Annotated in this window: 46 protein-coding genes (1 of these 46 running past the window's edge); 18 read left to right on the forward strand and 28 right to left on the reverse strand. The window is 40.4% G+C overall.

All coding sequences use genetic code 11. The annotated features are described in order from the left end of the window. Window positions 1–340 precede the first annotated feature (340 nt). The 5 genes from H6G75_RS12375 to H6G75_RS12395 form a co-directional block, all read right to left on the reverse strand. On the reverse strand, window positions 341–1,129 hold the full coding sequence (locus tag H6G75_RS12375) for an ABC-2 family transporter protein (RefSeq protein ID WP_190980266.1): 789 nt from the start codon (window positions 1,127–1,129) through the stop codon (window positions 341–343). 72 nt (window positions 1,130–1,201) lie between these two features. Then, entirely contained in the window at window positions 1,202–2,182 is a 981-nt protein-coding gene (locus H6G75_RS12380; RefSeq protein WP_190980268.1) for an ATP-binding cassette domain-containing protein, read from the reverse strand. A gap of 170 nt (window positions 2,183–2,352) precedes the next feature. Next, a complete protein-coding gene (locus tag H6G75_RS12385; RefSeq protein WP_190980270.1) occupies window positions 2,353–3,999 on the reverse strand; it encodes an AarF/ABC1/UbiB kinase family protein in 1,647 nt (548 codons plus the stop codon). Window positions 4,000–4,030: 31 nt separating this feature from the next. Then, a complete protein-coding gene (yidD, locus tag H6G75_RS12390) occupies window positions 4,031–4,315 on the reverse strand; it encodes a membrane protein insertion efficiency factor YidD (RefSeq protein WP_190980272.1) in 285 nt (94 codons plus the stop codon). Window positions 4,316–4,400: 85 nt separating this feature from the next. After that, window positions 4,401–5,465 carry a mannose-1-phosphate guanylyltransferase gene (locus tag H6G75_RS12395; protein WP_190980274.1) on the reverse strand — a complete coding sequence of 355 codons (1,065 nt, stop codon included), beginning with the start codon at window positions 5,463–5,465 and terminating at the stop codon, window positions 4,401–4,403. 117 nt (window positions 5,466–5,582) lie between these two features. On the opposite strand from H6G75_RS12395, the gene H6G75_RS12400 reads away from it, so the two are divergent. Both H6G75_RS12400 and H6G75_RS12405 read left to right on the forward strand, forming a co-directional pair. Beyond that, a complete protein-coding gene (locus H6G75_RS12400; RefSeq protein WP_190980276.1) occupies window positions 5,583–7,094 on the forward strand; it encodes an LCP family protein in 1,512 nt (503 codons plus the stop codon). A gap of 154 nt (window positions 7,095–7,248) precedes the next feature. After that, a complete protein-coding gene (locus H6G75_RS12405) occupies window positions 7,249–7,755 on the forward strand; it encodes a pentapeptide repeat-containing protein (protein WP_190980278.1) in 507 nt (168 codons plus the stop codon). A gap of 257 nt (window positions 7,756–8,012) precedes the next feature. Here H6G75_RS12405 and H6G75_RS12410 read toward each other — a convergent pair whose 3' ends face one another. Beyond that, window positions 8,013–11,555, reverse strand: coding sequence for a GAF domain-containing protein (locus H6G75_RS12410; RefSeq protein WP_190980280.1), 3,543 nt, complete (start codon window positions 11,553–11,555; stop codon window positions 8,013–8,015). Between the two features lie 405 nt (window positions 11,556–11,960). Between H6G75_RS12410 and murJ the strand changes: the two genes are divergently transcribed. Both murJ and H6G75_RS12420 read left to right on the forward strand, forming a co-directional pair. Continuing rightward, window positions 11,961–13,565 carry a murein biosynthesis integral membrane protein MurJ gene (gene murJ, locus H6G75_RS12415; protein WP_190980282.1) on the forward strand — a complete coding sequence of 535 codons (1,605 nt, stop codon included), beginning with the start codon at window positions 11,961–11,963 and terminating at the stop codon, window positions 13,563–13,565. A gap of 140 nt (window positions 13,566–13,705) precedes the next feature. Then, a complete protein-coding gene (locus H6G75_RS12420; RefSeq protein ID WP_190980284.1) occupies window positions 13,706–14,218 on the forward strand; it encodes an outer membrane beta-barrel protein in 513 nt (170 codons plus the stop codon). Between the two features lie 55 nt (window positions 14,219–14,273). On the opposite strand, the gene H6G75_RS12425 is transcribed toward H6G75_RS12420, so the two are convergent. Next, a complete protein-coding gene (locus H6G75_RS12425; protein ID WP_190980286.1) occupies window positions 14,274–16,001 on the reverse strand; it encodes an ATP-binding protein in 1,728 nt (575 codons plus the stop codon). A 572-nt stretch (window positions 16,002–16,573) separates the two neighbouring features. Continuing rightward, window positions 16,574–17,836, reverse strand: coding sequence for a methionine adenosyltransferase (gene metK, locus H6G75_RS12430; protein WP_190980288.1), 1,263 nt, complete (start codon window positions 17,834–17,836; stop codon window positions 16,574–16,576). A gap of 256 nt (window positions 17,837–18,092) precedes the next feature. On the opposite strand from metK, the gene H6G75_RS12435 reads away from it, so the two are divergent. Next, entirely contained in the window at window positions 18,093–19,052 is a 960-nt protein-coding gene (locus H6G75_RS12435; RefSeq protein ID WP_190980290.1) for a glycosyltransferase family 9 protein, read from the forward strand. Between the two features lie 407 nt (window positions 19,053–19,459). Here the strand turns inward: H6G75_RS12435 and H6G75_RS12440 are convergent, their stop codons facing one another. The 4 genes from H6G75_RS12440 to H6G75_RS12455 all read right to left on the reverse strand — a co-directional run bounded on the left by H6G75_RS12440 (window position 19,460) and on the right by H6G75_RS12455 (window position 26,750). Continuing rightward, window positions 19,460–20,440 carry a PRC-barrel domain-containing protein gene (locus H6G75_RS12440; RefSeq protein ID WP_190980292.1) on the reverse strand — a complete coding sequence of 327 codons (981 nt, stop codon included), beginning with the start codon at window positions 20,438–20,440 and terminating at the stop codon, window positions 19,460–19,462. Between the two features lie 58 nt (window positions 20,441–20,498). Next, on the reverse strand, window positions 20,499–24,179 hold the full coding sequence (gene smc / locus H6G75_RS12445; RefSeq protein WP_190980294.1) for a chromosome segregation protein SMC: 3,681 nt from the start codon (window positions 24,177–24,179) through the stop codon (window positions 20,499–20,501). A gap of 216 nt (window positions 24,180–24,395) precedes the next feature. After that, a complete protein-coding gene (locus tag H6G75_RS12450; protein ID WP_190980296.1) occupies window positions 24,396–25,223 on the reverse strand; it encodes a HEAT repeat domain-containing protein in 828 nt (275 codons plus the stop codon). Between the two features lie 33 nt (window positions 25,224–25,256). Further along, window positions 25,257–26,750 carry a tetratricopeptide repeat protein gene (locus H6G75_RS12455; RefSeq protein ID WP_190980298.1) on the reverse strand — a complete coding sequence of 498 codons (1,494 nt, stop codon included), beginning with the start codon at window positions 26,748–26,750 and terminating at the stop codon, window positions 25,257–25,259. A 450-nt stretch (window positions 26,751–27,200) separates the two neighbouring features. Between H6G75_RS12455 and H6G75_RS12460 the strand changes: the two genes are divergently transcribed. Continuing rightward, entirely contained in the window at window positions 27,201–28,061 is an 861-nt protein-coding gene (locus H6G75_RS12460; protein ID WP_190980300.1) for a hypothetical protein, read from the forward strand. Window positions 28,062–28,106: 45 nt separating this feature from the next. Here the strand turns inward: H6G75_RS12460 and H6G75_RS12465 are convergent, their stop codons facing one another. Together H6G75_RS12465 and H6G75_RS12470 are read right to left on the reverse strand one after the other, a co-directional pair. Next, window positions 28,107–29,960 carry an aspartate kinase gene (locus H6G75_RS12465; RefSeq protein WP_190980302.1) on the reverse strand — a complete coding sequence of 618 codons (1,854 nt, stop codon included), beginning with the start codon at window positions 29,958–29,960 and terminating at the stop codon, window positions 28,107–28,109. Window positions 29,961–30,154: 194 nt separating this feature from the next. Beyond that, window positions 30,155–30,784 carry a DedA family protein gene (locus H6G75_RS12470; RefSeq protein WP_190980304.1) on the reverse strand — a complete coding sequence of 210 codons (630 nt, stop codon included), beginning with the start codon at window positions 30,782–30,784 and terminating at the stop codon, window positions 30,155–30,157. Between the two features lie 470 nt (window positions 30,785–31,254). Here H6G75_RS12470 and H6G75_RS12475 point away from each other — a divergent pair, with 470 nt between their 5' ends. Further along, entirely contained in the window at window positions 31,255–31,608 is a 354-nt protein-coding gene (locus tag H6G75_RS12475; protein WP_190980306.1) for an STAS domain-containing protein, read from the forward strand. A gap of 182 nt (window positions 31,609–31,790) precedes the next feature. Here the strand turns inward: H6G75_RS12475 and H6G75_RS12480 are convergent, their stop codons facing one another. Then, window positions 31,791–32,351 (reverse strand): Npun_F5560 family protein, encoded by a 561-nt coding sequence (locus H6G75_RS12480; protein WP_190980308.1) that lies wholly within the window; start codon window positions 32,349–32,351, stop codon window positions 31,791–31,793. 276 nt (window positions 32,352–32,627) lie between these two features. After that, window positions 32,628–32,954: a 30S ribosomal protein S6 gene (rpsF, locus tag H6G75_RS12485; RefSeq protein ID WP_190980310.1), complete on the reverse strand. Its 327-nt coding sequence runs from the start codon at window positions 32,952–32,954 to the stop codon at window positions 32,628–32,630. 426 nt (window positions 32,955–33,380) lie between these two features. Between rpsF and H6G75_RS12490 the strand changes: the two genes are divergently transcribed. Beyond that, window positions 33,381–34,154, forward strand: a complete 774-nt coding sequence (locus tag H6G75_RS12490) for a fumarylacetoacetate hydrolase family protein (RefSeq protein ID WP_190980312.1) — start codon at window positions 33,381–33,383, stop codon at window positions 34,152–34,154. A 123-nt stretch (window positions 34,155–34,277) separates the two neighbouring features. Here H6G75_RS12490 and H6G75_RS12495 read toward each other — a convergent pair whose 3' ends face one another. Together H6G75_RS12495 and H6G75_RS12500 are read right to left on the reverse strand one after the other, a co-directional pair. Next, window positions 34,278–34,754: a Tic20 family protein gene (locus tag H6G75_RS12495; protein ID WP_190980314.1), complete on the reverse strand. Its 477-nt coding sequence runs from the start codon at window positions 34,752–34,754 to the stop codon at window positions 34,278–34,280. 80 nt (window positions 34,755–34,834) lie between these two features. After that, a complete protein-coding gene (locus tag H6G75_RS12500; protein WP_190980467.1) occupies window positions 34,835–35,032 on the reverse strand; it encodes a hypothetical protein in 198 nt (65 codons plus the stop codon). Between the two features lie 675 nt (window positions 35,033–35,707). Here H6G75_RS12500 and glyA point away from each other — a divergent pair. From glyA to H6G75_RS12520, 4 genes are all read left to right on the forward strand, one after another. Continuing rightward, window positions 35,708–36,991, forward strand: coding sequence for a serine hydroxymethyltransferase (gene glyA / locus H6G75_RS12505; RefSeq protein WP_190980316.1), 1,284 nt, complete (start codon window positions 35,708–35,710; stop codon window positions 36,989–36,991). Window positions 36,992–37,160: 169 nt separating this feature from the next. Then, a complete protein-coding gene (locus H6G75_RS12510; RefSeq protein ID WP_190980318.1) occupies window positions 37,161–38,207 on the forward strand; it encodes a glycosyltransferase family 4 protein in 1,047 nt (348 codons plus the stop codon). A 202-nt stretch (window positions 38,208–38,409) separates the two neighbouring features. Beyond that, entirely contained in the window at window positions 38,410–39,660 is a 1,251-nt protein-coding gene (locus H6G75_RS12515; protein WP_190980320.1) for a competence/damage-inducible protein A, read from the forward strand. 110 nt (window positions 39,661–39,770) lie between these two features. Then, the gene (locus tag H6G75_RS12520; protein ID WP_190980322.1) at window positions 39,771–40,385 is read left to right on the forward strand and encodes a hypothetical protein; all 615 of its coding nucleotides are present in this window, start codon (window positions 39,771–39,773) and stop codon (window positions 40,383–40,385) included. A 29-nt stretch (window positions 40,386–40,414) separates the two neighbouring features. On the opposite strand, the gene H6G75_RS12525 is transcribed toward H6G75_RS12520, so the two are convergent. After that, complete coding sequence (locus H6G75_RS12525; protein WP_190980324.1) at window positions 40,415–40,654, reverse strand: peptide ABC transporter substrate-binding protein; 240 nt, start codon at window positions 40,652–40,654, stop codon at window positions 40,415–40,417. A 120-nt stretch (window positions 40,655–40,774) separates the two neighbouring features. Here H6G75_RS12525 and H6G75_RS12530 point away from each other — a divergent pair, with 120 nt between their 5' ends. Continuing rightward, complete coding sequence (locus H6G75_RS12530) at window positions 40,775–41,005, forward strand: helix-turn-helix transcriptional regulator (protein ID WP_190980326.1); 231 nt, start codon at window positions 40,775–40,777, stop codon at window positions 41,003–41,005. A gap of 30 nt (window positions 41,006–41,035) precedes the next feature. Here H6G75_RS12530 and H6G75_RS32785 read toward each other — a convergent pair whose 3' ends face one another. Continuing rightward, window positions 41,036–41,254: a hypothetical protein gene (locus tag H6G75_RS32785; protein WP_206757371.1), complete on the reverse strand. Its 219-nt coding sequence runs from the start codon at window positions 41,252–41,254 to the stop codon at window positions 41,036–41,038. A gap of 380 nt (window positions 41,255–41,634) precedes the next feature. After that, complete coding sequence (gndA, locus tag H6G75_RS12540; RefSeq protein ID WP_062297919.1) at window positions 41,635–43,065, reverse strand: NADP-dependent phosphogluconate dehydrogenase; 1,431 nt, start codon at window positions 43,063–43,065, stop codon at window positions 41,635–41,637. 314 nt (window positions 43,066–43,379) lie between these two features. Here gndA and H6G75_RS12545 point away from each other — a divergent pair, with 314 nt between their 5' ends. Then, the gene (locus tag H6G75_RS12545) at window positions 43,380–44,078 is read left to right on the forward strand and encodes a Ycf66 family protein (protein ID WP_190980328.1); all 699 of its coding nucleotides are present in this window, start codon (window positions 43,380–43,382) and stop codon (window positions 44,076–44,078) included. A gap of 100 nt (window positions 44,079–44,178) precedes the next feature. Here the strand turns inward: H6G75_RS12545 and H6G75_RS12550 are convergent, their stop codons facing one another. Both H6G75_RS12550 and H6G75_RS12555 read right to left on the reverse strand, forming a co-directional pair. Continuing rightward, window positions 44,179–44,577: a type II toxin-antitoxin system HigA family antitoxin gene (locus tag H6G75_RS12550; RefSeq protein WP_190980330.1), complete on the reverse strand. Its 399-nt coding sequence runs from the start codon at window positions 44,575–44,577 to the stop codon at window positions 44,179–44,181. Window positions 44,578–44,696: 119 nt separating this feature from the next. Next, complete coding sequence (locus tag H6G75_RS12555) at window positions 44,697–44,996, reverse strand: type II toxin-antitoxin system HigB family toxin (protein WP_190980332.1); 300 nt, start codon at window positions 44,994–44,996, stop codon at window positions 44,697–44,699. A gap of 154 nt (window positions 44,997–45,150) precedes the next feature. Here H6G75_RS12555 and ileS point away from each other — a divergent pair, with 154 nt between their 5' ends. Then, window positions 45,151–48,081 (forward strand): isoleucine--tRNA ligase, encoded by a 2,931-nt coding sequence (gene ileS / locus H6G75_RS12560; protein WP_190980334.1) that lies wholly within the window; start codon window positions 45,151–45,153, stop codon window positions 48,079–48,081. Between the two features lie 77 nt (window positions 48,082–48,158). Next, window positions 48,159–48,764: a Uma2 family endonuclease gene (locus H6G75_RS12565; RefSeq protein ID WP_190980469.1), complete on the forward strand. Its 606-nt coding sequence runs from the start codon at window positions 48,159–48,161 to the stop codon at window positions 48,762–48,764. A 110-nt stretch (window positions 48,765–48,874) separates the two neighbouring features. Here the strand turns inward: H6G75_RS12565 and H6G75_RS12570 are convergent, their stop codons facing one another. The 5 genes from H6G75_RS12570 to H6G75_RS12590 form a co-directional block, all read right to left on the reverse strand. Beyond that, window positions 48,875–49,279, reverse strand: a complete 405-nt coding sequence (locus H6G75_RS12570) for a hypothetical protein (protein WP_190980336.1) — start codon at window positions 49,277–49,279, stop codon at window positions 48,875–48,877. A gap of 133 nt (window positions 49,280–49,412) precedes the next feature. Beyond that, window positions 49,413–50,297, reverse strand: a complete 885-nt coding sequence (locus H6G75_RS12575) for a ParA family protein (protein WP_190980338.1) — start codon at window positions 50,295–50,297, stop codon at window positions 49,413–49,415. 134 nt (window positions 50,298–50,431) lie between these two features. After that, complete coding sequence (locus H6G75_RS12580) at window positions 50,432–52,999, reverse strand: DNA translocase FtsK (RefSeq protein WP_190980340.1); 2,568 nt, start codon at window positions 52,997–52,999, stop codon at window positions 50,432–50,434. A 23-nt stretch (window positions 53,000–53,022) separates the two neighbouring features. Continuing rightward, window positions 53,023–55,134 carry an AAA family ATPase gene (locus H6G75_RS12585; protein ID WP_190980342.1) on the reverse strand — a complete coding sequence of 704 codons (2,112 nt, stop codon included), beginning with the start codon at window positions 55,132–55,134 and terminating at the stop codon, window positions 53,023–53,025. Between the two features lie 48 nt (window positions 55,135–55,182). After that, window positions 55,183–56,013 carry a transcription factor RcaD gene (locus H6G75_RS12590; protein WP_190980471.1) on the reverse strand — a complete coding sequence of 277 codons (831 nt, stop codon included), beginning with the start codon at window positions 56,011–56,013 and terminating at the stop codon, window positions 55,183–55,185. A gap of 766 nt (window positions 56,014–56,779) precedes the next feature. Here H6G75_RS12590 and H6G75_RS12595 point away from each other — a divergent pair. Both H6G75_RS12595 and H6G75_RS12600 read left to right on the forward strand, forming a co-directional pair. Then, on the forward strand, window positions 56,780–57,052 hold the full coding sequence (locus H6G75_RS12595; RefSeq protein ID WP_190980344.1) for a GlsB/YeaQ/YmgE family stress response membrane protein: 273 nt from the start codon (window positions 56,780–56,782) through the stop codon (window positions 57,050–57,052). A gap of 231 nt (window positions 57,053–57,283) precedes the next feature. After that, window positions 57,284–57,671, forward strand: partial view of a manganese catalase family protein gene (locus tag H6G75_RS12600; RefSeq protein WP_190980346.1) — the 5' portion only. The gene runs 308 nt beyond the window's last position; only the first 388 of its 696 coding nucleotides appear in the window; it begins with the start codon at window positions 57,284–57,286; its stop codon lies beyond the right edge, outside the window.

Below are 57,671 nucleotides of genomic sequence, written 5' to 3' on the forward strand. Positions count from 1 at the left end.
TTCCCTTCTTTGATTAATGAACGTGATGCTTTGAGAATTTTAGACAACTAAAACTTATCTTTGTTTCTACTTGACTACCTACTCAATTCTTCTGTTGTTTTTTCACGACTTTTTCAGCAAGCCCTAAGTAGAAGGACAGAAGAAAACCTAACTTGAAATTGATAGCTTGAGCGTAGTCGAAACTCTCTTTGAATTGGCATAAGGCTATCGAGCATTGAGCGAAGTCGAAATGCGTCTTCTCAAGAATTATGTCAACCTGCTTAAAACTCTCAATTCCTCCGCGCCTCCGCGTCTCTGCGTGAAATAAAAATATATTAGCTCACGCGAAAAATATATTAGCTCACGCGCCCATTCCAGAGTAACGCTTCAATCCCGCCCGCCACAACAAACGGTTTGCGCCCAAAAATATCAATATCCAACCAATCATACATAAAAAACCCCGCCCAATATCTACAGGTAATCCCACCAAAATACTTGCAGGGAAATCAATTAAATAGGGAAAAGGTGTAAATAACACAATATTCCTGACAAATTCGGGAAACACATTTAAAGGTGCAACCATCCCCGATAAAAATAAAAAAAATAAGAACCAGAAATTTTCTAAAGCACTAGCGCGTTCTGTCCAAAAAGCTAACACAGCAAAGGTGTACTGAATAACAAACCGCAAGATAAATGCTAACACCACTGCTAACGTAAATAGAAACACTTGCCCAAAACTCGGCAACCAAAAGGCCTGGGGATACAGTGCAAAAAATAAAATTATTAGCACTATGGTAAATGGTATCCGCGTCACTCTTTCAGCCAGATGAGACGCTACATGATGCCACACAGGATCTAGTGGTTGTAATAATTTGGGAGAAAGTCTACCTTCTACAACTTCCTTTTCAAATTCCCAAATTACCCAAGCAACAGTGATTTGTCTAACCACAAAAACTGTTAGAAAATAACGAGAAAAATCTAAAGAAGACAAACCAAATTTGCCTCCTTGCGCTGCTTGCATCCAAACACCCATAAGGATTATAGGTAAAGATCCAGACAACACCCATAAAATTAGTTCTGCACGATACTCCATCATATAGGCGTTGTATACAGTCAAAAAAGTTACGGTTTTTCTAATAAATTTTTTCATTTGTTATTTGTCATTTGTGCCTTTGTCGTCAACCAAGTTGTTTTATTTCTTTTTCTCAGCACTCAGCACTTACTACACGACTCCCGCCTGAAATACTTTCCCGATGACTTCTTCTATGGGCGGTTCTTTGACTTCTAAATCTATGACTTCTAGTTCTGACAAAATCTTAGACACCGTACGAGTCAGAGCTTCTTGCTGTACCATGAAACATGCTGCTCGACCGTCTAAAGATTGCACATCCCCGTAAGACTTGAGTTTTTCTTTCGATAAAGGCTGGGCTAACTCTACGTGAACTTCTCTGTATGGGGCGAAGCGTTCTAAAAGTCCATCTAAACTACCGTCATACATCAGCTTTCCTTGGTGAATTAATAATACTCGCTGACATAAAGCGGTAATATCAGCCATGTAGTGACTAGTTAATAATACGGTGGCTTGATAACGCTGATTGTAGTCGCGCAAAAAATCGCGTACTGCTACCTGAGCATTCACATCAAGTCCGAGAGTTGGTTCATCGAGGAACAATACTTGAGGACGGTGTAAAAGTGCGGCTAACAGTTCTGCTTTCATTCGTTCACCCAAAGATAGCTTACGTACAGGTTGAGTCAGCTTTCCTTGGAGGTTTAACATCTCTGTTAGTTCTTTTACCCGTTTAGAAAATTCTTGGTCAGAAATGTTGTAGACAGCAGCATTAATTTTTAAGGAATCTATTGCGGGTAAGTCCCAGATTAATTGCTGCTTTTGTCCCATCACCAAGGTAATTTTTTGCAAAAATGCTTCTTGGCGTAAAAATGGAACATATCCAGCAACCCTAACTGAACCATTACTAGGATGAATCAGACCAGTGAGCATTTTGAGTGTGGTAGTTTTTCCAGCACCATTCGGCCCTAAAAATCCTACTACCTCACCAGGGGTAATTTCAAAGGAAACATTTTCAACAGCTTGAATTGAACGGTAGGTGCGGCGGAAAAAGTGAGTAATTGTCCCAGCAATACCTGGTTCTTTAATCGCCACCGGATAAGATTTACTTAAATTTTCAACAAAAATATGCGACATAAAATTTATCTTAAAACCTTCAAGGGACTGTTTCAGCCACAAACATAGCCCTAGCTTATGCTTCAACTGCTCAACTGTTATATATAGAACAACTATCAGCGTGGATCTGCGTCCCTCTGAAGTTTTAAATAGTTATCAGTATTATCCTTGAGATTCGTAAAGCAAGTGCGCTAACGTAAACGCCCCGATCGCAAAATACTAATAATCAACCACAATCCTAATAAACTGGCGGCGGCAAATAACACACTACTTAATACAGATAGTTGCGGTGTCTGGGTTTTAGTGGAAATAATCGCTGCTCCCATAATCAGTGAACCTACTAGAATACTGAATGAGAGGCGATTGGCTGCATCATCCATTGTGCGGCGTACACCATCTAATCCATGCAAAGATAGATTCCAACGCAATGTTTCTGATGTTACACGGTCGAGTAAAAGTTCAACTTGTCGGGGTGATTGTAATGATAAACTTTTGAGGTCAAGGGCGGTACGCAAAAGCGATCGCACCGGATTTTCACCAACCAATTGACGGCGAAACAAATCGGTAATTAAGGGCTTCACCTCATCAAACAAATTAATCTCTGGATTAAATGCCCTAGCCACACCTTCTAAATTAGCTAGGGTTTTGGCATACAAACCCATATTGCTGGGCAATCTAATTTTATTGTTGCGGGCGACTTGCAAAATTTCATAAATCACTTGACTAAAATTCATGTTTGTCAAGCTGACGTTGTGATATTTTCGCAACATGCGATCGTAATCACTTTCCAGCCGCGCCAAAATTACGGGCTGTGGCGAATCTGCTAATTGTAAAGTTAACTGAGCGCATCGACCAGCATCTAAATCTACAATTGCCAACAACATCTCTGTTAAAATCTGCTGGGTGCGGGGATCAAGTCTACCCACCATTCCACAATCTAAAAGTGCTACCCGACCATCTTGCAGATAAAATAAATTTCCCGGATGGGGATCGGCATGAAAAAACCCATCAATATATAACTGTTGGAAAAATGCTCTAAATAGTAATGTTGTTATATTTTTGCGTTGGGTAGCAATATCTGTTCCGTTGTTGTCATTGGTCAACCTTGCCGACAATAACGGCACACCATCTAACCATTCCATCACTAACAATTTTTCGGAAGTTAAATGCCAGTGAATTTCCGCCACGACAATTTGTTGCGGGTCAAACCAACGACCTTTCGCTAAATTCCGGCGTAATTGGTCTGTAAAAGTCGCTTCTCTGGTAAAGTCTAACTCTGCCTCTAAAGCTTTGGTAAATTCTTCTGCAATTGATTTTATTTCGTAAGTTTGTCCAAAATCAGTACGCGCTACTAAATCAGCGATCCCCTGAATTAACGCAATATCTTGGGCAATAGTCGTATCAATTCCCGGACGTTGGACTTTTAAGGCTACCTCCCGGCCATCAGCCAGTGTAGCGCGATGAGTTTGGGCAATTGATCCCGCCGCAACTGGTACGGGGTTAATCTTGGGAAAAACTTCTTCTAAGGGTCTTTTTAACTGTTTGCGAATAACTACTTCTATCTCTGACCAGGGAACAGGCGGTACTTCGTCTTGCAGTGTTGACAGTTCCTCAATGTAAGCAGCACTGAGTAAATCGGGACGAGTCGATAATAACTGACCAAGCTTGATATAAACAGGCCCCAAACTTACCAAAATATTTTTCAATACTGCTGGGGTAGGTAACTGGGGTTCATCGGTTTTGCCACCAGTTAGTAGCCTCCGCATATAGTCCCAGCCATTACGAAGCACTACTTCAATAATTTCTCGTTGACGAGGAACAGTTTGAGTTAGAAACATGATGGTAAACAACTGCAAGAACGCAGAGAATTTAAAAGGGTAGACAGCAGGGAATTACAATACAGCCAGAGCTAGTTTTATTTAAGGTTTTACTCGCTAAAGCACAGTCTTGAAATCTTTTTTGGGATGATTTTACAACTTGTATCAAGCTTTGCTCACTTAACATTCTTTTAATATAAGTAGAACAAGATTCCCCACTATGTAATTGCCGATGGGGGCAAGCAAAGCCTTTCACTGGAGAAATATATCTTTGATAAGCAGTGATAGAGTGAATTGCCATTGTCTTGGCCAGAGGCTCAAAGCTTAAAGTCATCATAAACTGTCAGTAAAAACAACAGACAGTCAAGTTATAATAGGAAAACTAGCTTTTAAGCCTCTGTCAAGGGTTTTAACTTTGATAATTACAGTAGGTTTGTAAAGCGCGGGTCATCTTGCAGGATTTTGAGAACCTGTTTAATTTCTTGGGTGCGTTCTTTATTAACGATGAGGGTAACATTGCGATCGCGCACAATGACCACATCCTCTAAACCAATAGTAACAATTACATCCTCTGGATTAGTAGCATAAACAATCGCTCCTTGCGTATCTAAACCTAAATGGGTAGCTAATTCTACATTGGGAGTCTCTTCCTTTTTTAATAAACGTTCGATCGCATTCCAATCTCCTAAATCATCCCAACCAAAATCTACCGGGAGGACGTATGCTAAATTGGTTTTTTCCATGAGTGCATAGTCTATACTCTTTTTAGGTAATTCAGGGTAAATATCAGGGCCGTATTGTTCTAGAGGTTTTATGATTTCTGGAGCATGGGTGTAAAGTTCCTCAAGAACAACCCCAGCCCGAAAGACAAACATTCCACTATTCCAGCTAAAACGTCCCGTAGATAAAAAAGTTTCTGCTAACTCACGGTTGGGCTTTTCAGTAAAGCGGTTGACATGATAAGCTGGCAACTCATTAAAGCTACCAATCTTTTCACCTTGTTCAATGTAGCCGTAACCAGTTGATGGAAAAGCAGGCTTAATTCCTAAAGTAACAATCGCTCTGGTGCTTGTTGCTAGTTGAGTAGCAGCCTTTAATGTGTCAGTAAACGCCTTTTGGTCAGCTATCCAATGGTCAGCCGGAAAAAAGCCGATAATTGCGTCTTCTCCATAACGTTTTTTTATTTCTAAACTTGTCCAAGCAACGGCAGCGGCAGTATCCCTTCCTTCTACCTCAATGAGTAAATTGGACGATGGCAGTTCGGGTAACTGTTGGCGTACACCTCCAGCTATCTGGCTGGAAGTAATCACCCACAAGGAATTCCACCCGTCTGCCAATGGGAGCAACCGATCCGCAGTTGCTTGCAGTAAACTTCTAGAACTGCCATCTAAGCTTAAAAATTGTTTAGGACGGTCTTTGCGACTCAAAGGCCAGAAACGCTCACCTTTGCCACCAGCGAGGATAACGGGGAACAAGGAACTATTCATGTTGTCATACACACCTACGCAAGAACACTACAAGTTTACTGTGAGCATTTACTCTGGCAAGATTTGTAGCTTGCATTAACATAACTTTTATGGAAGTGGTTGAGTGGGGAGAAAATTGTGATTAGAGAAGTTCAATTATCTGAAAATCAAGTAAAGTCTCAGCAAATACCGAATTTAGACTTGGAAAGCAAACCAGGTCAAATTCAACGCGTTGAAACTCAAGGAACGCTGCAAACCGTCACCGAGACCAGCACAGATTCGGCATCTCAAGAAGCATCAGCCAGTTCCACCCGCACTGTTGTCGAGTCAGTCAGTGCTATTCCCAACGAACTGTACGACAGATTGGGCTTAAGTATGCCCAGGTGGCTACTGTGGATACTGACAGTAGTTATGGGGGTAATTCTTTCTGGTCTTTTAGTTTCCACCTTGGCGCTGTGGACTCCCTTGTGGAGCAATTTAGATAAAACCGATGAGGAACTCGGTTTCGCAGGTAAAGAAGAGCAGAAAGTCCCTTTACCTGGGGAATTATGGAGCAAAATTTCCCAATACCAGCTATCCCGCCCCATGAATATTTTGATTATGGGGATTGAGCCAGTTAACGGTGCTGTTGATGGTTCACCAGAAAGTTTTGCTGGAAAAAGCGATACCATGCTTTTGGTCAGGCTCAACCCCAGTGATAAATCTATTCGGGTGCTTTCCATTCCCAGAGATACGATGATTGCGATCCCCGAAAAAGGGTTAACCAAGCTATCAGATGCTAATCCCCAAGGCGGGCCGGTATTGGCTGCTAGAGTAGTCAGCCGTACCTTAAACAATGCGCCCATCGACCGTTACATTCGCATTTCTACCAGTGGCTTAAGGCAATTAGTGGATCAGTTGGGTGGGGTGGAAGTATTTGTACCTAAAGCAATAGAATACCACGATAGTAGCAGCCAATTGAACATTAATCTAGTCAGTGGCTGGCAAACCCTTGACGGCGAACAGGCAGAACAATTTGCCCGTTTCCGGGAAGATGGACTAGGGGATTTACCTAGAGTACAGCGTCAACAAGCACTACTAGGCGCATTGATTCAACGCCTCAATAGTCCTACTGTCGTACCGAAATTGCCCCAATTAACCCGCATTATGCGGAAGTATTTTGATACCAACTTAAAGATAGAAGAAATGATGGCTTTGGTGAATTTCTCCGTGAATGTAGAGAGGAATAATTTCCAAATGACCACTGTACCTGGTACTTTCAGCCGTTTCAGTCAAGACCCCAATAGCTATTGGCTGAATATGACTGGACAATCAAATCTCTTGAATAATTATGTTGGGGTGGATGTACCTGGACTCAAGCCAGATACACGTCCAGTTTCTAACCTCAAAATTGCTATTCAAAATGCTTCTAATCAACCACAAGTTACGGAAAAAGTTATTGCTTATCTCAAAGAGAAAGGCTTTAAAAATATTTACACAACCTCAGATTGGCCTGATAGCCAGCGTCAAACTCAGATTATTGTTCACAGAGGTAGCCGACAACCAGGAATTGAGTTACAAAAAATCTTAGGTTTGGGTCAAATTGAAGTGTCAACAGCTGGAGACTTGGAATCAGATATCACAATTCGGATTGGGAAAGATTGGAAATAGTCACAAGTTATTGGTCAAGAGTCATTAGTTATTTGTTACTATCTGCTTGACTCTTGACTATAAAGCTATGAACAAGATTGGGCGAAAATATTGAAGTTTTCTAAAATCAAACTTCACCCAGTTTTCATAACTCAGTAGAGAGGTGCGTAAAGTTATGAAAAAGATTTGGCAGAAATTGTTAAGTTTAATTATCATTTTCCTTTTAGCTGGCTTGTGGCTAATACTGAGTCCAAGACCAGCTTTTGCTCAAATTAATACCATCAACTACAGCAATACCAATTTAGAAAACCGTGACTTCTCCAATGCTGATTTAGCGGGTGTAACTTTTGTGGCTGCGGAAATGCGGGGTACTAATTTCCAAGGCGCAAATTTAACTAATGCTATTTTCACCAAAGGAGTTTTATTAAAAGCTAATTTAGCAGGTGCAAACTTAACGGGTGCTTTAGTAGATCGAGTGACTTTAGATGGTGCTAACTTAAAAAATGCTAATTTTACGGAAGCTACTTTAACGCGTAGTCGTTTTTACGATGCTGATATTACTGGCGCGGATTTTACAGATGCGTTAATTGACCGCTATCAAGTGTCATTGTTATGTGAAAGGGCGACTGGGGTAAATCCAACTACGGGGGTGGCGACACGCGATAGTTTGGGTTGTCGTTGAAGAGTTGTCAGTATTCAGAATACAGAAGTCAGAAGCGGTCACAGTAATTTGACTCAGAGTCTAAAACTATGAGAATCTCTGTCGAGGAAAATTTAGTACAACAAGGCAAAAGTCAAAAGGCAAAAATCAAAAGAAAGAATAACGATACTACAAGCCTTTTAGCAATTTCTTATGGTCTGTTTATTTACGCAGTACTGTACTAGATTAACTAAATATTCTGGATTCTGACTTCTGACTCCTGAATTCTTACAAAGAATTTAATCATAAGAACAGGGAAGTTCAATGAGAAATTCGGTTCCTTTTCCGGGAGTGGATGTACATTTAATTTGACCTTGATGCTTTTCGACAATGATTTGGTGGCTAATAGATAAACCTAATCCTGTACCTTTACCGGGTTCCTTGGTGGTAAAGAAAGGGTCGAAAATATGGGAAGTGACATCTTCAGGGATTCCCAGACCATTATCAGCGATTTTGATGATTACTTGGCGATCGCGCCTTTGAGTACTGATCCAAATTTTTAAAGGTACTCTAGGACAGGTAGTTGAAGCTTGTAAATGCTGATTCCAGATGACTTTAAACTTATCTTCTAAAGCATCAATACTGTTACTCAGAAGATTCATAAATACTTGATTCAGTTGGGCAGGATAACATTCAACCAAAGGTAATGTGCCGTATTCCTTCACCACCTCAATATTGGGGCGGGCATAATTTTCTTTAAGGCGATGTCCTAAAATCAGCAAAGTACTATCCAATCCCTGATGAATATCTACTGCTCTTACATCAGCTTCATCAGTACGAGAAAAATTTCTGAGTGATAGTACAATTTCTTTAATTCTTTCCGCACCGACTTTCATAGAATCTATTGTTTTAGGCAAATCTTCAAGGATAAATTCCAAATTATGATTATCTATTTCTTCTTTAATATTTGGCAATAAAGAATTATATTTACGGTAAATCTGCAAAACGCTCAATAACTCTTGGGTATATTCATTTAAATGAATCAGATTACCAAAAATAAAACTAACAGGGTTATTAATTTCGTGAGCGACCCCAGCGAGTAATTGTCCTAACCCTGCCATTTTCTCGCCCTGAATTAACCGTGCTTGAGTCTGCTTTAATTCACATAAAGTTTGAGTTAATTCTAGAGTTTGACGTTTTGTTTGTTCCAGTAATTCTGCTTGTTGAATAGCAATCCCTAACTGCACGCCAACTTGTGCTAATAAATTGATTTCTTCATCTTTCCAATAACGTGGTTGTGAATTTTGATAAGCGACTAATAGTCCCCATAATCTTTCGCCTTGACGTATAGGTACAAAAGTTTCATTACGAGGTAATTTATCATCTTCATCTGTATCTTCAAAGGTGGCCAAAACGAGCGGATTAACTTGTATTAGATGTTTCCAACCATCTTTAAAAGAATCAGCAACAAATTTACCACTCCAATCGGCATTAAAGCGATATATGGCTACTCTCTCGACTTTTAATAACTCACGTACAGCTTGAGTAGTAGTTTTAAAAATAGTTGTTATATCCAACGACTGGCGGATTTTATCAATAGTTTCAGCTAATAATTTTTGCCGTTCCATTGATTTTTCGCGTTCATTAGCCTCTGCTAACTGAACGGCTTGAGTTTGAACTTGGGTTAAATAAGAATCTTGTTTTAAAGCAACTCCTAATTGTTCAGCTATTTGGATCACAAAATCAATTTCTGACTGTTGCCAATTACGCGGAGTTTTACATTGATGAATACACAATAAGCCCCATAGAAGACCTTCTTGTAAAAGTGGAGCTACTAAATTAGCTCGTACTTGAAATCTTTCGAGAATTTCTATATAACACGAGGGAAAATTACCTTGATAAATATCAGTAATTACATTGACTCTACCTTGGGCATAAAGAGGGGCAAAATTTTCACTAAAACAATGATCATAAACTTTGTCTGCTACTGCTGAAGGATAACCATGACTTACAGCATCATATATAAATTCTCCTTCCCAGTCTTTTTGTTGATCAAATCGAAAAACACCTACACGGTCAGCTTGCAGTAATTGTCTTACCTCTATGACAGAGGTTTGAAAAATTGTATCTAAATCTAAAGACTCCCGAATTCGGGTAATAATGCTAGTTAAAGTTTTCTGCTGATTGGCTTGATAGCGAGCTTCATGTAAGAGTTTGTTGTGTTGTAAAGCTACTCCCAAGTTTTCAGCAATTTGAGTCGCAAATTCTATTTCTGAAGGTTGCCAATTTCTGGGTTTATCACATTGGTGAACACATAATAAACCCCATAAATTGCCCTGTTTTAGTAGTGGTACTACTAAATTAGCTCGCACTTGGAAATTTCCTAAAATTTTAGTATGACAGGCACTTAATCCCGCATCATAAATATCAGCTACAGCCTGGACTCTACCTTGTTGATAATGCACCGCAAACTGTTCACCAAAACAATAGTCGTAAACTTTAGCAGCTACTACGGAGTCCCACTCTGGTGCAACATCTTCAGAGATAAATTCGCCTTCCCAGTCTTTTTGCGGATCAAAGTGAAAAATTGCAACTCTATCTGCTTGCAGCATTTGCCGCACTTCCGTAACGGTAGTTTGAAAAATTGTTTCTAAATCTAGGGATTTACGGATGCGTGTGATTACACTCGTTAAAGTTTTTTGCTGTTCTGCTTGGGCATTAGCTTGAGCTAGTAGTTCATAGTGTCGCAAGGCTACACCTATTTGCGTACCAATTTTGCTCAACGATTCAATTTCATAAGACTGCCATTGTCTAGGAACAGAATTTTGATAGGCAGCAATAATGCCCCAAAGTTTATCACCTTGGAGAATGGGAGCAGTGGCGAAAGCTTTAGCTTCAAATTGTTCTAATAAAATCACATGGCAATTGGTTAATCCCTCTTGATAAATATCATTGGCGCTAAAAGTTTGGTTTTGAGCATAACGTCCACCTTGGGTTTGTTGTAAATAAGTATCGTTAATTACAGGTTGAACATTAACTAAAGGTGTCCAACCTTCAACAAATGATTCAGCAACAAACTCACCACTCCAATCAGGATTAAAGCGGAATATAGCAACACGATCAGCTTCTAAAAGTTGCCGGATTTCTTGAGTAGTGGTTTTAAAGATGCTATCAATGTCCAAAGGTGGACGAATTTGATCAACGATTTGGGCAATTACTTGGTCACGTTGGGCTGTTTGTGCCAGTTTTGTTGCTTGTAGTTGAACTTTTTTCAGGTGACTGGCTTGTTGAATTGCAATGGTGAGATGGTCAGCAATTTGGCGAATAAATTCAATTTCAGCATCTTGCCATTGACGTGGTTGGCTACATTGATGAATACAAATTAATCCCCATAATTCCTGGTCTCTTAATAGGGGAACAATCAGGTTAGCACGGACATTAAATCTACTCAAAATTTCTCGATGACACTTACTCAGTTCAGCATCATAAATATCTGCTACTGCTTGTACTTTGCCTTGTTGATAATCAGCCGCGAATCGCTCACCAAAACAATGGTCGTAGACTTTTGCTGCTAAAGCTGATTCCCATTGGCCAGCAACATCTTCAGCGACAAATTCTCCTTCCCAGTTTTTTTGATGATCGAATTGAAATATGGCTACTCGATCAGCTTGAAGTAATTGACGGACTTCTTTGACTGTAATTTTAAATATTGTTTCTAATTCTAAAGATTCTCTGATTCTAACTATCACACTAGCTAGAGCTTTATGTTTTTCTAATTGTTCTTGTAGTTGAGTATTTGTGGAGATAAATTCGGGTTCTGTGAGTATTGATTCGGCTTCCATATTTTAAATTGGTTGTTAGTCAAAAAATTTTTAATACCAGTTTTCCCCATCAGGAAGACTGATGACACAGCACATCAATTACTATGTTGCCCACTTTTGGCAGATAATCAACCATAAATGTGTCAAGTTGAGAATTTAGCTAAATATTGTGGAAAGCAATTTATTCAAAGGACTGACAATTTAGAAAATCAGGATTTTGTGAGGGTAAGGTTGGAACAATTTAACTTCTATGCACAAGAACTTATGAGCGTGTCAAAGTCAGAGAACAAAACCTTTTTGATTCTTGGATATGTAAATGGTTTTATTTAAACTTCGGGTTTATCTTAAAATTGACCTGACAGACGACAAGATTTCAGGTTAAATATTGTCAGATATGCACTCTGCAAGAGTTGTCAGGTATTATTCGTGACTAATCAAGAACAAAAATCATCTCGTTCTTTCGCTGGAATTGCTGGCATTGTTGCGGCAGCCACATTAATTAGTAAAGTATTTGGTTTGGTACGGCAGCAAGCGATCGCTGCCGCTTTTGGTGTTGGTGCAGCTGCTACTGCTTATAGCTATGCCTATATTATTCCTGGCTTTTTATTGATATTGCTGGGTGGGGTGAATGGGCCGTTACACAGTGCTGTTGTGAGTGTTTTAGCCAAGCGCAAGCAACAAGAAGCAGCGCCTTTGGTAGAAACTGTGACAACGTTAGTGGGTGGCATTTTGTTAGTAGTAACGGTTGCCCAGGTTTTTTTAGCAGATACGATTGTTGATATTGTCGGTCATGGTTTGGCAGAAAATACAAGAGCGATCGCTATCCAACAACTGCAAATCATGGCACCGATGGCTTTATTTTCCGGCTTGATTGGCATCGGCTTCGGTACCCTAAATGCGGCTAATCAATATTGGTTACTTTCAATTAGTCCCTTATTATCGAGTGTTACCGTAGTTGTGGGCATTGGGATTTTGGCTTTGCAACTGGGTAAAAACATTATTCTGCCAGAATACGCCTTTATGGGCGGGATGGTGTTAGCTTGGGGAACGTTAGCCGGCGCAATTCTTCAATGGGTGGTGCAACTAATTGTGCAGTGGCGATTAGGACTGGGGACACTACGTTTACGATTTGATTTTAAAGCCCCTGGTGTTCAAGAAGTCATTAAAATTATGACTCCGGCAACAATTTCTTCGGGAATGATGCCGATTAATGTGGCTACTGACCTTTACTTTGCCAGTCCGATTCCTGGGGCTGCGGCTGGGTTTAACTATGCAAATTTGCTAGTGCAAACACCTTTAGGAATTATTTCTAATATTATTTTGTTACCTTTATTGCCCATTTTTGCCAAACTAGCAGAACCCGAAAATTGGCCAGATTTAAAATTACGCATTCGCCAAGGTTTATTACTGACTGCCTGCACGATGCTACCTCTAGGCGCTTTGATGGTAGTGTTATCTGTACCAATTGTGCAGATAGTATATGAACGGGGAGCCTTTAAACAAGATGCTACAAAGTTAGTTTCTTCGTTATTAGTTGCTTATGGAATCGGGATGTTTGTTTACTTGGGGCGTGATGTGTTGGTGCGGGTATTTTACGCTTTAGGAGATGGACAAACACCGTTTCGCATCAGCACTTTTAACATTTTGCTAAACATTGTCTTGGATTATTTCTTTGTACAACCCTTTGGCGCACCAGGTTTGGTGTTAGCAACTGTAGGTGTGAATTGCAGTTCAATGTTAATGCTGTTATGGTTGCTAGACCGCAAGCTGAATGGTTTACCTTGGCGTGAGTGGAGTGTGCCAATTTTTGGTTTATTTGGTAGTAGTGTAGTGGCTGGGTTTATCAGCTATGGGACTTTGTTTGGTTTACAGCAGTTGTTAGGTACAAAAGGTTTAATAATTCAGTTAATAGAGTTATCAGTGGCTGGTGTAGTTGGTTTAGTTGTGTTTGGTGCGATCGCCTCACTGATTAAAATTCCAGAAGTCAATACTTTTGCAATGCGAATGCGCCAGCGTTTCTTCAAAAAATAATTCTTGATTTGGTTCACCCAACTGGGTGAAGGATTTTTCACCCATTCGGCTACCTGGGTGTAGGAGGGTAAAACGAATTAAAAAAGCGACTCTAGTAGTAGAGAGCATTGATTGCACTCAACTCTAGTGGAGAGAAACTTATGAAACTCAGAACTTTAACTACTTCTTTTCTCGTAGTTGCTTCTATTGTCCTCTCAGCTGGAATTGCGGCTGCTCAAACTGCTGGTACTAACGGTAGCTACATTGGTGCTGGTGTTGCAGCAGGTGCTACTAGTGGTGGACAAGGAAACGATAACGCTCAATTTGGTGGTAATGTCCAAGGACGTTATGCCATACCTAATGCACCTGTATCACTGCGAGGAAGCGTGTTATTTGGTGGTGATACAACTGCCTTTATGCCTATCTTGACTTACGATGCTGCGATCGCCAAAAATACTAATGTTTATTTAGGTGGTGGTTACTCATTTTTGGCTAATGAAGGTCACAACACCCCATTAGGTAATCGCAACGCACCTGTAGTCACCTTGGGTTTAGAGTCGGAAGTTAGCAAAAACGTTATTGCCTATGGCGATGCTAAATGGGGTATTGACGCTTATAAAAACAGTGATGCGGATGCTGTTAGCTTCCAAGCAGGATTAGGCTATCGTTTCTAAAAGCCGGACTAGAGTGCTGAATCAAAATACGAGTCTCTCACCTCTAGTCCCTCTTTCAAGATTCCCGCACAGTCAGAGGTAGGCGTACCGTAAAAGTCGAGCCTACTCCTGGCTGACTTTTCACAGAAATTTCACCACCCATCATCTGACAAAAATGACGACTGATAGCTAAACCTAGTCCAGTACCACCATATTTTTTAGTGGTGGAATTATCTCCTTGGGTAAAAGGTTGAAATAACTGCTGCTGTTGTTGTTGAGTCATTCCAATACCTGTATCAGCAACAATAAACGCAATCATTCCAAAGGGAGAGTCTGATAATGAGTTGGGTTTTTCACTTTTAACGGTGAGGGTGACTTTGCCGTTAGTAGTGAATTTAGACGCATTACTTAACAAGTTTAAAAGTACTTGTCGCATTCTTGTCTGATCGGCATACATTGTACCTAGCTGTTCGTCGTAGTCTACTTCTAAAATGTTGCCATTTTTTTCGACGGAAGGCTTAATAGTCAACACCAGATTATTAACCAGATTGGCAATTTCAAATGTCTCTGGATAAAGAGTCATTTTCCCCGCTTCAATTTTGGATAAGTCGAGGATGTCATTAATCAATTCTAATAAGTGTCTACCTGCGGAATTGATTGTTTCTAAATCAGTAATAAAGTCACCTGATAAATTTAAATCTGTAGCATCATCTTGGAGTAATTGGCTAAGTCCAATAACTGCATTTAAGGGTGTACGTAATTCGTGGCTGACGTTAGCTAAAAAGACACTTTTGGCGGTGCTGGCGGCTTCCGCTAGTTCTTTAGCTTGTTCTAGTTGTTTTGTGCGTTCTGAAACTCGCTCAATCAACCGATTTAATGATTTGGCTAATAAGCCAATTTCATCTTCGGTGGTGACGGGGGCGCGTAAATCAAAGTTCGATTTGCGGGCGACTTGTTCGGCGACTTGAGTCACTGTAATGACTGGTTCGGCGATCGCTCGACTGGTGCGCCATGCGATAATAGCTGCGATCGCGACCGATACCAGCATACTCACCATCACAATTAATCTTTCAACACCTTTTGCCTGTTCTACATCTATCTGCCTATCTTGTTCTTGATTTTCGGCAGTTTGCAGAATATTCGTTAATTTCTCTGAAAGGCTATCTAATTGCATGGCAGTTTCACCACGCATAATTTTTAACAACTGCTCTCGGACTACAACAATTTGTTGGGGCTGTAATGGCTGTTGATCAATTTCCTTTAATACAGCTTCTATTTGAGCTACGTAGGATTTTAAATTAATTGTATAATCTTCCAATAAAGCCTGTAAATTAGCACTAGTCGCTGCTAATTGCATTGGCTTTCTTTCGATAAAACTGTCAATCTTTTTCTCTAAATCTTCAGCTTTATTAACATTTCTTAAAAACTCTGTTTTTTTAGTGAGTAGTTGTTGAGAATTATCTAATACTGCGACTAAATTAGAACTATGTAATTGCGCTCCTAATACAGCATTTTTATAGTTAGTTAGTAGTTGGCGTTGTTCTTGAGCTTGATTAAACTGCCTAATTTCTTTTCCGCGGTAGTAGTTGGCAATTACCAGACCAGTAAGTGAGCCAAAAAAACCAATACCAATAGCTACAAAGTAGCCGTAGCCAATTTTTTGATGTATCCGCCAAGAACTAGCTTTGAGTTTCCCACTGGAGGGGAATTCGATTGTGGGCAGTTCTTCGCTTGATGAATCTTTGGCTGGCATTTTTTTGCTTTCTGAATTACTGTCAATTGGGTTAGGCTTGTGAGTTTGCATTCCTCAAATCTCCTCGCCCTTCCGCAAAAATCGCCACATCAATTCCATCTTTAAAATTAAATTAACTGGTGATTAACACCTACACAATTTTTTGTAAGAAGCAGCGTAAATAATTATTCTTTAAATAATTGTCATGACTTCATTGTATTTAGGTGATTTTGATATGAATGTATACAAAAACACTGAAAAATGATAAAACTCTGTGTTTACATATAATTAATACTTCTTTATAGTAAAGCTTATATTGAAATTTTATCTTTAGGGTTACGGTTTTTGAAACCTAGTTAATATCAGGTAGGTTTTAACTATTAGATACACTGTACTTATTTTTAATCTTGTCTTGTTATGATGGAAATACTTAAATGCCAGACAGATTAATTCATATCGCATCTTAACATCGATCAGTAGGATTCTCAAACAATTTTAGAATTTGGATTGCCTAGAGACTAAAAAACCTCTGCCTTGCTACTACCCAAGCAATACAAAGACAGAGGAATTTTTATATCTAGGGAGTGTTGGCTGTATTTTACTCCCGATTTTGCTCAGTTGGTGATTGTGACTCTGTTAGAGTACTAAGCGATCGCAGTTGAACGCAACTGAGAAACTGCTTGCTTTAACAACTCAGCCTTATCGATTTGTTCCCAAGGCAAGTCTAAATCATTCCGTCCCAAGTGACCGTAAGCCGCGATGTCCTGATAAAAACGTCCGCCTCTTTCACTTGGTAAGTTACGTAAGTTGAAGCTATGAATAATTCCTGCTGGACGTAGTTCAAAGTTTTGTTTGACTAATTCCAACAAAATTTCATCATCAACTTTGCCAGTCCCAAAGGTTTCTAGGAGAATACTAACTGGTCTAGCAACACCGATTGCATAACTCAACTGCACTTCGCATTTTTCTGCCAAGCCAGCAGCTACAATGTTTTTGGCTACATAACGCGCCGCATAAGCCGCAGAACGGTCTACTTTTGTGGGGTCTTTGCCAGAGAAAGCGCCACCACCATGACGGGAATAACCACCGTAGGTATCAACAATGATTTTTCTGCCTGTCAAACCAGAGTCACCTTGCGGCCCACCAATCACAAATTTACCCGTAGGATTGACTAAAAAGCGAGTTTCTTGATCAGGCTTGATAGTAATATCACTAAAAACAGGCTCAACCACTGCTGTCCAGAGGTCTTGCTTAATTTTAGCTTGCACTGCGGCTTCATCAGTGATTTCCCCAATTGTAGCCGTATGCTGTGTGGAAATCAGGATAGTATCAATGCCTACAGGTTTACCATCTTCGTAGACTACGGTTACTTGAGTTTTACCGTCGGGACGCAGGTATGATAATTCGCCTGTTTTGCGGACTGCTGCCAGTCGGCGGGCAATGCGGTGTGCCAAACTGATGGGTAAGGGCATCAGTTCTGGAGTTTCGTTACAAGCAAAGCCAAACATGATACCTTGGTCGCCAGCCCCAGTGGTATCGAATAGTTCTTCGCTATCCTGTTGACGGGTTTCATGGGCAACATTTACACCTTGGGCAATATCAGGTGATTGTTCATCTAAGGCTACAATTACGCTGGTGCTATTAGCAGAAAAGCCGTTATCTGCATCAACATAGCCAATTTCAGCGATCTTTTTGCGAGCTAGATGCACATAGTTGACATTAGCTTTAGTAGTAATTTCACCAGTAATTAATACTAAACCAGTATTAACTACTACTTCCGCAGCTACGCGACTGCTGGGGTCTTGTGCCAGTAAGGTATCAAGAATCGTATCTGAAATTTGATCGCAGATTTTATCTGGATGGCCTTCAGTTACTGACTCGGAGGTAAATAAATAGCGTCTAGACAAAGAGATTTCCTCCTGTAAGAGTATAATCACTGACTAAATAAAGTATTTAGTTCAGCTAATTATTTCTAGAATCATATCAATCTTGACACATTCCGTAGTAAGTGTATTTTTAGATTTTTAAAAAGAGATAATCAAATTTGGGTATTTGTAAAGGAATTAATAATTAAATATTTGGGAAAGTCAGCCCGGTACACTCCCTAATCTTTCATACCTATATTCCCCTAAAATAAGGAGCGAGTAAGCGTCAATAATTATTATGCGAGTAGTAGCCCTTGTACCTGGCGGAATTGGCGACCAAATTCTCTTCTTTCCGACTTTAGATAGTCTGAAGCGTTATTATCCCGACGCTCAGATAGATGTCGTTACGGAACCCCAGTCAAAGGCTGCCTATCGAGTGAGCAAGTCTGTTCACGAGGTACTGACCTTTGATTATAAAGATCGCAACAGTCTAGCAGATTGGGGTAACTTGGTAGGCACAATGCGCGATCGCGAGTATGATGTCGCCATTGCTTTTGGGCAAAGCTGGTTAGTGGGACTAATGCTCTGGTTAACAGGGATTCCCATGCGGATTGGCTTTCAAGGCAAAGGAGCCGTGTTTCTGACTCATACTGTGCCGTTTAATCCATCTCAGTATGTAGCGGCGGCGTATCACGAGTTGCTAAAACCATTGGGTATAGCCACACCCGTACCAGAGTTAGCAGTAAATGTCCCGAAACCCGATATCGACTGGTCACAAAATGAGCAAAAACGTCTAGGCGTAAATGACACAGGCTACGTCTTGATTTATGGAGGGGTTGATGCAGGCTCACGGGCGAAAGGTGCTGAGAAAATCTATCCGGTTGAGCATTGGCAGCCAATTATTCAAGAATTTCAACAAAAACAGCCAGATATGTCTGTAGTTGTGATTCAAGGTGCTGATGATGAACAGTTTGTGCGATCGCTCCGCGAATCCTGTCCAGAAATCAAAGTCACATCTCCTGATAATACAGGTAAGTTGACAGCTATGATTGCCGGTGCAAACCTAATGCTGTCTACCGAAAGTGCGCCATTACAGTTGAGTGTCGCAGCTCAGACTTATACCATTGGTCTGTTCGGCTCTTCAGATCCAGGTAAATTGTTACCAAAAAGTGAAAAATTCCTCGCTATTAAATCCCCCTCTGGGAAAGTAGCAGATATTTCACCCACAACAGTTTCCGAAAAAATCTGGGGCGGCTAATTTCATACCAATTATGTAGAGATGTTGTATACAACGTCTCTACAACATTTAGTTAAGGTAATGAGAGTTGATATCTCAATTTCCTATCAGACAATAAGAAAGATTTGGGGGATTCTCCCCCAAGCCCCCGATTGGGTGACGGTTGCGTCCCCCAAGCCCCCTCCAAAATCATTTTTTCGTTTTTTGTTGAGTTATATGCCTTGCCTGCGCGTGAGGCTTGAAATTCATGTTTTATAACATTCGTGAAAGAAGTCTAGTGGTATGGCGGTAGTCAGATATGTTAGGACAATTTGAAAGCTTGAATGCCAGGAATATTAAGACTTTTTCTCCTGCCTTCTGCCTCCTGCCTTCTACTATAAATGACATAAAAATTAACCCCTCCTGATAACTTTAGGAGGGGTTGAAAATTAATATCCGCCTTCTTCTTCGTATTCTGGCTGCCTTTCTTTGACTTTCTTGGGAATGTTCACGGGTTTTGGTGCATCTTCCCAAGCGTCGCTTTCTACATCGTCGTCATAATCATCGTAATCGTCGGTGTAGGCTTTGGTTTCGTACTTGGGCGGTTGTTGATATCTGTCGCCCCCTGTGGCTTCGCTCCAGTTATCATCTTCGTCGTCTTCTTCGTAGCGGATAGACTCATATTGTCGCGCTCGCATAACTTCGCGCCGTGGCCTTTCTTCTTCTACGTAGTCTTCGTTCCATTCTTCTTCCCGCGCTACGGGTTCGGGGGCGCGGACTTTTGGCTTGGGTGGCTGTAATGGTGTGCCGCTAGGTAGCTGATTTGAAGGTGCAACTGTGCGCGGTGCAGAATAACCATATTCTTCTTCTGCATCGCGTTCCCAAGGTGGTTTGCCGATACCTAAACGTTCCAAAACGCCTACTGTTAATTGGGTTGTACGTTCTTCGGCTCCTTCAAACACAATTAATCTGCTGGGGCCTGTGCTAACAACTTCGTCGATGGAAATTTCGTAAGTGCTGAGAAATTGGTCGGGAATTTGCGGTACTCCCAAAGAAGCAATAATTATTGAGTGCAGCTTCCCTGAGATACCATCAAACTTAAAGCCCCGCACTCTACCTAAAACTTCACCTGTTTCTGTAATTACTTCCCAGTTAATCAGGTTACTAAAAGCTTCAATTTCAATATCTTCGATGACATCTTCGTTATCAACCAAGATGGCATCACCAATTTGGTTGATACTGCTGAGGTACATATAGCGTGGCAGTCCAGAGATAGAGATCAGGCTGTCTCGTAAACCAAGAGCCACAACCTCCCTTTGATCGATATCAACCCAGATTTGATTCACAATCCCTAGCCGCTTGGCGTTGTCGCGGGTAATCACCTGAGTATTTAATAAGTCGGAACGCCTAATTATCTGTTCAGAGGTCATTCTATACCGAGTCCTGATCTCGAATCCGGTTTATCTATACACTATTATTAACAAAGATTCAAGCAGATGTATTCGAGGATGTTAACTTAATTCCCAAAACTTGGGTGTAAGCGCCTCGTGCTTGAGTAACGCCAATGGTGCGTTCGGCTGATTCTATCATCGGACGACGCAAACTCACAACTATGAACTGTGCCAGTTGTGCTTGTTGTTTGATCATTCTAGCCAATCGTTCTACGTTTGCCCCGTCTAAGAACATATCTACTTCATCAAAGGCATAAAAAGGTGATGGGCGATAGCGTTGCAGGGCGAAAATAAAACTTAAGGCGGTGAGGGATTTTTCTCCTCCAGACATGGAAGCAAGTCGCTGTACGGGTTTACCTTTGGGGTGCGCGACTAAGTTTAAACCACTGTTAAAGGGATCTTCAGGATCATCAAGTTGCAGGTAGCCGTCGCCTTCTGAGAGGGTGGCGAAAATTGATTGGAAGTTTTCGTTTACCGCGTCAAAGGCTTCTTTAAAGGCGCGTTGTCGCAAGGTGGTAAAGTTTTCAATTCTTAATAATAATTCCGTGCGTTCTGCTTCTAAGGTTTGTAATTTTTCTGTGAGTTCTTGCAGGCGGTTTTGGGTGCGTTCGTATTCTTCCAACGCCAGCATATTTACAGGTTCCATTGCTTGTAGGCGTTTGGCAAGCGATCGCAATTCTTTCTGCAATTCTTCTAAATCTACCTGTTCTGGCACTTCCGGTAAAGGACTAGGCAATTCTGGCAGCAGTTCTCGCAATTGATTTTGCAACGCTTCTAGTTCTTCACGCCGCTTTTGCTGGGTTTCTTGGAGTTTTTCTAGTTCCCATTCCAATTGTTGCTGACGGAGCAAATGCGATCGCACTTCTTGTTCTATTGCATCACGTTTTACCTTTTCTTCACCCAAACTTTTTTCCATTTCGCTGAGTTTGGCGCGAGTTTCGGTGATTTGAGTGCTGAGTGCTGCGTGCTGGGTGCTGAGTGTTTGGAGTTTCTGCTGAGAATTTGCTTGTTCTTGATGATACTGAGTTATTTTTTGGTCGGCTTCTTGGATGCGTTCTTGTAAACGCTGTTGCTGATTTTCTAAGTTTTTCAGCCGTTGTTCCGCTTCCCGTAATGCGGATTCCCGTTGTTGTAATTGTTGCTCTTGGGTTTTAATTACCGCTTGAATTTGCTGCCATTCACTAGGCGTTTGGGATGCTTCTAATTCTGCTAAAACATGACGCAGTTGTTGTAATTGCGCTTCTTGCCCTGGTAAATCTTTATCCAAAATTTCTAGGCGAGATTGGGCGGCGGAGAATTTTTCGGTATTTTGGGCAAGTTGCGATCGCGTTCCTTCTAATTGCGTCGTCAAAGCTTTAATATCTTTTTGCAACTGTTCTAATTGCAATTGCTGTTCGCGGCGTGCTTGACGGGCTTCGGTGAGTTCTTGGGATAGTTGTTTGGTTTTGCTGGATAAAGAAGCGATCGCATCAATACAACGATCTAAAATTCGTTCTATATCTACCAAGCGATTTTTCAACGCAATCGCCTCATCTGATTCTGCGGCTTCCCCTGTACCGAAGCGCAACGCTGAACGCTGATTTGTGCTACCACCAGTCATTGCGCCACTGGTTTCCAGCAATTCTCCATCTAAGGTAACGATGCGATATAAACCAAGGTTTTTCCGCGCCTGTTCTAAGGTGGAGAATACAACAGTGTTTCCAAAAACATAGTTAAATACATCTTTATAACGGCGATCGCATTCAACTAAGTTCACAGCATAACTGACAAAGCCATTAGCTAACCGCAAAGTTGCATCTTGGGTAATTCTGGGAGCCTGAATCTTATTTAAGGGTAAAAATGTCGCTCTCCCAGCGCGTTTTTGTTTGAGTAATTCAATTCCGGCGGCGGCGATACCGTCATCATCAACAACAATATGTCCCAACCTCGCACCAGCAGCAATTTCCAACGCCAACTGATACCGAGGTTCCACCCGTCCCAAATGTACCACCAAACCACAAACCCCAGGCATTCCCGACTGGATAATTACCTTACTAGCTTGCGTCCCTTGGACTTCTTGTTGTGCTTGGGTTTGCGCCTCAATTTTATCTAACTGGCGTTGTTTTTCCCGTTGTTCACTAGAAAGCCGCTTTTGTGTATCTTGCTGAATTTGTAATTCCTGCTCTGTCGCCGCCAGATTTTGGGCTAGGTTTTGGATGGGTTCGCTAGAGGCGTTAAATTCTGCCTCAACTCGCACACATTCAGCTTGCTTTTCTGCCAGTTGCGGTTCTAAAGTGGCAATTAACTGAGTTTGTTCGTGAATTAATTCTTGTAGCTGACTATTCCTTTCTCTTAATTGTGCTTGTTCTGTGCGTTGCGGTTCCAGAGTTTGCAGTACAGTTTCAATTTGACGGTTGAGTGCAGTTTGTTGCTGTACCCAAGCTTCCGAGGCGGTGGCGATTTCGGCGGCGGCTTCGCGGGATTTTTGTAGTGCTTGTTCTGCCTCATCCCGTTGCTGTTGACAATATACAATCGATTGCCGTTCGACATTCTGGGTTTCGGCAATTTCTCCCAAAGCTTGCTGATGCTGTTGAATGTCTTGCTGAGTTTGCACCAAGCGTTTAGCGGTTTCTTGGGAAGTTGTTTCTAATTCTGTTTGCTGACGCTGGAGTTGCTTGCGTTCTGCTTCTTGAGTTGCAAGAGTCGCTTGTACCGCTAGTAATTCCTCTTCACCCAAAGCTTTCACATGAGCATTAAGCTTTTCTAATTCAGCAGTTTTCTGAGTAATGCCGACATTTAAAGTTTCTAATTGCAGTGTAAGGTCATTATGAGAGCGATCGCCATTTTGAATTTCCGTCGCTAACTTTTCTTGCTGTGCTTGCAGCGAACGCCACGATAACACCGCTTCCCAAGATTGCTTGTGCAGATATTCCGTCCGCAACTTTTGATATTTTTCCGCCTTTGCCCTATCTTGAGAAAGGCGATCGCGTTGTGCAGTTAACTCCGTCTCAATAATTCGGCAACTATCTTCCTTCTCCTTCACCTCATCCAACGTACCCTTAGCTTGGTGAATTTTGCGATCAAACGCCGCCACCCCCGCCAACTCATCAATAATTTCCCGCCTTTCCCTAGCATTCATCGAGATAATGCTAGTCACGTCCCCTTGCAACACCACGTTATAGCCTTCAGGATAAATCCGCAGATTCTCCAAAGCCTCATGTAACTCCGTCAGCGTACAGGCAGCACCATTGATATAGTAATTTGACGTGTAAGTTCCTTGATGAGTTACCCGCAACCGTCTAGTTACACTCCATTCAGTGCTGAGTGCTGAGTGCTGTTCACTGAGCGAACTTGTACTGAGCGCAGCCGAAGTAGTCGAAGTGTGAGTGCTGAGTGCTGAGTCCGAATTCTCACTTTCTCCCTCTAATTCCTCACTCCGCGCCTCTGCGTCTCTGCGTGAGATATCCTCCCCCGTCAAATCAAACGTCACTGTGACACTAGCTTCCACAGATGCGCGTCCTTTAGCCGTTTGAGTATTATTTACCAAATCCGGCAAGCGATCGGCTCGCATCCCCTTAGAACTAGCAAGTCCTAAACAAAACAACAACGCATCCAAAATATTCGACTTACCGGAACCATTCGGCCCAGATATGACAGTGAACCCCGGCAGCAAAGGGACTGAAGTAGTACCGCCGAAGGATTTGAAGTTGGTAAGTTCCACGCGCTTGACGTACACCATAGTATGCGCTGGTTCACTGGGCTAATGGCTAATGAAGAACAAGTGTATCAATTAATGAAAATTTAGCAATAGGTTGTATGAATAAATTATCGAACCGCCTTAGACGCGAAGCGGCTTCCCGAAGGGTAGGCGCAGAGAGCGCAGAGGAGGGGAGGTATTATTAAAATATCAAAGTAATTTTAACGAACTTTAGGGAAAATAGTATTATTCTCAGAATTATAATTGTTGAGTTTTGTTATCGATAAATGTTTCTAACTCTTGCATAGTATATGTAGAAAGATTATTAGTAACCATATAACGAGAGAATTGTAGCGATACTCTGAAAAATGTCAAACATGGTTCTAACTTTTTCAAATCTTTTCTCTGTTTTTTATAATCTGATTTAGCCATATTTTCTTGCAGTTTCCTATGATTTAATGCTAATAATTGATATTCATACTCTGCCTCTGCTTTAATAAGTGGATGTGAATCATTTCGCAATTTTTCTGAAAAATTGTATTTCATGGAAAAAGTTCCATCCTCCTCACTTGGTGAATGGTAAATAAATTCTCCTAGTAAGTTGATAACAGCCCAGCGAGTTGTGTAATATTGGCTGTTCACCATACTTTCAAGTAAATCCCACGAATTTTCCACACCCAGCCAGAATAATTCACCTAGTAGTCTCGGTAATAAAATTGGGTCACTTTCACGATATTGATAGAAAGCTTGTAGCAAAACAGGCACACTATCATAGCTGCATATTTTTCCTAGTGTATAAATTACTTGTTTGCGGATGAAGTGGTTTTCTGCAAATATAAGACGTTCTAACTCAGGAATAATCACAGGTTTTAATTGTGTTTCCCAAGATATTTTACAAGTCTCATTACGAGAACAACTTAAGACAAAATCTCTAATAAAAAGACCAGCATAACTCATAATCTCATCATCATCATCCTGAAGGATTTTTATAAGAGTTTCAGCCGCGCCAGGAGTTGTTACCACCTCAGCCATATAGTCTGAGTCTTCTAAATGGGAGAGATAGTTAATAATTTTAGTTTCTAGCATTTTTAATGAGTATATTCTATCAAGCAAAAATAACTATTTCTGCAAGGCTTTGATTTCTTGGGTTATCTTGTTATAACCTGATTTATCTCCTTGTTCTTGAAATAGGTTTTCAGCTTTTTCAAAATCCCTTAGTGCTGCCTTTTTCTTACCTAGTTGGACGTTGACTAAGCCCCGATGATAATAAGCTAAACCATAGCTAGAATTAAGTGCGATCGCTCTGTTAAAATCCAGTATTGCGCTTTGATATTCTTTCACTTTCACCCGCGCCAAACCCCTCTCATAGTATGCGTAGGGGTTTTGAGAGTTAAGTTTAATGGCTTTTGTGTAGTCTGCGATCGCGTCTTTATATTTACCCAACCCGAATAAAGCAAATCCTCGGTCATAATAAGCATTAGCATCTTGAGGATTCAGGGTGATTGCTTGACTCGAATCTGCTTGGGCTTTTTCATAATCTCCTAAGCGAGAAAACGCATCACCACGATGGTTATAAGCCAGAGAATTCTGGGGATTGATTTCCAGAGTTTGAGTTAAATTATCTACGGATTCTTGATAGTTCCCTTGCTCATATTCACTGACACCTTCTTGATAAAATAACTGCTCACTATTAACTGGTGTTAACCAGTGGCTAAACCAGCCGATAAACATAGCAGCCAGTAAACTAGCAATTCCGAAAATGACAAATTTGAACTTTTGAATCTGTAATGGTTGTGGTTGATATTGTTGATTTTTTAATTCTTGCAGGTCATTGATCACTTCTGTTACAGACTGGTATCTTTTCTGGTAGTCAAACCTGACCATTTGATTGATAATGCGTGTAAATTCTCGGCTAACTTTTATCGTTCTATCACGCCAGATAATTTCGCCTGTTATTAAGTTTTTTTGACTTTGTAATCTTGATACTTCTTCGTAAGATAAGCCCATAATTGCTGCGATCGCAATCATGCCCAAAGCGTAAATATCACTGTTATAGTGTGGTTGTCCTTGTAACTGCTCTAAAGGTATATATTCTAAATTACTAACCGTAGTCGTCACCATTTCCTTGATAGAGCCAAAGTCAACTAAAACTAATTTATTATCTGAGTGTCGGCGAATGATATTTTCTGGCTGAATATCTTGATGAATGATATTATGGCGATGTATAAATAGTAAAATATCTAAGATTTCTAATAACAAGTTAATAACTTGGTCTTCTCTAAGCGGAAACCCTACTAAAATTTCTTCGGCTAATTGATGACCATCAATTAATTCTTGAACTAGATAAAATTCTTCATTGGATTCAAAATAATCAATGATTTTCTGAATTCTGTCGTTTTCCTGGGCTAATTGTTTCAATATCTTAGCTTCCTGGAAAAAAGACTTTCTCAACCAAGCTAAATTTTGCAGATGATGAGTTTCTGGGCGGAGTTGCTGGAGAATAAATAATTGATTAGGAATTTGAATATCTTCAACTAGATAGATATTTACCGACTCCTCTATGTACAATAATTGCAGGATACGATAACGTGTACCCAGAATTTGCTCATCCATATATAAGCTTTTATAGGAAATTAATTAATTATATACTGGTATTATTACTAGTATAATTTTTGTGGGGATCAAGAGTTACAAAAAATATACAAAGAAACAGAAGATTTTTAATTCATCTCATTAATTTCCAGAACTGGCATAAAGCAGTATAGCTAAAACTTTGATATTGCACCATTCTCAATACCTGTAGAATGATAACGTTTCTGGATGAAAATGCGATTTGTCAGTTATTGTAGAGACGTTGTATAAAATATCTCTCAAAATTGATTGAGTACAACTTCAGATTAAATGGAGATGAGCAAATTTCTAGGCTTGATTATCACTTTGAATATTACTGAGTAACCACTCAATAATTCAAAGATATCATGATTGCCGTGGGATCACTCATGACAGGCTATTGCTCAGTACGGTAAAAGAGTTGTAATCGAATTGCTATAAACGCCAAATAGCTTGAACATCAACTTATTCAAACGTAACCAAAATCAAGTAACTGCGACCAAGCGTCAGTTCCTGAAGGCGCTACGTCGGCGTGATACTGCGGCTATCCAAAACTTATCCATGCGATCGCAAAATATTATCGGCGAAGAAAAATTAACGCAGATTGTCGAGGAAGCATTGCGTGAGTGCGATGCTGAAAGCCACAGTTGGTTTTTTGCTAATTTTTTAGGGCAATTTAGATATCAACAGATGCAGCAAGCTGCTCAAAATAATGTCTTTCATATACTTGTCACCGCAGGTTTAGAACCAGGAAAAGACTTTAGTTTTGGGCTAGATGGTGAGATGATTGTCAGCGATCGCGCCAAGCAAATCTTACTTGATCACCTCCCACAAGAACAGCGAAAATTGTTTGCGGCTCAATTGCAAGTCTCCAGAGTTGCCGATCCAATTGTGGCAATCGAAAAGCAATTGGGTTGTCCGTTTTATCAAAATTTAACTAAAATTGCGGCTCATCAAGTCAAGAGCCTGAGTGACCAGCAAGCTGCTGCTTATTTAGGGGTCTTAATGGCTGGTTTAGTCAAGCGTCATCCAGCCCTGCAAGATGTGGACTTTCCTACAAAGTTTATTTTGAATACTCTGCAAGGATTACCACAGCAGCGAGCCACAGCCATATTAAACGATCCAGAAACCAATCCGCAGTTTGATGAAGTAATTATCTTCCAAGATTTATTAGCCGCAATGGCAGAACCAGAAACTAGCGAAGCAGAAGATTGTAACAGCTTAGAACAACTCAAAAAACTTGATAGAGTTTGGTGTGGTGAATATCGCCTTGCTGAAATAGTCGCCAGCTTGGAAGAGTTATCTAGGGAATAACAAATCCCCAGATAAAATTACGTCAAACCTTGAGTTTGGCTGAGTTTATACTGGCACTACGAATTTCTCGCTACCAGCAAGCTCAAAGGCTGTATGAATCACTTGTAAAGCCTTCACACCTTGTTCTTGGGCAACGACACAACTAATTTTAATTTCTGAGGTAGCAATCATTTGAATATTGATTTGGTGTTGAGCCAACGCTTCAAACATTTTGGCTGCTACACCTGGTTGTCCTACCATACCCGCGCCAACAATACTAACTTTAGCGATCGCACTATCTAACACAACTTCACCCCAACCTAATTCTGCTGCAACTTGAGTTAGCAGTCTTTGGGCAGTTTCCCCGTCCATACGTGGAACTGTAAAAGCAATATCTCGTTTGGGAACACCATCAATGATGCGACAGCGTTGCGATTGAATAATCATATCTACGCTGATATTGTGCTGTGCTAATATCCCAAACAATTTCGCCGCCATTCCTGCTTTATCAGGAACTTGGCGAATCGCCAGACGCGCTTGGTTCATATCTAAGGCGACACCGCGCACAGGGGAAGAAGAAACGGGGCAGGGCGCAGGGGGCGGAGGGCAAGGAAATACTTCTTGTTCCCTAGTTGTTGTTTCCTCTGTCTCTCCCTTAGCTGCAATTTCAAAGGCGTTACTGAGTGCAGCCACGGCGCGATCGCAGTCTACGGCATCAACTACACAGCTAACTTTGACTTCACTCGTAGAAATCATTTGAATGTTTACGCCTGCTTCTGCAAGGGTAGCAAACATTTTCGCCGCCACCCCAGGACGGCCAATCATCCCTGCACCTGCAATGCTGACTTTAGCAATGTCTTGTTCGATCATGACTTCGGCTTCGTCTGATTTGGGGTTGGATGGATTTCTCAGGGCGGGTGCGATCGCTGCTGCTACTGCTTCTGCCCGTTTTAATATTGGTGTAGTAACTGTAAAGGCAATGTCATTGCTATTACCTTCGTGAATGGATTGAATAATTAAGTCTACATCGACATTTTGCCGAGCAATTTCTCCAAATAACTTAGCTGCTACCCCTGGCTTGTCAGGTACACGTAACAAAGCCACCTTAGCTTGATTTGTATCAAATTCCACCGCATCCACAGGACGGGCAATTTCTAAATTGATTAGCGATCGCTCTTGGGGTTTAGATGATGTTACCCAAGTACCGGGGTCATCTGTCCAACTAGACCGCACAACCAAAGGTACACCATAGTTCCGGGCAATTTCCACTGAGCGCGGATGTAAGACTTTTGCCCCCAGGCTTGCCAGTTCTAGCATTTCATTACAGGTAATCGCATCCATCAACTGGGCTTCGGGAACTAAGCGGGGGTCTGTAGTTAAAATCCCTGGTACATCTGTATAAATTTCACAAAAATCTGCTTGGATTGCTGCGGCTAATGCCACCGCAGAAGTATCAGAACCGCCACGTCCCAAGGTCGTAATTTCTAACTCTCCGGTACTGGATATGCCTTGAAAGCCAGCTACCACAACTACTTTACCTTCCCTAATATGCCTCAACAGGCGGTTTGTTTCGATGTGTAAAATCCGGGCGCGAGTGTGTTCTGCTTCTGTCACAATTCCTACTTGTGCGCCAGTCATGGAAATTGCTGGTTGTCCAATTTCTTGCAATGCCATACTGAGTAAAGCAATCGTCACCTGTTCCCCAGTAGACAGCAACATATCCATTTCCCGGCGGTTAGGATTTTGAGAAATTTCGTTGGCTAGTTTGACAAGTCCATCTGTAGTTTTCCCCATTGCGGAAACTACGACAACCAAAGAGTTTCCGGCTTTAACTGTTTTAGAGACACGCTGTGCAACAGCTTGGATACGTTCGACTGAACCGACAGATGTACCACCGAATTTCTGAACTATAAGCGCCATATCTTTGTCTTAAATGAAGTTTGCCTACTTTCATCAAGGCTCCTACCGGGTTAGGAAGCTTTGAAGGCATTAGCAGTAGTTATTTAGTTTACAGAAAATATTGGGTAGTTTGAAATTTTCATAAAAATAAAAGGCAAAAGCCAAAATTCTTTCTTTTGACTTCTGCCTTTTGCCTTTTTACTTTTTACTTATATTTATTCGCCTGCTGCACGCTTCACTTGTCGGGATTCTAACCACAAGGGAATGACAATCACAGCAACTAAAATCAGTAAGGCTGCGATCGCAAATTGGCTAACCCAAGCAACTAATTGTTCTAAAGAAATTACTTTGCCTGCAAAAAAAGCTAATGTCACCATCACAACAGCCCAGGTGGTTGCTCCTGCTAGGTTATATAAGAAAAATTTTGGAAATGGTATTTCTGCAATTCCAGCTAATGGAGCCGCAAAAATTCGCAATAAAGCGAAAAACCTGCCAAAAAATACAGCTTTAATAGCATTTTGACTAAATTGCTCTTTAATATTTAGTAATTTTTCTTCAGAAATCCTAAATATTTTCCCGATTTGCAATAGGAAAGGCCAACCTCCCAGTCTCCCAATCCAATAGCCGCAAGCACCGCCAATCACAGCACCTGCAACTGCATCACCCACAACTAACCAGTAACTTAGTTCATCACTACCAGCTAGAAACCCACCGACAAGGGTGACGGTTTCACCAGGAATAGGAATGCCCAAGTTTTCTAGTAAAATCCCCAAAAAAATTGCCCAGTAACCATACTGGTGGGCAAATTCCTGGATGTTTTCTAGTGAAATAAATTCAAGAGACATCCCGCACCGCCGCCTTTACAATTTTTTACCTTTACTCTATCTTGGCGTGTTTGTGGCTGGAGTGTCAATCACAGTACTGTTTTACAAACTCTTATTAATTGCAGTATCTCGCGTTACTTATAGCTAAAGGTTGATGATATTTATAACTTATTTGGTATTGACTATTATGCTTTTAAGCGTTAATAACATAGGTGCATAATATATCAAACAAATCAATAAATTTTTTATGAAAAATTCACAAAAATATCATTAAATTATGAAAATTTTGTAAAAGCTACTATTGATACTGAATTTACTAGGCGTTTGTGCCTATATTTAAAAAAGTTAATACAAATTATACGACATGAATACGTAAGCTTATGAGGTTGAGTTCACAGCACCTGTGAACCAGCAATTTTTCATTATTGAAACCGCGCAGTATTGATGTCAATTTTCATTTTGTCCAGTAGTTCAACTACCCAGATAAATACATGACTATCGCACAAGAATTGCAAGTGGTTTTATTCAAACCCCAAGGGAGCATAGACTTGCAGGGTGGTATGGCTCTCAGCCAAAGTATGGCAGAAGTAGTACCCCAGCCTGATCAACTTTGGGTCATTGACCTCGCAGAAGTAGATTTCATGGATAGTTCTGGTTTGGTGCCATTAGTTAAAGCACTGACAACAGCCCGACAATGCGGTTGTCGCTTGGTTATTTGTAATGCCAAAGCGCCTGTAAGGTTAATTTTAGAACTGACCCAGTTGGATTCGGTTTTTGAAATTTTTAACACTTACGAAGACATCACCAATGTGATTAATCAACAGCCTTTGCCACTAGCAAGCTAATCCAAAAATATAGCACTAAAAATTGTTAGTGTCTACCAAGAGCAATTATGTCTTTTCATGTGAATCGATCGCTAAATTGCTGTAGAGCTAAAATTTCGCACCTGCACAACACAAATAAAATAAAAGTCTCAACTTAGGAACAGCAAAGACTTTAAGAGCCTGTAATTGCAGGCTTTATTTTTTTAAGCATTTTGTACCGCCGAAACATTTCCTTGTCCGGTGGTGGGGCGAGGAAAGTTCGGCAAGTCAATACCATTGTGGCTGGAGTTACGAGTTTTGAGCGCCAAACGATAGCTGACGCTTTGCAGTTCTGCTTGCAGTTTGCGATTTTCTCTTTGCAAAATCGCAACTTTTTCTCTGATGGGAGTCATGCGTTCTTCAAACTTCCGACGATAAATTTGAGGTAATTCTTGTACTACCTGCTCCAACATCCGGCTGCGGTCTGTTAACTCTTGGACAGACTGGCGCAGTTGATAAATCTCGCCATCACGAGTGGCGATTTGCTCTTGATAAAAAGTTACCTGCTGCTCAACAGCTTGTAATTGTTCTCGTAACGCTTGCAACTGACTTAAATCACGCTCTGATTCAGAACGTTGGGGCATGAAATTAGCATTGCCCTTCACCAGCCGAAAGAGTTCTTGAGATAACTGCTGCACTAATTGGTCTCGCAGTTGCAACTCTTGGCGCAATTGCGATACTTCTTGAGAGAGAGCTTGGATGTTGGGTATGTCAGTTTGGCTCACAGTGGCTTACAGCTCCCGTTGACGAATCTTGGATCATCTTAGGTATAACGGCGATCGTACTGCCTTTGGCAAGTACTTGTTAATTTAGCATTCCCAACCGAAGCACAAAAAAGTCAAAGGTAAAAAAAATTTTATTTAAAGAAGGCAGAAGTTAGTGGGAGGAAAAGGGGCAGGGGGCAGGAAGCAGAGGTGAAGTTGTAATATTTTTGGCTCGACCCTACGCAGGGTAACTGAGCAAAATTCACCCCCTTGCACCCTGCACCCCTGCCTTCTCTCCTATGCAGTTACTGCAACTTTTTCTGCTGCTGGTGCTGCAACTTCTTGCTTAATGGTCAAGTAGCGAATTACTTCTTCACTCAAACGCATAGCACGTTCTAAAGGAGCAACAATGGTTCCCGGCCCAGTGTAGTTCAGTTGGATGTAGATTCCATCCCGTTGCTTTTTGATTTCATAAGCCAGACGACGCTTACCCCGATTTTGAATTTCAATATTTTCGGCACCTTGCTCTTGAATCAAGGTTTGGTATTTAGCGATCGCTTGATCTACCTGTTCGTCACTGAGGTCAGGACGCAGGATATACATTGTTTCGTAAACTGTGGACATGAGTTGAAAATCCCCTTTTGGACAATTTGGCTGCTGGCGTGAAATGATACAAATATTCCTAGAAAATATTCGTACACTTCAACATCTGAAGCAACAAGGAACTATAATCTTACCAGTTTTTTATATGAATCATCAGCAAAATCTGCCAAAATTCGTACTTTAGCCAAAAGTGATTTTTATGGATGGGAAGGAGTTAATCAGAGGAAAGGGGGCAGGGAGCGGGGAGCAGAGGGGAATTGGGGAAAATTCTCCCGCCTACTCCTTTTCCCCCTGCCTCTTCCAGTAAACAACAGCAAATTAATTGATCTATTGGCTGAACCAACAGGTATGCTTCCCAAAGGGGGCTATTAACTCTTAGCTCTCATTGCTGAAGATTCTTTGTGCTTACGGCTCTTAATTGCAGACAATAAGGATATTATCAAGGTTATGGCACAGCGTTATGTGCGAGTTCAAAATCCAGAAGGCAAAATTTATTATGGGTTGCTCCAATTATCTCTAAATGTACAGGTGTTGGATGCGCCACCCTGGTTACAAGGACAACCAACAGATTTAGTTTTAGCACCCGATAGTTATCAAATTCTTTCTCCTTGCGCTCCCTCAAAAATTGTGGCGGTTGGCAAGAATTATGCAGACCACGCAGCCGAAATGGGAACCTCTGTGCCGAGTGAGCCATTGATTTTCCTCAAACCGCCAACATCAATTATTGCGACTGAAACCAACATCAAATATCCTATTCAGTCTCACAGAGTTGATTATGAAGGAGAATTGGCCCTGATAATTGGCGATCGCGCTTGTGACTGCACTCCAGAAGAAGCTCAAACCAAAATTTGGGGTTATACAATTGCCAATGATGTGACAGCGCGAGATTTACAACAAAAAGACGGTCAATGGACTAGAGCCAAGGGGTTTGATACCTTTTGTCCCCTAGGCCCTTGGATTGTCCGAGAATTAAATCCAGGTGCGAGATTGCAGACTTTCATCAATGATGAGCCAAATCCCGTACAATCTGCGGGAATTGATCAGATGGTGTTTGCCCCTGATGTTTTGGTATCTTATATCAGCAAAGTGATGACCCTGATTCCAGGGGATGTAGTGCTGACAGGTACACCATTAGGTATTGGCCCTTTGCATATAGGCGATCGCATCCGGGTAGAAATTGAAGGTATTGGTCGTCTAGAAAACACCATCGTCGCCCGTTAAAAAGTGCTGAGTGCTGAGTACTGAGGAGCCACTGCGTTGCGGAGGTTCCCTCCGTTGAAGCAAGTGGCGTTGCTGAGTCACAAAACTAGCCCCTAGCCTCTAGACCCTAATTCATACATCCAGTTACCGCACCTGCATATAAACAGCATCGGAAATTGCGGGAATTTCTGCGTAACGTCCCAAAAGCGACTGGATGACTGAATATGCTACTGCTGCTACTATGCCGAGAAAAATAGTGCTGTATAGAGTTTGCAGGGCAAAGCCACCATTAGGAATTAGCCCGACGATATCAGTTAGGATGCCACACAAAAAGATAATAATGTCTAACAAAATTGCTTGCATGGTGTTGAAACGAATGAAGTGAGAGATATTTTCGTTTCTGACTACTAACAGCCATAAAGCAAAGAAAATAATTAATCCAGCAAATCTTACACGCCTATATAATGACCATAAAATTAGCACAGGCCCAAACACAACTGTCAGCGCAGGAAACTGTTGTAACAAAATAAAACCAAAACTTAGCACCTCAATCAAAGGTAGTAAATAAGGTAAACAAGCAAAAATGCGATCAGAAAAGTTTGTCGAACCACGCCAGGCCATTTTGCGTTCTCCTGTGGCAGAATTTTCAGAGTTACTTGAGCCTAGGATAACGCAGTTGTCTAATCTCCCAGAAGCGAAAATCAGCGAATCTCGGCAATCCGAAAACCCATGATACACTCATACTGTTCTGGCTGTTGTTCGCTGAGTTTGCGAATAGCTTGACCACAATGCAGTTGTCCACCATGCCAACGGGGTTGACCACTCCTATTCGCAAGTACACAAGATTGACACACCTGCTCAGGAGCAAGGATTTGATCATCCATTAACATGACTAACATCCAACGACCTCCTGTAAATTTCAAAATTATTGCTTGCGCTTCAGCTAAGAAGATTTTTGTTGATAGCTCAAGAACTGCTGGTGACAGAATTTACCCAAGTTTTACATCAAAGCCAAATTGCTTTGGTGTAAGAATTCAGCACTCAGGAGTCAGAAGTCAGAATAATAAAGTTCAGTAGTAAGTCAGGAAATAAATTTATCAAATATTGTTCCTTATTCTTTAACCCTTCTGGCTGCTGAATTCTGACTCCTGACTTCTTTAGCTTTGGTTTAGCTGCTTAGTTGGGCTGTGCTGTTTGTCTAAAGCTGTTTTTGAGAAAAATGAGGTTAATCGCCAAAGATTCCTCACTGAACCTTAAATTTATTGTATGTTGAGTCTTTCGGCGATTGAGTTATGGAGTAATAACTCAATACATAAATTTTTAACCCAAGAGTAATGTTTGTTGTATTCTCTAAATAACTGTTAAGTTCATGTTCCAGAAAGAGCTTTATAATAATTAACACATCAATGGGACTTAATCGGGCTGGGAGCTAAGTAATCAATTTCCGTTACTACCAATAGTGAATAGTCAGCAGTCAATAAATCTGGCAATGTAAACATTTGACTGCGAGTTATTACTTTGAAACTCAGTTCCAAAAAATACCATTGTCCCAATTTCCACTAAGGATAGTTAAAGTGACTAGGACTAATTCAGATTTTCTTGCATCTTCTGACCCCGCGATCGCTGGATTAATAAATGAAGAACTCCAGCGTCAACGTGACCACCTAGAATTGATTGCGAGTGAAAACTTTACCTCTGCGGCTGTACTCGCAGCTCAAGGTTCAGTCTTAACTAATAAATATGCTGAAGGACTGCCCGGTAAACGTTATTATGGCGGCTGTGAATTTGTTGATAAAGTCGAACAAATCGCCATTGACCGAGCTAAACAAATGTTTGGTGCGGCTCATGCTAACGTCCAACCCCATTCCGGCGCACAAGCAAACTTTGCAGTTTTCCTGACTTTACTGGAACCAGGCGACAAAATCATGGGGATGGATTTGTCTCATGGTGGACACCTGACCCACGGTTCGCCTGTTAACGTTTCGGGTAAGTGGTTCCAAGTCAGCCACTACGGTGTCAGCAAAGACACAGAACAACTCGACTACGACCAAATTCGAGAGCTGGCGTTAAGGGAGCGTCCAAAGCTCTTGATTTGTGGTTATTCGGCTTATCCTCGGATTATTGACTTTGAAAAATTCCGTAGCATTGCGGATGAAGTAGGTGCTTATTTATTAGCTGATATTGCTCACATCGCTGGTTTAGTGGCTTCTGGCTTACATCCCGACCCCATTCCTTACTGTGATGTTGTCACAACGACTACTCACAAAACCCTGCGAGGCCCTAGAGGTGGATTAATCTTAACTAAAGATGCAGAACTGGGTAAAAAGCTAGATAAATCAGTTTTCCCTGGAACTCAAGGCGGGCCTTTAGAACACGTCATTGCAGGTAAAGCAGTAGCTTTTGGTGAAGTCTTAAAGCCAGAGTTTAAAACCTATTCTGCACAGGTAATTGAAAATGCACGAGCTTTAGCCACACAATTACAAAACCGTGGCTTAAAGTTAGTGTCTGATGGTACAGATAACCATTTGATGCTGGTAGATTTACGCTCCATTGGTTTGACAGGTAAACAAGCCGATCAATTAGTAAGCGGTGTAAATATTACTGCCAACAAAAATACCGTACCCTTTGATCCCCAATCACCATTTGTTACCAGTGGTTTGAGACTAGGTTCTCCTGCTATGACTACTAGAGGATTGGGTGTAGCAGAGTTTACCGAAATTGGTGATATTATTGCCGATCGCCTGCTCAACCCCGAATCAGAAGCAGTTGCAGCTGATTGTAAACATCGAGTAGCGGCATTGTGCGATCGCTTCCCCCTATACCCACACCTGCAAATTCCCGTACCAGCACTAGCATAAAGTCAAAAGTTAAAAGTAAAAAGGCAAAAGAATTATTGGTTTTTACTTTTGCCTTTTACCTTTTGACTTAAAAATCTTCTGCTGATAAAAACCGAAAATGTAGTAGATATTAAGTAGAACCCTCCCTCGGCAGAGTTTTGTCTTAACCACTACTTAATTTAAAATACAGATGCCTGCTCAGATTTATCATCTGATTGCCTTCCTGGTCGCAGCCGTAGTCGTTCTCTGGACTACGCCTGATGTAAAAAACATTGGTATAAAAAGTGGAACTGTAGATAAACCTGGTGGTCGAAAAGTTCATGAACGCCCAATGGTACGTCTGGGTGGAGTTTCTATCTTCGCAGGTACTCTCATTTCTCTACTCATTGTTTGGTGGCTAGGTGGATTTGCCAATTTACCACCTGACAAAGAATGGCAAATTTGGGGCGTTACCTTGGGGGGTTTAGGCTTTTTTCTCATTGGTTTAGCAGACGATTTACTCAATCTGTCTCCCTTGGGAAGATTGATTTTACAAGTAATTGTTGCTGCTGGCGCGTGGAAAGCAGGTGTAAGTATAGACTTTATTACAGTCCCTACCATAGGCATAGTTGAACTAAACTGGCTAAGTTTGCCAATTACCGTAATTTGGCTGGTGGGGATGGTGAACGCTATCAACTGGATTGACGGTTTAGATGGTTTAGCGGCTGGTGTGTCGGGAATTGCAGCCATAGTTATGCTTTTGGTGTCTTTATTTATGCACCAACCAGCCGCAGCCTTAATTGCAGCTGCTTTAGCTGGCGCAGCATTAGGTTTTCTCCGCTATAATTTCAACCCCGCCCAAATCTTTATGGGAGATGGCGGGTCTTATTTTATGGGATTTACCTTAGCGGCTGTAGGCGTAATTGGTTTGGTGAAAGTTCCAGCTTTTACCGCCGTAATTTTGCCTTATTTAATTTTGGCAGTACCCATTTTAGATATGTCCGCAGTCATTTTGACCCGCATTCGTCGTGGTCAATTGCCTTGGGTAGCAGATAGATGTCACTTACACCATCGATTACTACAAGCGGGTTTATCTCATCGCTGGACTGTGTTATTTATTTATACACTTACACTCTGGGTTGGCAGTTTAGCCTTAGCCGTAGCTGGTATCCCTAGTGGTATTGCTTATGCTTTTGGTGCTACCTCATTGTTAACTTATACCAGTTGGCGAGTTTGGAAACGCTCTCAGCAAAAGTAAAAATTAGTAAGGTAAAAGAAATACAGTATTTTAAATAAGAATACAGAAGTCGGAATTCAGAATTAATAAGTGGAGGAAAAAACCACCACTAATGAGCGAAAGACTTAGCTGGTTATTTTAAAGTTTATCCGCCATTTTGATTCCTGACTTCTGAATTCTATTTAGATCAAGCCTGTTTCTTTTACCTTTTGCTTTAATTATTATGAGTGCAGAAATTATTTGTGTTGGTACTGAACTGCTATTAGGTGATATTCTCAACAGTAATTCTCAATTCCTCGCCCAACAATTAGCGAAACTCGGCATTCCTCATTATTATCAAACAGTGGTGGGGGATAATCCCGAAAGATTAAAGAAAGTTATTGAAATTGCTATTGCTAGAGCGAATATTTTAATTTTTACGGGTGGTCTTGGCCCCACACCAGATGATTTAACTTGTGAAACCATTGCAGATTTTTTTGGCGCACCTTTAGTAGAAGATCCAGAAATTATCGAAGATATTACTCAGAAATTTGCTCAACGGGGTCGGGTGATGACTCCCACCAACCGCAAGCAAGCTTTAATTCCCCAAGGTGCTGAAGTTTTACCCAACCCAACAGGAACCGCACCGGGGATTATTTGGCAACCTCGTCCGGAAATTACGATTTTTACTTTCCCTGGTGTTCCTAGTGAAATGTACAGAATGTGGTACGAAACAGCAGTACCATTTCTGCAAAGCCAAGGCTGGGGTAAGGAAATTATTTATAGCCGGAGTTTAAGATTTTGGGGTATTGGTGAGTCGGCTTTAGCGGAAAAAGTGTCTTCTTATTTCAACTTACCCAACCCAACAGTTGCACCTTACGCGGGTAAGGGAGAGGTAAGACTAAGAATTTCTGCCAAAGCAACATCAGAAGCCGCCGCCGAGGAATTGATTGCACCTATTGAACAACAATTGAAAGAAATTGCCGGGTTAGATTGTTATGGTGCTGATGATGATACTTTAGCTTCTGTGGTGGGTGAGTTGTTGCGTTCAGCAGGCGAAACTGTATCAGTAGCCGAATCTTGTACTGGTGGTGGATTGGGGCAAATGTTCACAGAAATTGCTGGTAGTTCTGATTATTTTTGGGGTGGGGTCATTTCTTACGATAACTCGGCAAAGGTGCGGTTATTGGGGGTAAACCCAGAAGATTTAGAGAAATTTGGGGCTGTGAGTCCTGTGGTAGCTGAACAAATGGCTATGGGAGTGAAAAGCCGCTTAGAAACTAGTTGGGGATTGAGTATTACTGGTATTGCTGGCCCTGGTGGCGGAACGGATACCAAGCCTGTGGGTTTAGTTTATATCGGTTTAGCTGGGCCAAATAACGAAGTGAAAAGTTTTGAGCAGCGTTTTGGGACAATGCGCGATCGCACTTTTATTCGTCATTTAAGCGCCTGTACAGCAATAGATTTGCTGCGTCGGCGGTTGTTGATGCGGTAAGGAGTCGGGATTGGGGAATAGGGAGTAGATTTGTTTATAGCTAACTTCGGATTTTTTATCTAAATGAGGTGCATTTCTCTAGTCCCTAACCCCTAGCCTCTCTGAACTATATGAGCAAAATTCCTATCCTCCAACCAAATCAGTCTTACACTTTCCGAAGCTATTTTGAGATGTTATTTGAGCCAGAAGATATCTTGGCTGAATTTGGTTATTCTTTAAAACGTTCTACTCTAAATTTGCCAAAGTCAAATGCTGAATTAGACAGATTGATCAATCTCAAATCCAGAATAGAAGAAAGTTTGCCATATATAAGTTTAACTAGTGAAGCAGCCCGGAGAGAGTTATTAATCGCGCCAATTTTATTAGATGTTATTCATTACACCCGCGCTCAATTGAGAATTGAATATCCTTTGACGGTTACAGAACAGTTAAAAGGTTCTCTTGATTACTATCTGCATACTGACCAGAAGCTTTTAGTTGTAGAAGCCAAAAATGCTGATTTAGCCAGAGGATTTACTCAACTAGCAGTAGAATTAATTGCTTTAGATAGGTGGACTGATTCTCAAGATGTTTATCTACAAGGGGCAGTTTCTACAGGTGATATCTGGCAATTTGGTGGATTAAATCGAGAAAATAAACAAATAACTCAGGACTTAAATTTATATAGAGTTCCGGCGGATATAGAAGAGCTAATTAGGATTTTAGTAGCGATATTGGGTTATTGAAAAAAAGAGCGATCGCTCTTTTTTAGTCCTCAATCTAGAGTTACCTGTTTAACCGTAATACTCATCATTTGCTGATCTTCACTGTTTGGTGCAATTTGCGGCTTACTCCAAGCTGCTACTTCGACAAAGCCAAGACGATACAGCCAGTGAATAATGCTATTGATACCGCGTCGGGAACCAATCAGGAGAATTTTGACAGACTCGCGTTTTGGTTGAGATGAAGCAGGGTCAATAAAGTCAGGTGTATTAGAGACAAATTCTTCAGCCATTGAGTTATACCTAAGATTTTTAAATTTATGTACGCAATCAGGTACATAAGATTCAGTCTACCTTAATGTACGCAATCAGGTACATTTACTTAGTTTTAATTCCCTGACAAAATCTAAAAAATGGGGAAAGCAGGTAAAGCACTAAAACAGGTCTTGGAGATTTACGACATCAGCCAGAATCAACTGGCTGTGGCAATGGGTATAGCAAGGTCTAGTATTAATGGTTGGGTAAACGAGACTAGATCGCCAACATCTGACGCAATACTAGAAATCCGCAAGGGTTTACAAAAAATTAATTCAGAAGCAGCTCAAGAGTTCATTCGGCTTTACTTGAGTGAAGAAGATTGTTGACATACTTGTACTAAAGTACTTCCTTGGTTACTAATTATCAACATAATTTTGGGATTTGTATTTTTCATAAATTCTGACAGCAGCTTCTAGATATTGAAACAATAAATGGTAATCAGATATATCAGGTAATACTAATTCAACAGCAGCAGTAGTTTCCATGATGCCAAGATGCTCTGCTTCATTTTTAAAGGCTTCAATAGACCACCACAATCGAGCTATAGCAGTTTGTATTTCTTCCCTTTCAGGCAAATACCATATTTTTTGACCAATTTCATAACACTGTAAAGAAGTTAAGACATTTGCCTCTTCAATTGCTTGCTGAACATATTTATCAAGCTGGGAAAATTTATCAGATTTTCTATCTAATGAATATATTTGTATACATGCTATCCCCCATTTAATTGCTAAAATATAATGATATTTTTGTAATTCTTAGGCAACTGGATAAGCCCAAAGTATTTTTTTCTGTTCTATGGTTTGTTTTACATTTTCTATTATTTGTTTCATAACTAAGTATCAATAAATTATTTAATAAATACCAAAAGAAAGTGACTCTGAATTTCAGAGTCACTTTCTAATTTGCAACAGACAGCAATTTAAACTTTCACAACATACTCAAAAGTGAAAGTTTACTTTTTAGCTTCTTCGATGGGAACCCATTCTGTGTGGAAAGAACCGGGTTTGTCGAGACGCAGATAGGTGTGTGCGCCGAAGTAGTCGCGTTGTGCTTGAGTGAGGTTTTGGGGCAAGCGATCGCGGCGATAGCTGTCAAAATAATCTAAAGATGCGCTAAAAGCTGGGACAGGAATACCCAGTTGAGCAGCAGTAATGATCACTTCCCGCCAAGCTGCTTGTCTGTCTAGAATTGTTTGCTTAAATTCAGGAGCTAAGAGCAAGTTAGGCAATGCAGGATTTTCGGTAAATGCCTTTTTAATCTTATTCAAAAAGCCAGCGCGAATAATACAGCCACCTTTCCAAATCCGAGCTAATTCGCCCAAATCCAAATTCCAGTTGAAGGTTTTGGAAGCTGTAGATAGCAGCGCCATCCCTTGAGCGTAAGAACAAATCTTGGAGCAATATAACGCATCCCGGACTTTGTTAATAAACTCTTTGGTAGTACCGCTATATTTGCCACTGGGGCCTGAGAGTTGTTTAGATGCAGCTATCCGTTCATCTTTAATTGAAGAGATAATCCGCGCATTTACGGCTGCTGTAATGGTAGGAATAGAAACGCCTAATTCCAACGCAGTTTGTACAGTCCAACGACCAGTTCCCTTTTGACCTGCTGCGTCTACAATCAAATCTACCAAAGGTAGACTGGTGTCTGGGTCAATGTAAGGGAAGATATTAGCTGTAATCTCAATCAAAAATGAGTTGAGTTCGTCAGTGGTGTTCCATTCAGCAAACACTTCGTGAAGTTGATTGTGGTCAAGTCCACCAGCATTTTTCAGCAAGTCGTAGGCTTCAGCAATTAGCTGCATGTCACCATACTCAATGCCGTTGTGTACCATCTTCACATAGTGACCGGAACCACCAGGGCCAACGTATGTCACACAAGGGCCGTCATCAACTTGGGCAGCAATTTTATTGAAAATTGGTGAGAGATACTCATAAGAACTTTGGGTACCACCGGGCATGAGAGAAGGGCCGTTTAATGCGCCTTCTTCACCACCACTTACACCCATACCGAGAAACCGTAGACCTAGGGGTTCTAATTCTTCGGTACGTCTTTGGGTATCTTCAAACCAAGAGTTGCCGCCATCAATGATGATATCGCCTTCGTCGAGCAAAGGTTTTAGCTGTTGAATCACCGCATCTACGGGTTTACCAGCTTGCACCATTACTAGAATTTTGCGGGGACGTTCTAGTGCGGCGACGAATTCTTCTAAAGTAAAGGCCGCTTTAACGTTACGTCCTGGCGCACGTTCAGCCATGAAAGCATCGGTTTTTTCGCGGGAGCGGTTGTATACTGCAATTGGAAAACCGTTACGTTCCACGTTGAGAGCGATATTCTCGCCCATAACAGCTAATCCAATCACACCAAAGCTTTGTAGTGTCATAACTAGTTTGGCTAACTCTTGCAGATTCTTTCATCTTTTAGGGTAATCCGAGAGTTTCTCTTATCCCCTAAAGAAGACATTAAGAGTTACCTTGATTGCTAAAAGCTCAGAACTAACATCACATATAACAAGTTTTAAATTGTATCTAATTCAACAATTGTGCTACAAAATTTGCAAAATTGGAGTATCTAGTTTAGGCATTAGGCAGATGGGATAAAGGATTAAATTCAGAATAATTTTTCCTTAAATTAAGATAAATTTTCCTGTATCCAGTCCCTAATACCTGATAACAAATAGTTAAGGAGTAACCAAAAATGCTGGCATACGTCCTAGCTTTGGTGGTCGGTATTGGTAGTTTATTACTCTACATATCGGCGTTCTTTTTCCCTGAAATCCATCGCAAGAATGATTTTATTTGGAGCGGCATTGGGCTGTTTTACGCTTTAGTATTATGGGTGTTTGCCCCCCACATTAGCGGCGGATTATTACTAGGCCATGTGGCGAGTGTGGCTCTTTTGGTGTGGTTTGGTTGGCAAACTTTATCACTGCGTCGCCAAGTCACACCACAGTTACAACAAACGCCTGTACCCAGTTCGGAAGCTGTGAAAACTTCTCTGCAAGCACAGGTGACAAAGGTATCTCTTCCAGAACGCCTTGGCAAATTACAACAAAGTTTGAGTAGCACCTTTGGCGGTGTGAAAAGCAAAGTACAACCACCTGTCAGTAAAAATGTACCAGTAGAGCAACCTGCTGTTGAGATTATTGACAAAACTACACCCATTCCAGAACCTGCGACTGAAGAAGTACCTGCGACTACAGATGCTGCACCTGTAACTGAGGTGGTTCCAGAAGTAATTCCACCCCATCCCCCATCCCCGGAGTTGGTGGAAGCCGCGCAAGCACATCCTGAAGCAGAAAATATAGAACCAATCCCCGTAGAAGAAATTGCGCCTGATGCGGTGCTTGCTCCCCCTGCGGAAGCCCCACCAGAACAAATACCACCAAATAGTTGAATTCGTTAAATTTTGTAAAACCCAGCTTGATTTTATGATCATGTTGGGTTTTGCTGTGATCTCAAGTTGCTAGTGGCGATCGCACAAATTAAACTAGCGACTAAATAAATAATGCAGGAGACACATGAAAAAATTCTCCTAATGCTTTTGCTTGAGCTTTACTAATTGCTCTGTTACCGTTCACAACTTCGGAAACCACGCCTTTAGAACCAATAATTCCCACCAAGTCAGATTGTTTAATTCCTCGCGCTTCCATCAAATGCTTAAGGATTGCATGAGGCGATGATGGTTCAATAGGATAGTGTTTTTTTTCAAACTCTTCAATGAGAGTCACTAGCAACTGTAGTATGGCGGTTTGTTCTGGTGTACGATTTTTACATACCATTAATTTTTCTACAGTTTCTAGAGTGCGATCGTATTCTTCTTCTGTTGCGATTACTTTAGGTTGAAACTCAACTAGCAGTTCACTGTAAGAGTTTTGATTAAACAAAATATTCATATTTAACATCCGTTGACGGCGAAGACCCGTATCATGACTTACTCCAATCCTCAAAAGTAAGTATGACTTTTAGGCACTACCAAATAGTGCAACCTAATTTTAATTTTATCTAAAAAATATCAAAAGAAAGGGTCATTTTTCCAATTTTCTTTATCATAATCAGCGTGAGTCAGAAAATATTTATAATAAACAGTTTGAATTTCATAATCAATGCTAACAATTAGGCGATAAGTATTACCTTTTATGTTGAAAACTGTAAAATTACCTACTACATCTGCTGTTGGGTAAAATTGTCTAACTTCGTTGAAGTTTTGCCATGATGCAGATTTCACAATTTGATACCAAGAGTTAACTGACTCTACTGCATCTGGATATTTACCAGCATCAGCACGTAAATTACGAATGCTGATTAGGTGCATTTTTTATTTTTGATATCAAAACTAAATATTTTTTTATTTTGTCGAACTTCTATATGTTCTCATTTTGAGAACATATTGTCAAGTTAATTTTTTGAGCTTCCTGCCATCTTCTATAATTGATAAAACCTGCACATATATTCTTAGGCATGAAGCTGTGACGGAAACTGGAAGTTACAAAGACACTGTAAATCTACCTAAAACTAATTTTGAGATGCGGGCTAACGCCATCAAGCGTGAACCGGAAATCCAAAAGTTTTGGGCAGACAATCAAATTTTTGAACGCCTGTCGCAAGAAAACCCAGGCGAATTATTTATACTGCATGATGGCCCTCCCTACGCAAATGGCTCTCTGCATATTGGTCATGCCTTAAATAAAATTCTCAAAGATATTATTAATCGCTACCAGTTGTTACAAGGGCGTAAGGTTCGTTATGTGCCTGGTTGGGACTGTCACGGCTTACCAATTGAACTGAAGGTTTTGCAAAATCTTAAGTCGGCAGAAAGGCAGAGTTTAACGCCTTTGCAATTGCGGCAAAAAGCCAAAGAGTTTGCTTTAGCAACGGTAGATGACCAACGTAAAAGTTTTAAACGCTATGGTGTTTGGGGTGACTGGGATAACCCATATCTCACCCTAAAGCCGGAATATGAAGCGGCGCAAATTGGTGTATTCGGGCAGATGGTGTTGAAAGGATACATCTATCGTGGGTTGAAGCCTGTTCACTGGAGTCCTAGTTCTAAAACGGCTTTGGCTGAGGCGGAATTGGAATATCCAGAAGGTCATACTTCGCGGAGTATCTATGCTGCGTTCCCTGTGACTGGTTTGTCAGAGGTAGCAAAATCAACTTTGGGAGAATATCTGCCAGAGTTGGGTGTGGCTGTGTGGACAACTACACCTTGGACAATTCCCGGTAACTTGGCTGTTGCGGTGAATGGGGATTTGAATTATGCGGTTGTGGAGGTTTCACGCAGAGACGCGGAGGAGGACACTTGCGTGGGCGGGTCTCCCGACTTGAGCAAAGTGTCCGTCGCGCAGAGAGGATTTAAGTATCTGATTGTGGCAGCGGATTTGGTGGAACGTCTAGCAGCGACTATCTCGGCTGAGTTGACGGTGAAGGCTACTTTTAAGGGTAAGGAGTTAGAACATACTACTTACCGTCATCCTTTATATGATCGGGAAAGTCCGGTGGTGGTGGGTGGTGATTATATCACTACTGAGTCAGGTACTGGGTTGGTACATACTGCCCCTGGTCACGGTCAAGAAGACTACATTGTGGGTCAGCGTTATGGTTTGCCCATCCTTGCACCAGTGGATGACAATGGCAACTTTACCGAGGAAGCGGGACAGTTTGCTGGGTTGAATGTGTTGGGTGATGGAAATCAGGCGGTAATTGATGCGCTGACGGCGGCGGGTTCGCTGTTGAAGGAGGAACCTTACCAGCATAAATATCCTTATGACTGGCGGACGAAGAAACCCACGATTTTTCGGGCGACGGAACAGTGGTTTGCTTCGGTGCAAGGATTTAGGGATGAAGCATTAAAGGCGATCGCTTCTGTAAAATGGATACCAGCCCAAGGTGAAAATCGCATCACGCCAATGGTGGCGGAACGTTCTGATTGGTGTATCTCTCGTCAGCGTTCTTGGGGTGTACCAATTCCGGTATTCTATGATGATGAAACTGGCGAACCTCTGTTAAATGAGGAAACTATCAACCATGTTCAAGCTATCGTTGCCGAAAAAGGTTCTGATGCTTGGTGGGAATTGTCGGTAGAAGAATTATTGCCAGAATCTTATCGCAACAACGGCAAGTCTTACCGCAGAGGTACAGACACAATGGATGTCTGGTTTGATTCTGGTTCATCTTGGGCGGCTGTGCTTAAGCAACGTCCAGAGTTACGCTACCCTGCTGATATTTATTTGGAAGGTTCTGACCAACATCGCGGTTGGTTCCAGTCGAGTTTGCTGACTAGTGTAGCGGTAAATGGCATTGCACCTTATAAAACTGTATTAACTCACGGCTTTGCTTTGGATGAGCAAGGGCGGAAAATGAGTAAATCAGAAGGAAATGTGGTTGACCCCAATGCCATCATTGAAGGCGGGAAAAATCAAAAATCAGACCCAGCTTATGGTGCAGATGTGTTGAGATTGTGGGTATCATCGGTAGACTATTCTGGTGATGTCCGCATTGGGAAAAATATCATCAAGCAGCTTAACGATGTGCGCGGTAAGATTCGCAATACAGCGCGGTTCTTGTTGGGAAGCTTGCATGATTTTGACCCGGAAAAAGATGCAATACCTTTTGAGGATTTGCCGCAGTTAGATAAATATATGCTGCACCGCATTCGTGAGGTGTTTCAAGAAGTGACGGAAGCGTTTGAGAGTTTCCAATTCTTCCGCTTCTTCCAAACTGTGCAGAATTTCTGCGTGGTCGATTTATCTAACTTCTACTTAGATATCGCCAAGGATAGATTGTACATCAGTGCGCCGAATGCTTTCCGCCGTCGCAGTTGTCAGACAGTGATACACATCGCTTTAGAAAATTTAGCACGAGCGATCGCACCTGTTCTCTGTCACACTGCGGAAGATATCTGGCAATATCTCCCCTACAAAACACCCTACAAATCAGTGTTTCAAGCTGGTTGGGTGAAGTTAGAAGATGAATGGGATAATCCAGATTTAGGGGAATTTTGGGAGACTTTGCGTTCACTCCGCACTGACGTTAACAAAGTTTTAGAACAAGCCAGGATAGAAAAAATGATTGGTTCTTCCCTGGAAGCTAAAGCTTTGATTCATATCCCTCACAAACAGTTAGGTGATGCTATCAAAGCCTTTAACCCCAGCAAGGGTAACGGTATTGATGAACTGCGGTATTTATTGCTGACATCTCAGGTGGAAGTATTAGATTCACCGGAGAAATTGCAAGGATTAAAATACACCGCGCAAACCGTAGACTGGCAAATTGGGGTAGTGAATGCAGATGGCGAAAAATGCGATCGCTGCTGGAACTACTCAACCCATGTGGGAGAATCACAAGAGCATCCTTTATTGTGTGAAAGGTGCATTCCCGCCTTAGTTGGTGAGTTTTAAAACAGGTTTAACATGAATGTAGAGACGTTTGATCAAACGTTTCTACATTTATTTAGGAATTTATATTTTCCAAGATGATGAACACCCAATTACCTGTAATCACAGACCTCTTAGGAATGGTGTTGAAAATGCAACCAAACATCATCGTAAGTGACGAGCAACTTTTTGATTTCTGTCAAGTAAATCGTGATTTTCGTATTGAACGTAATCACCTTGGAGAATTATTGATTATGCCCCCCACAGGCTCAGAAACAGATGAACGCAATTTTAATTTAACTGGTCAATTATGGATATGGGCAAAGCAAGATGGTACAGGTGTAGGTTTTGGTTCTAGCGGTGGTTTTACCTTACCTAACGGTGCAGTGCGTTCTCCTGATGCAGCCTGGATAAAAAAAGCCAGATGGGAAACAATACCTGTAGAACAAAGAAAGAGGTTTGCACCTATTTGTCCTGAATTTGTGGTGGAATTGCGTTCAGAGACAGATAATTTGAAAACATTACAAGAAAAAATGGCAGAATATATAGCTAATGGCACAGAATTAGGTTGGTTAATAGATAGAAAACAACACAAAGTATTTATTTATCGTCCAGAACAAGCTGTAGAAGAATTAGATAATCCTTTGACATTAAGCGGTGAAGATATATTAGCAGGATTTGTTTTAGATTTAAGTCAAATTTGGTAAGCGGATACAGGGTTTTGGTTGAGTGCAGTATGTCTGCCAAGGGGAGAGGTCAAAAAAGACTATGCTATTTGATTTTTTAAACTTTCAGGAATGTATTTAGACACAATATCTTACAAACTTGGCACATGATGTCCCCGCCAACGGAGTAAAACAGCAGCTTGAGCTTTACAAAGCATAAAAAGGTCAGTTTCGTGACGCAGTTTCATGAGTTCTAATTTTTCTGCATCTGTTATGCTACCACTAGAATTACGCTCTAATAGCCAGTCATATCGCTCCATTTGCTCTACTGTTTTGCAACTGCGGAGAATTTGCCACAAACTATTGTCATCTAGTTTATCTAAAGCTGCGATATCAGCTTGAAATTCTTCTGGTACATCGTCCCATGCTGGTGGACTTCCTACCTGTAAAGCATGAACTATTACCTCTTCAATGGGACGACGTTGAGCCTGGGCAGTGTTGACTAAACGTTGATAAAGTATTTGTGGAATTTGCAGCGTAATTGTTTCTGTGACCATTGCTCAATTTCCAACCCATACCTTGATGAACTATCTTGATTTTAGTTTAAGTGCGATCGCTGCTGAAACTTTTTAGGAAGTAGGTGACAGGTTACAGATCATTTTCTATTACCTGTCACCTATCACCTCTCCCCTATAACTTCTGCAATAACTCTTGAGTTAACTGCAAAAATGCTTTAGAACCAGCAGACTGAGGTGCATTCAACACAGCAGGCATAAAACTATCAACAGCTTTAGCCACATTAATATCAACAGGAATTTGTGCCTTACAAATTTGTTCTACACCAAAATCTTCCACAACCCGGTGCATAACTTGTTTGTAATATCTGCCAGTGAGCAAATTAGTATTGCACATACTAAATACAATTCCCAGCATTTTGATATTGATTTGTGCTTCTTGTTCGTGACTATCTTTTAACTGACCAATGCGTCTTTCTAACAGTTGAATCCCGACTACAGATAGTGGTTCTGGCTTGGCGGGGAGGATATAAAAATCACTAGCAGCTAAAGCACTGCGAGTCAACAAATTGTAACCAGGAGCGCAATCTAACAGAATAAAATCATATTGCTCTCGCACTGGTTTTAAAATGTTATTTATCAATACTCGCTCAAAGCGATTCCACACAGTTTCAAAGTTTTGTTCACCAAAAGCAACCGTTTGTTTGTGCAGCATTTCTGACACCACAAACTCATCATATAAATCGATATCACCTGGCAATAAATGTAGTTCTGAAAGTCCACAAACTTGCGTTTGAATAATATCGTTAATTGTTACCTTACTATTGGGATCTGGATTGATAACATCGTCGATTAAATATCTAAATGTCAATCTTTGTTTGCGACGCTTGGCAAAGTCTAAAGGCGACATCAGACTCAGCGTGGCACTGATTTGGGTATCTAAATCTAATACCAGTACCCGCTTACCATGATTTTTCGCCAAACAAGTGGCTAAGTTGACGGTGAGAGTCGTTTTCCCTACACCGCCTTTCATATTTGCAGTAGCAATTACATATCCCATTGGTTAATTCCTCTGATGACGCATTCCCATCTAGGTAGCGTACACCCATCCTGAACGCTTAAAACTTTCGTTAAATTTAATATTTGTGGGAAATCAAAAATTAAAACTTTCAAATTATAGCAGTACCTATTTACCTAAACGGAGGGTAACTGAATATTTGTGGCCAATAAGCTTTGTAAACGATGCTGTTGAGAGCCCACTTGGTAAAGTAAATCACCTTTACCCAATAAGTAAGCAGAAGAGGTTTCTGTTCCTCCCAGGACAATTTTTGAGTCTGCTTCACTGGCGGTTCGTAAAGCAACACGTCCTGGTAAATTTGCGCGGATAATTGGTGTAACCACCTTAGCTTCTGGACGTTGGGTAGCAATGATTAAATGAATACCTGCGGCGCGTGCCATTGCTCCTAAACGTTTGATACTTTGTTCTAGTACGGTGCGAATTTCTTTTTCTGCCATAAAGTCTGCATATTCATCAAATATACAGACAATGCGAGGTAAAGACTGGGAAGAACACTGGTTATAAGTGCTTAAATCAGCACATCCCGCTTTTTCAAACTGCTGATAGCGAGACTCCATCTCTGTTACTAATTCTTCCATAAGTCCGACAGCGCGATCGCTATCTTTGACGACTGGTGAATATAACCAAGCCATCCGTTCAAACTCTGGAAACGTGACGCGCTTGGGGTCAACCAAAGCAATTTTGAGATGTTGCGGTGCATAACGATATAGTAAGCTGAGGAGGAGCGATCGCAAAAATTCACTCTTACCGCTACCAGTTGTCCCACCAACTAAAAAGTGACAAGAATTCGGATCTGATAAGTCTGCTTCTAATAATTCACCCTCTATGTTTACCCCAATAGCAATTTTTACAGGTGCAGTTGCAGGTAAAAATTTTGCTTGAATATACTTTTCTAAATGGGCAATTTGCCTATCTGGACGAGGTAAATCAATACTGACATATCCCGCTTGTGGTGCAATTAAAGGTGCATTTGCTAACCCTAATTGCACTTGCAAATCATCCGATAACTTCAGTAAAGCATTCACTTTCACGCCAAGATGAGGCTTCAATTTAACCCTGATAAAAGCAGGCCCAACAGCAGCACCTTGATAATCAACACCCACACCAAACGATTGCAAAGTATTAATTAAAGTTTCCCCTATCTCATCAGCATTTGCTGTTTCTTGACTATCTTCTATCTCTTCCTCCCCCCTTTTGAAGGGGGGCTGGGGGGGATCAAATTCTACAACACCAAAAAAAGTCTGACACTTTTGCTGTTGAGGACAAATTTTGCACAAATGAGGCTGAGTTGTTGGCGGTGGTGGGTTGGGATGAGGAGATTCCCAAGTCAACCATTGCTGCATTTGTAGTAATTTATGAGGAATTAACTGATGTACTGTATTTTCTAACTGTTCCCAAGAATAACGATACTCTTTAAACTCAGGTAATACACAATAAACCGCAGAATCAACCGGAACTTTTTTCTGTTGGTGTAACATATAACTGTAAAGTGCAACCTGAGCTAATTGCGCTGAAGGATCTACAGGTTGATAGGTTTTAAACTCCACCACACACAGGCGATTAATTTCAAAATTAAACACCAGACAGTCAAATTCACCTCTAACTAATTGTTGTGTTGTATCTGGAAGAGGAAAATTATATTCAATATTGCGTTCTTGAGATAAAAAAGTGTTACTAATTAATGTCTCTGCATTGCAATGGTGACGATTAGTTAATAATAGTTCTGCAAAGCGTTTGATGAGTCCTTGTAATCCATTCCAAACCTGTAAAAGCGTCTGTCCTTGTTCACCATCTTTTTGGATAGCTTTTTGTAAATAAGGAAAAAACTCAAGTTGATAAAATAACTGTTGCAATGCAGTCGTAATTTCTTCTAAATTTAACTGTGATGCAGGTGGTTTAAATAAATTACTAAACTGTGGCTCAATAATAGCTAATTTAACAAACTTATCTGCTAACTGATGAAAGGGATTACCAATACCAATAGCTGTATCTTGTGGTAAAAATATTGCTTTATCACCAAATTGATGATTTAGATAAAACAGCCTTGGACACTCAAAAGCCAATCTAACTTTAGTAACACTTAAAGCAGAATTTTGCGATTTATTTGTTAAATGCTGTGAGCCATTGTTAACCATAACAATATTAGGATTATATATTTTAATTAGCTGATGATGCACAGCAGCTAGATAAACTGTATCCATTGCAGCATATTCTAACTGCTTTTGGCTGAGAGGGCGTTTTCCCCAATCACTAGATTGTTCTGCTATGTTGATATTAGAAAAATGACAGAGTTCAACTGCTAAAGTTTTCAGTTTTAAATTCGACGTTTGCAATTTTTGGCGTGTAATTTTTCTCGCAAGTTGTAAAGTACAAGTTACATTCTTTGCTAGATGACTTCCTAAATATTTTAAGTCAAATACAGCATTATGAAATACTTTTTCAATTTGAGGGTTAATCATGATTTGATTAATGAAATTAGCCACTAACCCATGATTATTTAGTACATCAAAAATATAAGCAGATGAGCCTGTGCTATCTGTAGGGTCAGCTAATACCTGAATCAACGATAATTTAGGTTGTGAAGTATACCAATTAGCAATTTCTGTATCTAACCACAATATTTTAGTCGTTGTTAATTGCGACATTACTTCTTGAATTGTGGCTGGTTCTGTCAGGTAGTGCATTGATAACATTGAATAAACATAAGTTAGGCGACTAAACAAATTAATTGGTCTTGTAACTTAGCCTTTGGGTTAATAATTTTTACTTTCTTCTCTTGACATAAAAGCTCAATTAATAACTGAACATCATTTGCTTTCACATTAGGGAACTGATCAACAGAATTCTTTATCAAAGTAGGTACACCCATAAAGCTTTGAGTTTTAACTAGATTTACTAAAAAATCTTTAACAGGGCGTAAATCTTCTTTCTTGTAATTTCCGTTATCTTTAACAGGTTCTTGCTTGGCGACAAGTCCTAAATCCTGTAATAAGGTACACTTGTGTAATATCTTCGATGACTGCATTAGTGATTGTAAATATTGCAGATTAATCACTTTACCATGAATTACTAATTCTTGAGAAAGTGCGGCATTTATTAGGTTATGATATGTTGCCAAATAATGAACAGAAGTTAATGAAGGTTTGAGATGAATATGATTAGTTGCTGTAAAAACTTGTTGATATATTTGATATCCCACAAGTCGTCCTTGTCCTACACTACTTAAACGAATCAAATATAAAGTTTGACAAATATCTTGCTGAATAACTTTTTGACAAGCACTCATAACATGAAAAAAGCTATTCATATTGGCATCTTCTGTCCATACTATTCCTATCTTGTCTCGTTTACCAATTTTTTGATAACTTAAGGAATAGCTTGCAAATCTACCATTTAAAAGTTTTGGCTTAATTTGTTGTACTCCGCATAACTCCATAGCTTCCTGGAGCATCCGAATTAAATCAGAAGATGCTGTTAAGTTAATTTTTTTGATTTTTAGCTGAGTTTTTTTGTACTCTTGTTCCCATAACAACCGAAATTCAGCCTGAATTATTTCTTCTACGTTATTTATTGTGTCAGTTGTATTTTTAGTGGTACTTATATCAGTTTTTTTCTGTGTATTTTCCTTGCCATTCTCGGTTATTTCTTGATTATTTTTTTTAAAAAATTCCTCTTTAATATTTTCTTTATATGTTTGATAAGCTACCATACCTAGATTAATCACATTTCTAGGATAAGTCTTTTTACCGGGAAAATTACTTTCTAACAACTGTCTTTCTAATGGAAAAATTGGTGATTTTGGAAGGCTACTTGCCTGAATATGTAAATTCTTAAGAAGATAAGCCCAAATAGACTCTGCTTGCTCTAAATTAATAGACTTGAGCTTGAGATATTTATGAATTCCAGCTTTATCAGCTTGTTGAATACGGTTTTGATGAATATTTAATGTATTAGTAATAATACTAATTATTACTAAAAAGTTCTTGAGTGATTCACCATGAATAGTTGTGTTTACATCAAAAAATGGTTGTATATCTAGAAATCCATCCTGCATTTTCGGCATTGTATCTAGATTATCAAAACATAATACAATAGGTTTAGTTTCTGTAGAGATTCTTCCAAAATTAGCTAGAATATTCTTAGCTTCATCCTCTGACTCAATACATTGTTTAACTTTAAGAGCTTGCATCGATTCTTCACTTAAAGAGTCACCTCGCAACCACTCACAAGCTAATGTATAAAGTTCTGGATTAGTTAAATCATGTAACAGTCCAAAAAAAATATCGGGATTGTATATTCGTGCTGTTTTATAGGTATCTTTCAGATGCTTAATAAATTTCTGTCTGTCACTTGATAAAAATTCCCATATATTGTCGTTAAAAAATCGCTGTTTGAGACTCCGCTTAGTGAAAGCAGACAAGCTTTTTAGCCATAACATTAATTGAGATTCTGTCTGCTCATCTGGAATTTGAATTAAGCTATCAACTGTATAGCGTAGAATATGTCTCCAAATATTATTGCTATCAGCCCAATCACATAGTATGTAAACAAAAAAAGCCTTGGCATTAAGAGTTCGTTTGAGACGACCTAATAAATGACTTTTACCAGAACCAGGATCACCTACAATCATAACAGAACGACTGCGATGATCTGTAACGACTAAATCGAGAAATTCTTGAATATCATTAATTACTTCTTGATGAATAGAATCAACATTTAGAGATGCGTTTTGTTGTTCTTCCCAAAAATTCATCGGTTTTGGGTTGATTCGGTTAAAAGGATTAACCTCTCGGAGAATAATTTCGTTAATATTTGCCATGCTTAAGCTTGATGAAATGATGGATTTGCTTTTTACGTAAAATCTGTTTTAATTCACTGTAATAAAAAACAGCGAACCACCAATATTTTGATGAATCCCTGCATCTATTTGCTCTGCGGTATAGATACTAGCTTCTTGTAGAGTACTAAAATCAATTTTGTCTTGAGCCTGCAAACGATACAAAGCCTGATCTAATTCATCACGCGATAATGGCGGTTGTAATTTTTGCCGCAGATGGAAAATAGGTAGATAATTCTCTGTTCCTAATTCCTTATCTAATTTTTCAACAATTTGTAAAATTTCTTCGTCATTAATATTAATGCTGTTATCAGATTGTGGCTCAAATATAGGTGGTTGTTCCTGTTTAACTCGCAAAGTCTTGCGTAAAAACCGTAGATAATTACCCAGCAATTCTAAGCTGATGGCTGGTTGAACGCCTTTGTTGGGGTTGTAGTCATCCCGGAGAAACTCAATTCCTCTTTCAGTCAGCCAAACTTCAGCTTTGGTCTTTTTGAGTTGGGTTTCAGCTTCAATTAACCCGCGTTCCTTGAGGGTTTTTAATACTGCGTCTCGTTCAGCAGCTTTTAAACCGGCGATTTTGCTGGGTGCGATTTTACCGGAAGCTTTACTGATTTTCTCCAGCACCTTAAGTTCTGTGTCTGTGATGGGTACTTCTCCTGCTGGGAGTTTCAGCAAGGCTTGACCAGTAGATAGAATCTTAACTGTGGCAATCTCACGGGTATAGTCTACCAGTTCACGATCGCCTAACTCTCGACAAATTTTATCTTTACCTTTAAAACTACTAAAAGCAGACAATCCTGCTCGATAATTGGCAAATCCCAATAACTTTAGAAGAAACTTTAATTCATTCGTATCCATGCTAGTCATCAAGCCTATATTTAATTCCGCTATAGTCTGGTGCTAAGGGCAAAAATTTACACACCTCCTTATCGTAGCTGTAATTAGTGCTGATGACTACAACAGAACTAGCGATCGCTGATTCACATTTAAGCAATTATTATTAATTTTCATTGAAAAATATAAATACTAAAAAACTATCAAGAAAAAAAATACTTTCTATTATAAAGAGTCTATATCTAGAAAATCAGTCAATTAGCGATCGCACATAATATCAAAACTATCTCTAGCTTGTTTTTCGTTCAAACTACCGATAAACTAACTAGATGTTTAAGAATTTGGTAATGCGATCGCCTGCAAATTCTACATAGACTATTGTGGAAATATCTCATGTTTCACACATTCTTTGGTACTGAGAAACTAAAAGCATATTGAGATATAGCAAGCCTAAGTAATTTACAAACATCTATCTCCCTTGTCTACCGTGTCTCTCTGAAGTCTCTTATTCATATAGCAATCCTATCTGAGTTGTAAAAAATATTCTTTATAACGAACCGCAAAGGACGCAAAGGACACAAAGAAGAAGAATAAAGAGAAGAAAGAGAATTTCACAAATGATTTAGGATTGCTATATCTCAAATAAGATGGCTATCGTTAGGTATTTTTATCTACCAATTTATAGATAAAAATCTATCTATCTTTTGACTTCACAAGTTACCTCATCTGGGAGAAACGCCGATAAATCAATGTTGTTAATCTGATTACAGATGAGATTTCCGAGGTCGTTATGAATATTATTGCTTGGATAATATTAGGTTTATTAGCTGGTGCGATCGCTAAAGCCATTTACCCTGGTTATCAAGGTGGCGGTATTCTTTCCACAATGATTTTAGGTATTGTTGGTGCTTTTCTTGGTGGAAGTTTATATACTTTGTTGCAAACGGGAACTTTGCAGTTGACAGCCACTAGTTTTAGTCTTCCCGGTTTATTTATAGCAATCATTGGTGCCATTATTGCTATTTACTTATGGGGATTGTTGCAAAGAAGCAGTAATGCTTAAACCATCGTGATTCAACCTTTATTCAATCTAGAGTGTGTTTGGTAAACTTCACCAATAACACTCTTTACCACCATACAAAGATGGTTTTGACATACCTACTGTAGAAAGCTAGTTTGCCAACAACGCACTAATCATATTGTTTATCTATAAAAGCAGTTAAAAACTATCAACTGCTAAGGCAATAAATTTATTGCTCACGATGTTTTGTTGAAAAAATCGCAGAGGTCTTGCATGTTTTTCCATAAGAAAGATCCAATTCATGTTGTCAACGTTAATGACAGCAACCCCCGTTTTGCTCAGTTACTGCTTGAGCAGTTTGGCGGTGCAACAGGAGAACTAACAGCCGCTTTGCAATATTGGGTGCAATCTTTTCATGTGGAAAATGCTGGAATTCGAGATATGTTGCAAGATATTGCCATTGAAGAATTCGGGCATTTAGAAATGGTTGGTAAACTAATTGAAGCTCACACTAAAGATACTGACCAAACCGAGGCTTATAAAAGTACTCTGTTCGCTGTTCGTGGCATTGGCCCCCACTTTTTAGATAGTCAAGGTAATGCTTGGACAGCTAACTATATCAACGAAGGTGGAGATGTAGTCCGTGATTTGCGAGCCAATA

Source organism: Nostoc sp. FACHB-280, from assembly GCF_014697615.1.
GTDB lineage: Bacteria > Cyanobacteriota > Cyanobacteriia > Cyanobacteriales > Nostocaceae > Nostoc_B.

Excerpts from the sequence above, each read along its gene's own strand:
- H6G75_RS12375 (WP_190980266.1), bottom strand. The coding sequence starts at position 1,129 with ATGAAAAAATTTATTAGAAAAACCGTAACTTTTTTGACTGTATACAAC.
- H6G75_RS12380 (WP_190980268.1), bottom strand. The coding sequence starts at position 2,182 with ATGTCGCATATTTTTGTTGAAAATTTAAGTAAATCTTATCCGGTGGCG.
- H6G75_RS12385 (WP_190980270.1), bottom strand. The coding sequence starts at position 3,999 with ATGTTTCTAACTCAAACTGTTCCTCGTCAACGAGAAATTATTGAAGTA.
- yidD (WP_190980272.1), bottom strand. The coding sequence starts at position 4,315 with ATGATGACTTTAAGCTTTGAGCCTCTGGCCAAGACAATGGCAATTCAC.
- H6G75_RS12395 (WP_190980274.1), bottom strand. The coding sequence starts at position 5,465 with ATGAATAGTTCCTTGTTCCCCGTTATCCTCGCTGGTGGCAAAGGTGAG.
- H6G75_RS12405 (WP_190980278.1), top strand. The coding sequence starts at position 7,249 with ATGAAAAAGATTTGGCAGAAATTGTTAAGTTTAATTATCATTTTCCTT.
- H6G75_RS12410 (WP_190980280.1), bottom strand. The coding sequence starts at position 11,555 with ATGGAAGCCGAATCAATACTCACAGAACCCGAATTTATCTCCACAAAT.
- H6G75_RS12420 (WP_190980284.1), top strand. The coding sequence starts at position 13,706 with ATGAAACTCAGAACTTTAACTACTTCTTTTCTCGTAGTTGCTTCTATT.
- H6G75_RS12425 (WP_190980286.1), bottom strand. The coding sequence starts at position 16,001 with ATGCAAACTCACAAGCCTAACCCAATTGACAGTAATTCAGAAAGCAAA.
- H6G75_RS12435 (WP_190980290.1), top strand. The coding sequence starts at position 18,093 with ATGCGAGTAGTAGCCCTTGTACCTGGCGGAATTGGCGACCAAATTCTC.
- H6G75_RS12440 (WP_190980292.1), bottom strand. The coding sequence starts at position 20,440 with ATGACCTCTGAACAGATAATTAGGCGTTCCGACTTATTAAATACTCAG.
- smc (WP_190980294.1), bottom strand. The coding sequence starts at position 24,179 with ATGGTGTACGTCAAGCGCGTGGAACTTACCAACTTCAAATCCTTCGGC.
- H6G75_RS12450 (WP_190980296.1), bottom strand. The coding sequence starts at position 25,223 with ATGCTAGAAACTAAAATTATTAACTATCTCTCCCATTTAGAAGACTCA.
- H6G75_RS12455 (WP_190980298.1), bottom strand. The coding sequence starts at position 26,750 with ATGGATGAGCAAATTCTGGGTACACGTTATCGTATCCTGCAATTATTG.
- H6G75_RS12465 (WP_190980302.1), bottom strand. The coding sequence starts at position 29,960 with ATGGCGCTTATAGTTCAGAAATTCGGTGGTACATCTGTCGGTTCAGTC.
- H6G75_RS12470 (WP_190980304.1), bottom strand. The coding sequence starts at position 30,784 with ATGTCTCTTGAATTTATTTCACTAGAAAACATCCAGGAATTTGCCCAC.
- H6G75_RS12475 (WP_190980306.1), top strand. The coding sequence starts at position 31,255 with ATGACTATCGCACAAGAATTGCAAGTGGTTTTATTCAAACCCCAAGGG.
- rpsF (WP_190980310.1), bottom strand. The coding sequence starts at position 32,954 with ATGTCCACAGTTTACGAAACAATGTATATCCTGCGTCCTGACCTCAGT.
- H6G75_RS12490 (WP_190980312.1), top strand. The coding sequence starts at position 33,381 with ATGGCACAGCGTTATGTGCGAGTTCAAAATCCAGAAGGCAAAATTTAT.
- H6G75_RS12495 (WP_190980314.1), bottom strand. The coding sequence starts at position 34,754 with ATGGCCTGGCGTGGTTCGACAAACTTTTCTGATCGCATTTTTGCTTGT.
- H6G75_RS12500 (WP_190980467.1), bottom strand. The coding sequence starts at position 35,032 with ATGTTAGTCATGTTAATGGATGATCAAATCCTTGCTCCTGAGCAGGTG.
- H6G75_RS12510 (WP_190980318.1), top strand. The coding sequence starts at position 37,161 with ATGCCTGCTCAGATTTATCATCTGATTGCCTTCCTGGTCGCAGCCGTA.
- H6G75_RS12515 (WP_190980320.1), top strand. The coding sequence starts at position 38,410 with ATGAGTGCAGAAATTATTTGTGTTGGTACTGAACTGCTATTAGGTGAT.
- H6G75_RS12520 (WP_190980322.1), top strand. The coding sequence starts at position 39,771 with ATGAGCAAAATTCCTATCCTCCAACCAAATCAGTCTTACACTTTCCGA.
- H6G75_RS12525 (WP_190980324.1), bottom strand. The coding sequence starts at position 40,654 with ATGGCTGAAGAATTTGTCTCTAATACACCTGACTTTATTGACCCTGCT.
- H6G75_RS12530 (WP_190980326.1), top strand. The coding sequence starts at position 40,775 with ATGGGGAAAGCAGGTAAAGCACTAAAACAGGTCTTGGAGATTTACGAC.
- gndA (WP_062297919.1), bottom strand. The coding sequence starts at position 43,065 with ATGACACTACAAAGCTTTGGTGTGATTGGATTAGCTGTTATGGGCGAG.
- H6G75_RS12545 (WP_190980328.1), top strand. The coding sequence starts at position 43,380 with ATGCTGGCATACGTCCTAGCTTTGGTGGTCGGTATTGGTAGTTTATTA.
- H6G75_RS12550 (WP_190980330.1), bottom strand. The coding sequence starts at position 44,577 with ATGAATATTTTGTTTAATCAAAACTCTTACAGTGAACTGCTAGTTGAG.
- H6G75_RS12555 (WP_190980332.1), bottom strand. The coding sequence starts at position 44,996 with ATGCACCTAATCAGCATTCGTAATTTACGTGCTGATGCTGGTAAATAT.
- H6G75_RS12565 (WP_190980469.1), top strand. The coding sequence starts at position 48,159 with ATGAACACCCAATTACCTGTAATCACAGACCTCTTAGGAATGGTGTTG.
- H6G75_RS12570 (WP_190980336.1), bottom strand. The coding sequence starts at position 49,279 with ATGGTCACAGAAACAATTACGCTGCAAATTCCACAAATACTTTATCAA.
- H6G75_RS12575 (WP_190980338.1), bottom strand. The coding sequence starts at position 50,297 with ATGGGATATGTAATTGCTACTGCAAATATGAAAGGCGGTGTAGGGAAA.
- H6G75_RS12580 (WP_190980340.1), bottom strand. The coding sequence starts at position 52,999 with ATGCACTACCTGACAGAACCAGCCACAATTCAAGAAGTAATGTCGCAA.
- H6G75_RS12585 (WP_190980342.1), bottom strand. The coding sequence starts at position 55,134 with ATGGCAAATATTAACGAAATTATTCTCCGAGAGGTTAATCCTTTTAAC.
- H6G75_RS12590 (WP_190980471.1), bottom strand. The coding sequence starts at position 56,013 with ATGGATACGAATGAATTAAAGTTTCTTCTAAAGTTATTGGGATTTGCC.
- H6G75_RS12595 (WP_190980344.1), top strand. The coding sequence starts at position 56,780 with ATGAATATTATTGCTTGGATAATATTAGGTTTATTAGCTGGTGCGATC.